Raw genomic sequence first — 57,671 nt, 5'->3', positions numbered from 1 at the left:
TGAGCGCTATATAGAATCACAGGGCTTGTACCGCGCGTAGCCAACGCGTGGTATACTGCGCCGCTAAATTTCGGCTCTCGATAACGTCGCGTGATTCATCAATATAATTTATTGATTATTAAACGCTTTGAGACGTTTTCTGATTGCCGCTATGCCACTCCTCCATAAGACCGATTATCGCTCAGGTGTCACACCGGCGGATGTCTTATGGAGTCAACGTGTTTCAAATATCCCCAGGGGGAACCTTTGCAAGGTAAAGCGCTCCAAGATTTTGTTATCGATAAAGTCGATGACCTTAAAGCACAAGACATCATTGCCATTGATGTTGTGGGTAAATCCAGTATTACTGATTGCATGATTATCTGCACCGGCACATCCAGCCGTCACGTTGTTTCTATCGCCGGTCACCTGGTGGAAGAAGTAAAAGCCGTCGGCATTGATGCAATGGGTGTTAAAGGTATTAATGAAGCCGACTGGGTTGTGGTTGATCTGGGTGAAGTGATTGTTCACGTCATGCAAGAAGAAAGCCGTCAGCTGTACGAGCTCGAGAAACTCTGGGGCTAAGCCGTGAAACTGCAACTTGTCGCCGTCGGCACCAAAATGCCAGACTGGGTACAAACCGGTTTTAACGATTATCTGCACCGCTTTCCCAAAGATATGCCGTTTGAACTGACTGAAGTTCCGGCCGGGAAGCGCGGGAAGAATGCAGACATCAAACGCATCCTTGAAAAGGAAGGCGAACAGATGCTGGCTGCCGTCGGAAAGGGGAACCGTATTGTCACACTGGATATTCCAGGGACTCCGTGGGAAACCCCGCAACTGGCGCAACAACTGGAACGCTGGAAACAGGACGGACGTAACGTCAGCCTGTTAATTGGCGGTCCGGAAGGGCTGGCACCAGCCTGTAAAGCCGCAGCGGAACAGAGCTGGTCGCTCTCTCCGTTGACGCTCCCTCACCCGCTGGTGCGGGTCCTGGTGGCGGAAAGTCTTTACCGCGCCTGGAGTATTACCACCAATCATCCATACCACCGCGAATAACGGGTGGTGAATTGAATGTCAGCAACATGAATTAAGTAGTGGGATGAAAATAGATCGTAACCCTTTTCGCGACTATACGGCTGAATCAGCCCTCTTCGTGCGCCGTGCACTGGTGGCGTTTATCGGCATTCTGCTACTTAGCGGTGTCCTGGCCTTCAATCTGTATAACCTGCAAATTGTTCGTTTTCAGGATTACCAGACCCGTTCCAATGATAACCGGATTAAGCTGGTGCCAATCGCGCCAAGCCGCGGCATTATCTACGACCGAAACGGTACGCCGCTGGCGCTTAACCGCACTATTTATCAGCTCGAGCTGGTCCCGGAAAAAGTGGATGATTTGCAAGCCACGCTGGAAGCCCTCAAGCCCATCGTCGATTTAACGCCTGACGATATCGATAACTTCAAGAAAGAACGCCAGCGCTCGCGCCGCTTCACATCTATTGCAGTGAAAACTGCATTGACAGAAGTACAGGTCGCCCGTTTCTCCGTGAACCAGTTCCATTTCCCTGGCGTCGAAGTGAAAGGCTATCAGCGCCGCTATTATCCCTACGGTTCCGCGCTGACGCACGTCATCGGTTATGTATCGAAAATTAACGATCGCGATGTGGAGCGTCTGGACAAAGACGGTATTCTGGCCAACTACGCCGCCACACACGATATCGGCAAACTGGGTATCGAACGTTATTACGAAGACACGCTTCACGGCAAAACAGGCTATGAAGAAGTGGAAGTCAATAACCGTGGTCGGGTGATCCGCCAGTTGCACGAAGAGCCGCCGCAGGCAGGTAAAGATATTTACCTGACTATCGACTTGCCTTTGCAGCAATATATCGAAGAACTCCTGACGACCAGTCGTGCGGCCGTGGTGGTGAGCGATCCACGTGATGGTGCGATCCGCGCACTGGTCTCCAATCCTAGCTATGACCCGAATCTGTTCGTTGAAGGGATTTCCAGCAAGGATTACAGCCGGCTGTTAAATGATGCCGATAAACCGCTGATCAACCGCACCACGCAGGGCGTATATCCGCCTGCATCAACGGTAAAACCTTATATTTCCGTGTCTGCGCTGACATCCGGCGTGATCACCAAAAACACCTCATTATTTGACCCCGGCTGGTGGCAGTTACCTGGCTCGGACAAGCGTTATCGTGACTGGAAACACTGGGGCCATGGCCGACTGAACGTCACCAAAGCCCTTGAGGAATCCGCCGATACCTTCTTCTATCAGGTCGCGTACGATATGGGTATCGACCGCCTATCAGAATGGATGGGTAAATTTGGTTACGGGCATTACACCGGGATAGATTTGTCGGAAGAGCGCAGCGGTAACATGCCAAACCGTGACTGGAAGTTTAAGCGCTTTAAGAAACCCTGGTATCAGGGCGACACGATCCCGGTGGGCATCGGTCAGGGTTACTGGACTGCCACGCCAATACAAATCATGAAGGCAATGACGACGCTGATTAATGATGGTGACGTCAAAACGCCGCATCTGTTGCTGAGTACCAAAATTGATGGCAAGCAGGTGCCATATCGTCAGGAAGACACCACGCAGATTGGTGACATTCATTCCGGTTATTGGGAAATCGCCAAAGACGGGATGTATGGCGTCGCCAACCGCCCGAACGGCACCGCACGAAAATATTTTGCTGACGCGCCTTATAAAGCCGCTGCCAAATCCGGTACAGCACAAGTTTACGGTTTGAAAGCCAATGAAATCTATAATGCGCATAAGATTGCAGAGCATCTGCGTGACCATAAACTGATGACCTCTTTTGCGCCGTATGACAAGCCTACCGTGGCCGTGGCCGTGGTGCTGGAAAACGGCGGTGCGGGTCCAGCAGTGGGGACGATTTCGCGACAGATACTCGACCATATTTTATTGGGCGACAACACGACACAATTACCGGCTGACGCGCCTGCGCCGCCGGGAACCGAAGGTGATTAACCGGCAATGACTGAGAACCAACAAAAAAGATCATTGTGGTCGAAAATGCACATCGACCTGACCATGTTGCTGATCATACTCGCGCTGCTGACATACAGTGCGTTTGTGATGTGGAGCGCGAGTGGTCAGGATCTTGGCATGATGGAACGCAAAGTCGGCCAGATCCTGATGGGGCTTGTGATCATGCTGGTCATGGCGCAAATTCCGCCACGCGTCTACGAGAGCTGGGCGCCCTATCTGTATATCTTCTGCGTATTCCTGCTGGTGTTGGTGGATGCGTTTGGCAGTATCAGCAAAGGCGCACAGCGTTGGCTGGATTTAGGCATCATCAAATTCCAGCCTTCGGAACTGGCGAAAATCGCCGTACCGCTCATGGTCGCGCGCTTTATTAACCGCGACGTGTGTCCGCCTTCACTGAAAAACACCGCCATCGCGCTGGCACTGATCTTCATCCCTACCCTGCTGGTGGCCGCGCAGCCCGATCTGGGCACGTCGATTTTAATCGCCGCGTCCGGTCTGTTCGTGCTGTTCCTCTCCGGCATGAGCTGGAAACTGATCGCCGTCGCCGCCATTCTGGTCGCCGCCTTTATCCCTATTTTGTGGTTCTTCCTGATGCACGATTATCAGCGCGACCGCGTGATGATGCTGCTGGATCCGGAGAGCGATCCGCTCGGCGCGGGCTACCATATTATTCAGTCAAAAATCGCCATCGGTTCAGGCGGTTTCTCCGGCAAAGGCTGGCTGCACGGCACCCAGTCGCAGCTGGAATTTCTCCCGGAACGCCATACTGACTTTATTTTCGCAGTACTTGCCGAAGAGCTGGGTCTGATCGGCGTTCTGGTGCTGCTCGGCCTCTATTTATGCCTCATCATGCGTGGCCTGATGATTGCGGCCCATGCTCAGACAACCTTCGGACGCGTCATGTCTGGCGGACTGATGCTGATTCTGTTTGTTTATGTCTTTGTTAACATCGGCATGGTCAGTGGTATTGTCCCGGTGGTTGGGGTACCTTTGCCTCTGGTCAGCTATGGCGGGTCAGCACTCATCGTGCTAATGGCAGGGTTTGGTATCGTCATGTCGATACATACTCATCGAAAAATGTTGTCAAAAAATTTATAGAGGTGAGCAATGCGTAAGGAGTGGCTTGGAGCTGTCATTATCGGTTTGCTGTTAAGTGGCTGCGCCACTGACGAAACTCAGCAACAACAACCGGCACCACAGCAGGCTTATAACGGCCCGGTGGTGGAAATCGGCGGCGCTGATCCGCGTTACGAGCCTTATAACCAGGGTACGATGCAGGATTATACCGTTAACGGTAAAACCTATAAAATTGTCAAAGACCCGTCCAACTTCTCGCAGGTAGGACAGGCCGCCTGGTACGGGCAGGAAAACGGCGGCAACACCACCGCGATTGGGGAAGAATTTGATCCGACCGCCATGACCGCCGCACACCCTACGCTGCCGATCCCAAGCTATGTGCGCGTCACCAATATGGCGACTGGCCGTATGCTGGTGGTTCGCGTCAATGACCGTGGTCCTTACGTTCCGGGCAAAATCATCGACCTGTCGCAGGCCGCTGCAGACCGTCTGAATCTGACTAACAGTACCAAAGTGCGAATCGATTTCATTAATGTCGCACAGGACGGCACCATGACCGGTCCAGGTACTATTGGAACCACCGTCGCCAAACAGTCTTACGCGCTGCCCGCTCGCCCAAGCCTGGGTGCAAGTGATATGGGTACGCCTACGATGCAGGCCGAGCCGGTGAACACTTCCGATGTCCACCCGATCGATAACAGCACGCTGAGTAATCCGAACGCTGCGCCGCTGACCAATGATGAAGCCGCAAGCGGCAACGCACCGGTGACAACAATGTCAGGCAACAGTGGGAGCGGCGGTTTCCTCAGCGCACCAACGCCGTTACGTAATGGCGTTTTGGAAAGCAGTGAACCTGTCTCCGCGCCGGTAATGGCCACCGCAGCACCTGTTGCCGCTACCGCAGCGGTTGCGGCACCTGCCCACACGACGGCAATTTCGGGCTCCGGCTATATGGTTCAGGTCGGCGCCCTGAGCAATCCCCAGAATGCACAGCTGTGGCAGAAAAGCCTCAGCCAGCGTTTCTCGGTGCCAGGCAAGGTGCAGGCCAATGGCAGCACTTACCGCGTGCAGCTCGGCCCCTTCAGCACCCGTCAGCAGGCCGTTCAGTTGCAGCAGCGACTGGCCAGTGAAGCCCAGCAACAGTCGTTCGTGACCGCGAGCAATTAATTCTAAGAGACAGGGTGTGAGCCCTGTTTCATAAGTAAAAATCAGTAAGCGCCGGTAATCGCAGATGTCTGACTCAGGACTCTTCTGCTATAGTGGCGCACGTTTATCACCTACTTCTACGGATGTTGTTGTCCCGATCATGAAACTTGTAAACACTTCACGTTTAGTCAAAAGCCTCGCATTTGGCACCGTTATCTCCTTCAGTGCAGCGTCCGCTTATGCCGACGATGTTAATTTAAAAACAATGATCCCTGGTGTTCCGCAAATTGATGCTGAAGCCTATGTCCTGATCGACTACAACTCCGGCAAAGTTCTGGCAGAAATGAATGCCGATGCCCGCCGTGACCCGGCCAGCCTGACAAAAATGATGACCAGTTACGTTATTGGTCAGTCCATCAAAGCAGGTAAAATCAGCCCGACAGACATCGTCACCGTCGGTCAGGATGCATGGGCAACCGGCAATCCGGTGTTCAAAGGTTCTTCCCTGATGTTCCTGAAACCTGGCGATCGCGTGCCGGTGTCAGAACTCAACCGTGGCATTATTTTACAATCAGGTAACGATGCCTGCGTCGCGATGGCTGACCATGTCGCCGGAAGTCAGGACGCTTTCGTGGCCATGATGAACAACTACGTAAATGCACTTGGCCTGAAAAATACCCATTTCGGTACCGTTCATGGTCTGGATGCGGAAGGTCAGTACAGCTCTGCGCGTGATATGGCGTTGATCGGCCAGGCGCTGATCCGTGATGTCCCGGAAGAGTACGCCACCTATAAAGAGAAAGAGTTCACCTTCAACAATATCCGTCAGATGAACCGTAACGGTTTGCTGTGGGATCAAAGCCTGAGCGTGGATGGCATCAAAACCGGTCATACTGAATCCGCCGGTTACAATCTGGTGGCTTCTGCGACCGAAGGCCAGATGCGTCTGATCTCTGCCGTGATGGGCGGTCATACCTACAAAGGCCGTGAAGTTGAAAGCAAAAAGCTGCTGACCTGGGGCTTCCGCTTCTTCGAAACCGTGTCCCCGCTGAAAGCAGGCAAAGAGTTTGCGTCTGAGCCAGTGTGGTTTGGTGATACCGATCGCGTCGCACTGGGCGTGGAAAAAGATGCGTATCTGACCATCCCGCGTGGCCGTATGAAAGATTTGAAAGCCAGCTATGTGCTCAATACACCAGAACTGCACGCACCGTTGCAGAAAAATCAGGTGGTCGGTTCCATCAACTTCCAGCTGGATGGCAAAACGATTGATGAGCGTCCGCTGGTGGTGATGAACGAAGTGAAAGAAGGCGGTTTCTTCGGTCGCATCGTGGATTACATCAAACTGATGTTCCATCACTGGTTTGGTTAAGTTGCCCGCTTGAAATAGTTTGCAACAGTCCCCATATAATGGGTATAGATATTAGCTCCCGCTCCGGCGGGAGTTATACTTTCAGAGACAATACTTAATACGCGGTACAACACGCTGGAGTGCACATGAAAACCAAACTGAACGAACTGCTCGAATTCCCTTGTTCCTTTACCTACAAAGTAATGGGCCTGGCACAACCCGAGCTGGTGGACCAGGTTGTGGAAGTCGTGCAACGCCATGCGCCTGGCGACTATAATCCTCAGGTAAAACCGAGCAGCAAAGGGAATTTCCACTCCGTTTCTATTACGATCACTGCCACGCACATCGATCAGGTTGAAACCTTGTACGATGAGCTCGGCAATATCGAAATTGTCCGCATGGTGCTGTAAGCCCTTTCTGATTGACCCGCGCGGGAGCAAACCTGCCGCGCGGTTTATTCCCTTCTACTGACGGTAACCGCCGTGCAATCACAAAATCCGCAAGAACGTATCGTACTGCGCCAGCTTGGTCTTCAGCCTTATGAACCCGTTTCGCTGGCCATGCATCATTTCACTGAACACCGTACAGCAGATGCGCTGGATGAAATCTGGCTGGTTGAGCATCATCGCGTCTTTACGCAGGGTCAGGCAGGCAAAGCAGAACACGTGCTAATGCCGGGCGATATTCCTGTTATCCAGAGTGACCGCGGCGGTCAGGTGACGTATCACGGTCCTGGTCAGCAGGTGATGTATGTGATGGTTGATTTGAAACGCAAAAAACTCGGCGTGCGTCAGTTGGTGACCGCAATCGAGCAAACTGTGGTCGATACGCTGGCTCATTTCTCGATCGACGCTTATCCTCGCGCCGATGCGCCGGGGGTGTACGTCGATGGCAAAAAAATCTGCTCACTCGGTCTGCGCATCCGTAAAGGCTGCTCGTTACACGGACTTGCGCTGAATATTGATATGGATCTTGAGCCCTTCCACCGCATCAATCCCTGCGGCTATGCCGGTCTGGAAATGACCCAGGCCAGCCTTGAAAAACCTGGGCTGAGTATCGATCAGGTCATGCCGGTACTGGTAAAAGCGTTCAATCATCATCTTAATTATCAGCAAGTTGATTATTTGCCCTGGCAGATCGAAAAATATGGCGCTGCAACGCTCTGATTTGTGAGATGTCTCTGGAAACGTCATGATAAATCACAGGGTTACGCCGCAATTTGGTTTACTATTATCACGCTAAGTCTCTCTTTGCATTGCATCGCTTAAGGATAAGGGCACTCCCCGGCCAGCCGCTCGTCGGGACAGTCTTTTACACTGTCAGGAAGGTTATATGGATGATAAAGATATTAGTGCCAGCCTGAATAAGCTCCGTAATCTGGATCTCAACCTGCTGACCGTTTTTGAAGCGGTGTATCTGCATAAAGGCATTGTTCATGCTGCCAAAGCGCTGAACCTGACGCCGTCGTCGGTCAGCCAGTCCATTCAGAAATTGCGTAATACGTTTCCCGATCCGTTGTTTATCCGCAACGGTCAGGGCATCAGCCCGACGGCTTACGCGACTAACCTGCATAAGCACATCAGTCTGGGTCTCAGCTCCATTCTGACCGGGCTGGACTTCACGCACGATAATGATAAATCCCGCGTGCTGACCGTCAGTTGCTTTCCTTATATTGCACTGATTACCTTTCCGCTAATCCTCAAAGAACTTGAGAAAATTAACTGCAACTACACGCTCAAACATTTGCCATTGCATGATCCGGAAGATACGCTTATTCAGCATCGTGCCGATTTAGTGATCGACATCAGCCCGTTATTTAATAAGTCACTGAAAGCCATCACATTGATGTCAGACAGCACCGTGTTTGTTTGCAGGAAAAATCATCCGATTCTCAACAAAACCCTGAGCGCCGAACAGGCCGTGACGCTGCCGCAAACCACCATTATGACCAACGCCAGCGATCTGAAACGGATGCAATTTGAACTCAGCGAATCCCTGCCCGACCGGCCGATTGTGTTCACCAGTTACAACGCGATCAATATTCTATCAATGGTCGCCAGCACTGACTTACTGGGCATCCTGCCGGAAAAACTGGTGGATATGTTTGCCAATACATTCGAAGTGCAGAAACTCACCTGCGAAATACCGACGCTGTCTTACACCGTGATGATGTATTACAACAAAGCGACCAACAGCGATAAAACGCTGAGCAAGATCATTGACGCCATTGGTGATGCTTTCACTCAGCAAGAAAAATCCCTACCGGCGCAAAAAAATTCACACCCTATTAACACCAAGCAACCGCCCTCGGCCATTTGGATAAAGTAATAATAAAATCAGTGTATTGAATTCAAAAAACGCCCTTATTAGCGCACAAATGATGTGACCCAAGTTAAAAAAATGCAGCATTTAGCACTTCAGGCCATGACGAAGGGCTGAACGTAACGATGCTTCAATGATATAATTTCCGCATTATTTCTACTTTTTTTGATGAATCAGCCAGTTCATTGAATGTCCTGAAAAATCTCGAGTTAAGAGAGACAAACCTGGAAGCTGCAAGACTATGAGTAAACCGATTCAGATGGAACGCGGCGTTAAATACCGCGATGCAGATAAGATGGCGTTAATCCCGGTGAAAACCGTGGTCAGCGACCGGCAGGAAATGTTACGTAAGCCGGCATGGATGAAAATCAAATTGCCTGCCGACTCAACTAAAATTCAGGGCATCAAAGCGGCGCTGCGCAAGAACGGTTTGCACTCCGTGTGTGAGGAAGCTGCCTGCCCGAATCTTTCCGAATGTTTTAACCACGGCACCGCCACCTTCATGATCCTCGGTGCGATTTGTACCCGCCGTTGCCCGTTCTGCGACGTCGCGCATGGCCGCCCGACCGCGCCCGATGTGAATGAGCCAGAAAAACTGGCACAGACCATTGCGGATATGGGCCTGCGTTATGTGGTGATCACCTCGGTTGACCGTGATGATCTGCGCGACGGCGGTGCTCAGCACTTTGCCGACTGTATAGCCGCTATCCGTGCCAAAAACCCGACGATTAAAATCGAAACGCTGGTGCCGGATTTCCGTGGTCGTATGGATCGTGCTTTGGATATTCTCAACGAGACGCCGCCGGATGTGTTCAACCACAACCTGGAAAACGTACCGCGCGTTTACCGTCAGGTTCGCCCTGGTGCAAACTACGAGTGGTCACTGACCCTGCTGCAACGCTTTAAAGAAGCGCATCCGGAAGTGCCTACCAAATCAGGCCTGATGGTCGGCTTAGGTGAGACTAACGAAGAGATCATCGAAGTGATGCGTGACCTGCGCCGCCACGGTGTGACCATGCTGACGCTCGGCCAGTATCTACAGCCCAGCCGTCACCATTTGCCGGTACAGCGATACGTCAGCCCGGAAGAGTTTGACCAGATGAAAGAAGCTGCGATGGAAATGGGCTTCACCCATGCAGCCTGCGGTCCGTTCGTGCGTTCTTCTTATCACGCGGATCTGCAAGCCAAAGGGATGGAAGTAAAATAATCTGCGGCGCTGAAATGCGTTCAGCGCTTAAATATTTTGTTACTTCTTAATCCCGGAATGCAAAAAAGGTTGTTCGCAAGAACAACCTTTTTTATTTTCTGCAGTAACGCCAGCGAGCCGGGTACGGACTTATCAGTCTTTATGCTCTACGCGTTTTTCTTCTGCTGCCGTTTTTTCAGCAGGCGTTGCCGGAGCCGGATCATCATTCATGGCTTTCTTGAAGCCACGCAGCGCGGCACCCAGGTCACCGCCCAGCGATCGCAGTTTGCTGGTACCGAACAACAGAACGATCAGCACGCCGACCACCAACAATTTAGTAATACTTAGACCTTCCATACATACCTTCTTTACACTGAGTGCCGGAAAACAGCGGTAACAACTTATCATTATTAACGGCCATTCGCGACGCTAATACAACCCGAAAATGTAACAGAACGGATCCAAACTTGTGCGCATTATGACCAGCGACGGCCATTATGAGCATGAACCGCCAGCCTATAAAGCGATTCTGCTCTTTGCTGCCCTAAATACGCCGCAAGTTTGATTTAACCCACGTTTCGCTGCGCCGATGCCGGTCAGATAAAGCGGCTTAAGAAGGCCTGCGTACGAGGATGCTGCGGATTAACTAAGACCTCATCCGCCGCACCCTGCTCGACTACATACCCGCGATCCATAAACACTACGCGGTCCGCCGCTTCCTTCGCGAAGCCGATTTCATGAGTGACAACAATCATTGTCAGCCCCTGTTGCGCCAGATCCCGCATTGTCGCCAACACTTCACCAACCAGTTCCGGATCAAGCGCTGATGTCGGCTCATCGAACAGCATCAGTTTGGGTTTGACCGCCAGCGCGCGGGCAATCGCCACTCGTTGTTGCTGTCCGCCGGAAAGATGGCGCGGATAGGCATCGGCTTTATCGCTCAGCCCGACTTTTTCCAGCAACTCGCGGGCATATTTTTCCGCTTCCTGGCGGGATTCTTTATGCACGCCGACCGGTGCTTCAATAATGTTTTGCAGCACGGTCATGTGCGGATACAGATTGAATTGCTGGAACACCATGCCGATATCACGGCGCTGACGCGCAATCGCCCGCTCGGACAATTTATGCAACCTGTCACCGCGCAGTTCATAACCAATCTGCTCGCCACCCACCATGATCGAACCGCGGTCGATGTCTTCCAGATGATTAATGCAACGAAGAAACGTCGATTTACCTGAGCCCGAAGGCCCGAGGATCACCACAACTTCGCTCGGTTTTACATCCAGATCGATACCCTTGAGCACTTCGTTGTCGCCGTAACTTTTATGCACATTACGGGCGACCACCAGTGACGCCGTGTCGGATGACTTTACGTCGGATGGCGTATGACTCATAAGTCCTCCTTGCGGGCCATGCCCGGTGAATTCATGATCGGCGCGGCTTTTTCTTCCGCAGCGTTCTGACGGCGCTTCACGCTGGGTAGCGTGCGGCGCGTCCCACGGGAATAGTAACGCTCGATGGCGGACTGTCCCAGATTCAGCAGCGAAGTGATAAACAGATACCAGATAACGGCGACCATTAGCATCGGCACGACTTCAAAGGTACGGTTGTAAATAGTTTGCACCGAATACAGCAGGTCGCCCATCGCGATGACGCTGACCAGCGACGTCGCTTTGATCATGCTGATCAGTTGGTTACCCGTTGGCGGAATGATAGACCGCATCGCCTGCGGAATAATAATCCGGCGCAGGGCGCGCCCGCGGCTCATACCGAATGCCTGGGCGGTTTCGGCCTGACCGTTATCCACCGAGAGCAAACCGGCGCGAATGATTTCCGCCATGTATGCGGCCTCATTCAGCGCCAGCCCCGCAATTGCGGCGGTCAGCGGCGTGATCAGGTCATTGGTGTTCCAGCTCATGTATTCCGGGCCAAATGGAACGCCTAACACCACGCGCGGGAACAACGTTGACATGTTGTACCAAAACAGCAGCTGTACCAGCAGCGGCGTCCCACGAAAGAACCAGATGTACAAGCCCGCCAACTGCCGTAGCAACAGGCTGTCAGACAAACGGGCAATGGCCAGCATCAGACCAATGAACACACCGAGCAACATGGAAACGACCGTCAGGCCGAGCGTCACGCCCAGTCCCTTGACCACCGAACCTTCCAGAAACCACTGTGCAACAACGTGCCATTCAAAGTTCTTGTTCTGCGATACGCCCCAGAGCACATCTGCGGCGATCAGCAGTACCACAATCCATGCAACCCAGCGGCCAAAGCTGCGGGGTGCATGGGAGAACTCAACGTTACGGCGCGGATCCTGCGTATAGTCGTCCTTGACTGCCGGCTTTGAACTATACGTTTTGTCGGTCATTTAGGTTGCGCCTTTGCCAGGTTGATGCCCGGTGCCTGGATCATATTGCCTTCCAGCCCCCATTTTTTCATGATGATGGCGTAGGTGCCGTTATCGAACAGCTTCTGATAACCGGCCAGAATCGCATCGCGTACCGCAGAATCTTTCGGGACCACGGTCCCCTGATAAATATCACCGAAACCGTTAGATTTCCCGGTACCGGTCAGTTCCAGCTGGCCGTTGGCTTTTTCAACAAAGTATGTCAGCGGAGCCTGAGAAGAGAAGAAGGCGTCAGAGCGGTTAGAACGTACCGCCAGAATGGAGGTGGGCTGGTCGCTGAACGACTGCACGGTCACGGCCGGTTTGCCGTCTTTCACACACACTTCTGACTGCTTGCGGATCACCTGTTCAGCCGAACCGCCCGCCATTACCGCAATACGCTTACCGCAGGTGTCATCAAGCGCATTAATCTTTTCCGGATTGCCTTTACGCACGCCGAACACCACAAACTCTTTCACGAAATCGACGAAATCATTCTTCGCCTGTCGATCGGGATAATCGCCAATCGGGCCGATACCCATCTGGTAACGCCCCGCGGCCATGCCGCTCAAAATGCCGGACAAACCGGTGACCGAAGCGTGTTCAATTTTCACACCCAGGACTTCTCCCAGCGCATGGGACAGATCGGCACTGGCGCCGTCAAGACCGTTGCTACCGGTCACGATTTCGTAAGGAGGGAAAGAACCGTTGTTCACAGAGGTCATCACACCCGACTTCTGAATGTCCGCAGGTAATTTGGCGTGGATCGCCGGATCCATCGTCTGAGTCGGAATCGCAACACTTTCAGCAGCAAAGGTATTCAGGGAAGACACGGAAAGTAATGCAGCAGTCAGAACCGCGGCCTGACGTAATTGTTTTGCCATCATCTCTTAATCCTCTGTGTAAAAAATCAGTCTGTGAGTTTATGAATGTTGTGTATTTATAGTTAATGCCTTCCATGGCGGACTTCTTTGGATAATGCTTTCTATTTATAGGTCTTTCTTTACAACGAGTTCCCTGGTGAGGCGCTCGCGTTACTGCTCTTAAGCGCTGAATTTCAGCCGTTGAGGACCGGCGAAAATCAGGCTTTGTTGTTATTCAGCTGCGGCAACCCAAAACGGCGGTTCGCCAGCACCGGCAACACTTTACGGGCATGTGCCAGACGATCTTTGTCCAGCTCGGCAAACACTAAGGCTGGCACTTCGGCGGCGCGGGCAATGGCCACGCCCAGCGGATCAACCACCATACTGTTCCCGATATTGCGCTCGCCACATTCGCCCACTGCCACCATATAGGTGGTATTTTCCAGTGCGCGGGCGGTAACCAGCACTTCCCAATGCATTTCTTTCAGCGGCCCTTTCACCCAGGCGGCAGGCAGTACCAGCACGTCTGCACCATCGAGTACCAGACGGCGCGCCAGTTCAGGGAAACGCACGTCATAACAGGTCATCAGGCCGACGTTAAAACCGGCAACGTTGACCAGCGGCGGCACGTCATCGCCGGCGGTGACGTTTTTCGATTCCTGCGAAGAGAACGCATCATACAAATGCAGCTTGCGGTATTCGGAAATGATTTCGCCATTACGAATAGAAATCAGCACGTTATACGCGCGACCCTCCGGTGCAGGTGTATGCACGCTCATCATGGTGGTCATCTGATTGCCACGGCTGGCAGCCAGCAGCTGGCTGACGAACGGACCGTCCAGCGGCTGTGCGGCTTTTAGCACTAAATCGGGGTCGGTGATATCACGGGCTAAAATACCTTCCGGCAGCACCAGCAAATCGGTTCCGGCTTCCAGCGATTTCGTCATCAGCGACAGGCAGGTTTCGACATTGGCTTCCCATTCGCGGGAAACGGCAAACTGACCTAATGCAACTTTCATCATTACTTCTCCGGCCATTAACGGGTGGCAAACTGCGGGAACAAATCTGCCGGCGTCAGACGCTGAGCAGTCAGCCCCTGTGCGTGTAATTCATGAGCAAAATCGTCGATCATTTTTTCATTGGCGGCGAAACCGTTTGCATTCCAGTTCGCCGGTAAATCCACCACCGTGCGACGTAAATCATCCAGCAGCCACGGCGTGGTATCAGCGTATTTCGCGCGCTTATCCATCCAGATTTCATATGAACGATCGATAATGTCGCTCAATGCCTGCGGCAACCAGGGATGCGCTTCAGCCAGCGCCGGTTTGATGGCCAGCAAATGAATGCCAGGGATGTAACCAACGCGGTTGAAATAAGCCAGCTCGGCGGCACGAAAATCCGGCTGAAACTGACGGAAACCCGAATCTGGTTTGAAAAAACCGTCGGGCATAAACGGCGTGAAGACAGCGTCCAGCCAGCCTTCTTGCAACAATTCCATCATAGGACGTTCACCCGGCACCGCTTCGATGCGTCCTTCGCGACCGAAACCAGCCAGACGGTCAACAATCGGATGCGCTTCGGTCAGGCGACCAACGTACCAGTTAGCATCTTCAATCCCCACGCCTTCCAGCGCCAGCAGTGTGCGGGTCCAGGTGTTGCCTGAATCTTGCCAGCCGGTCAGGCCGATGCGTTTGCCCGCCAGTTGCGACAGCTCGGTCAGCGGGCTGTTTTCACGGGTAATGATGCAACGCTGACGAAAACCACGCATCAGGAAATGCGGGATAGCCAGCAGATCAGATTCGCCGCGAGCGCGCCCCTGAGCGTAACGGCTGAAAGAAACTTCGCCTGCATCGTATTTCTCGCTGGTCGCCAGGTTATCAACCAGCGTACCCACACGATCAATCTCGAGGTTAAACCCTTCCGGTTTAAGATCGCCCAACGCCAGCGGCGTAAAATAATCCCAGTCACGTACTGCCAGCCTGATAGTAATCGTCACATCTATCCCCTTAAGTGTCAGCATTTGAAATGCAGAAAGATAACTGTGCGCTCATCAGTTGTTCACAAACCGCTCCATAAACGCACCAAATTCTTTTACGAAGGAGATCATGTTCATTGCAACGTGATTATTTTATCGCCTCCGCTGGCTAAGTTTGATACTAATGGCATAAATTAATATGTACAATAGAATCTTTGTTACTGAACAAAAGGCAAAAAGATGGCTGAAAATCCCCCTGAAAAAACGCTGGATGCACAGTGGTTAGCAACACAATTGCAGGATCGTTCGATGCGCAGTATTGCAATTGAAACCGCTGCACTGATCCGCTCGGGTGTTATCGAGATAGGTACGCACCTGCCCGCCGTTCGCGAACTGGCGCAGGCGTTAGGGGTGAGTCCGGCGACGGTATCCGCCGCGTGGGGGCAGCTGCGCCGCCAGAAAGTCATCGCAGGACGCGGCAGAAATGGCGTCTGGGTTTGTGGTGATATGCTGTCACCGCGGCCTGCCCGTTTTGAGAAAATCGGTAATTTCGGTGAGCACATCATCGCCGATCTGGCGCTCTCCTCGCCCGATCCGAGCTTACTGCCGCAATTACATCAAGCCATGCAGCACGGTATCAGCGCCGACAATCTCAACAGCTATCAGCGTGAAGCCATCGCGCCCGCTTTGCTTGAAGCCGTTAAACCTGACTGGCCGTATGAAGCACCGGCGTTTATGGCCGCCGACGGCGGCTTCGACGCCATGAATCTCACGCTGCAAACCTTGCTGATGCAGGGTTCCGTGGTGGCGATTGAAGACCCGACCGCGACGCGCCTGCTCGATATGCTGGACAATCTCGGTGCGCAGGTTGTGCCGGTGAAATGTGATGAATTCGGCCCGCTCCCGGAATCGCTGAGTATGGCGCTGAACAAAAATCCTTCGGCGTTTATCTACCAGCCACGTACCCATTCCCACTGCGGTCATGCCTTGAATCACGCGCGTTTTGCGGCGCTGGCGGAAATTCTCGGCGAGAGCAACACGCTGATTATTGAAGACGACGGCATCGGGCAGTTATCCGCCTATCCACCGGTCAGCATGGGCAGCGTCTTGCCGGATCGCACCGTGCATGTGCGGTCTTATTCCAAAGCCTACGGCCCGGATTTACGGCTGGCCGTGCTGTCCGGTTCTGAGGATTTGGTGAAGCAAATCAAATCATTCCGTAATTTCGGCGCAGGATGGTCTAGCCGTATTCTGCAACAGGCGCTGGCGTGGCTGATTAATGATGTGGAAACGCAGGCGGGTATTAAACACGCTAAAGCAGTGTACGCAGAGCGGCGCAAAGCAATGTCCGATGCCCTGCGCATTCGTGGTGTAAATATCCCGGAACGCGACGGGCTGGCAATATGGATCCCGGTGCCATCCGAACAATTTGCACTGGTGACGCTGGCCGCTCGCGGTATCGCCGTGCTGCCGGGTGAGCGTTGCCGCATCGGACCTGGACAGTTTATCCGCATAAGTACCAGTCAGATCAAAGCCGATAAAGTCGATCTGATTGCCGATGCCATAGTGCTGGCGATGGGCTGACGTTTCGCGCTAAAATCAGCGTCTGCTGTATGGAGATGACATTCCTCCCAAACCGCCTTTACCGGCTGATGATGTCTACGCAATCTCGCGAGAGGTTCGTAGCGTCGTGCCCGGACCTTTCTGAATTCAACATATTTGAAACCCTAAATAATTCGAGTTACAGGAAGGCGACAAACTTATGAATCCCCCGAGCTTAGATAACTAAGGGAGCGGGATGAGCGAGCGCAGTCAACGCATCTGCAGCTTGAAGTATGACGGGTTTAAGGGTTTTTATGCTTAGCACCTTACTTGCAGTCTTTATTGGCGGTGGCATTGGCAGTGTTGTCCGTTGGTATGTCAGCCTGAAAATGAACGGCATGAGTCCTGTACTCCCGCTCGGCACACTGACAGTAAATCTGGTGGGCGCGTTTATTATCGGTCTTGGCATTGCTATTTTTACCCGGATGACGCATCTCGATCCGGTTTGGAAAATACTGATTACCACCGGTTTCTGCGGTGGCCTGACGACCTTTTCTACCTTCTCGCTTGAGGTCGTTTATATGTTGCAGGATGGTCGTTTCGGCGCGGCGGTGCTCAACATGGCACTTAATCTGGCGGGTTCCCTTGCCATGACCTTACTGGCGTTCGGGCTGGTCAGCTGGTACACCGCGCACTGATCCTCTCCGGCGGCGGAGCTTTTTCTACATAAAAGCCCGCCGTAGTTTCAAATCGTGACGCAGATTCACATCCACTCCTCTTTGTCTTAATGTTTCCTTCATGTTTGTCGCAGATAATAGCCAACATTAAATTAGCTTAGTTAATTGCACACATTGAGGTATGCCATGTTTTCTGCTCCAAAAACGTCATCTGAATATCTGGTTGTGGCCCTTTGTGTCCTGACCCTTGCTGCTTTTTTGCAGGCATATTTCGCTTAATCCTGCTTGCTCAACGCGTTAATCACCCCACTTCTTAAAAACGACGCTTTCTTCTGGAACGCGCCGTTTTTGCTACATTTATAATACAAATATTGTCCTGCTGCGCCTTATTACCTATAATTGAGAACGATCGTTCACAATCAATGACGGCGATTCGCCAGGACTTCCATGCTTGCCTCCCAACAATGCAGTAAAGAAGATCGTATCAACGCCCGCCGCGATCAGATCATCGCCGCCGCCCGCCTGTGCTTTCGCAAGCACGGATTTCACGGTGCCGGCATGGCTGAGATAGCCAAAACGTCGCAGCTCAGCGTGGGGCAAATTTACCGCTATTTCGCTAACAAAAACGCCATCATTGAAGAGATCGTGCGTCGTATGGTGATGAAAAAAATTCAGCTGATCACCGGTAATGCCCATAATTTACAGCAGATCGCACATAATCTGGCGCACCGGCGCATTGGCAATCTCAGTTCACCGTTTAAGGAAGATTTCTGTTCGGAACAAAAAGAGCAGGCCGAAATTGACCACGCACTGATGCTGGAAGTGGCGGCCGAAGCCACCCGTAATCCGGCGGTGGAAAAGATCTGGCGGGATTCAGAAAAGCAGCTGTTTAACGAAGCCAAATCATTCCTGAGTAAAAGTTTCCCGCAGTTTTCAGATGTGGAAATGACGGCTAAAGTCGAAAGTCTTGCCGTCATCTGCGAAGGCACGGCCTTTCGTCGTCTGACTACCGTTCACGCCGATGCGGAGATTCTGGAAGCGTTATACCATCGCTACTTTCAGGATCTCTTCAACACCGATTTCACCCCCAGCAACGCGGAATAATTCTTCACCATGAGCGCTCACCTGCAAGAAAAACGCCTCGGCTATGCCCTGGTTCTCGGCTCACTCGCCGCTCTCGGTCCGTTATGTACCGATCTGTATTTACCGGCGCTGCCAGAACTGGCCGGTGAACTCAATACCTCCACCGCCAGCGCGCAGCTGAGTCTCACCGCCGGGTTACTGGGTCTGGGCTTCGGCCAGCTGATTTTTGGTCCGCTGAGCGATCGTTATGGCCGCATTCGTCCGTTGTTATGGTCGCTGGCTTTGCTGCTGGCAGCCTCCGTGTGGTGCGCCGTAGCACCGGATATCCATCAGCTGATTGTTGCGCGTTTACTTCAGGGGATCGCCGGCGCAGGTGGCGCGGTACTTTCGCGCGCGGTCGCCAGAGATTTATACAACGGCCATGAGCTGACACGCTTCTTCGCCTTGCTGATGCTGGTCAACGGGCTGGCGCCGATCATTGCGCCCGTGCTGGGTGGCGCGATGCTGAGCTGGATGAACTGGCGGGGAATTTTCGGCGTGCTGGCGGTCATCTCAATCATGCTGTTTGCCTCCGCCGCGCTGAAGTTGCACGAGACACTGCCATCGGAGCGCCGCTCGCAGGGCGGGATTTTCAGCATGTTCGGCTCGGTCTTTTCATTACTAAAACACCGTCCGTTTATGGGGCTTTGCCTGACACAGGGCTTCGTGATGGCGGGAATGTTCGCCTATATCGGCGCATCGCCATTCGTCTTACAACAGATTTATCACCTTAGCCCGCAGATGTTCAGCCTGTGCTTTGCAATCAATGGCATCGGTCTGGTCATTTCTGCGCAGGTATCTACCCGATTTAGCCGTCGCTATGGCGAAATGGCGCTGGTGAAAACCGGTCTGTGCATCGCGGCTGTGGCGTCCCTGGCGCTGGTGATCGCCGCCAGTCTTGGTGCGCCACTGATTATGCTGCTGGTGCCGTTGTTCTTCTCAGTGATGGTGATCGGGATTGTCAGCCCGAATGCCGGGTCGCTGGCGATGCAAAGTCAGGGGAAAAATGCAGGCAGCGCGTCGGCGCTGTTGGGCGTGTGTATGTTTGCGCTCGGCGCGCTTGCCGTGCCGGTGACAGGTTTCGGCAGTATGCCTGCGCTTTCAATGGCGCTGACCATGCTCGGCTGCTACGCGATTGCGATTCTGTTGTTCGTCACGCTGGTACGCAAACCGGCTTAACGTTTCATAATCAGCAGGCAAAAAAAAACCCGCTTCGGCGGGTTTTTTAAGAATTCGGCTAAAGTCAGATAGCGATAACGTTAGCAGCCGACGGGCCTTTGGCACCATTGGTGATTTCGAACTCTACGCGTTGGCCTTCAGCGAGGGTCTTGAAGCCCTGGCTGGAAATAGCAGAGAAATGAACGAAAACATCTTTGCTGCCATCTTCAGGGGTAATGAAACCAAAACCTTTAGATTCATTGAACCACTTAACGCTACCTTTAATCTTAGACATCAAACTTACCTTTACGTGAATGTTGGACACAAAATGTGTGTCATTCACAGTACAGCAACAGATCTTCATTTTGTCCAGAATTCTGATAGCAATAAGCGATAAAGCTCTCATTCCTGACTTTTCGTTGCCGCTTTCTTCTGCAAAATCAGCCCTTCACGCCCTGATATCGCGCCCCATCAGAAAAACGAATCATCGTCATTGTTGAAGTCATCAGAGTCAAAATTATCTGAACCAAAGCCCAGATCCGAATTGTCATCGCGCAGCGACGCATCCTCCCAGGAAGGCTGATTACTGTCGAAGCCCTGATTGTTGTTATCCAGAAAGCTACTGTCGGCGGGATTGAGATCCTGCACCGGCGGCTCTTCGATAATATTGACGATTTCCTGAGGCTGGCTGTGATGGAACATGCCGGTCAGCATATCCGCCAGGACCACGCCACCGGCGACGCCCGCCGCAGTGCGCAACGCGCTCCCTAAAAATCCCGGAGCCTGTGGCGCAGCTTGTGTCGGAGCCTGCTGCGGTTGTCCGGCGTATTGTGACTGCTGCGGCTGAGCGCCCCAACCTTGCGTGCCGGGGATCGGCTGGCTGCCCTGCGATGCAGAACGCTGCGGCTCAGGTTGAGCAGCCCCGCCGCCAAATAAGCCGGCCAGAAAACCGCTGCTTTGCGGCTTCGCACTTTGCTGTTGCAGCTGGTCGATTTGCTGCTGTAAGGCCTGAACCTGACCATTCAGTTTGGTCAGCGCGGCTTCCTGAATAATCATCGCCTGCGCCATATAATAAGGTGCCGACGGCTGCTGACGGATATGGGCCTGAATCACACGTTCAGCGTCCGCATCGCGCGGTGCCGTATTGGACTCAGCCTGTTGCAAGCGACTAAAAAGCCCGTCAATTAAACGCTGTTCTTCAGTTTGCATAAAATCACCTTGTTGATGTCGTACACTTCGCTGACGATCGCCATGGCGATCTATAGCGGGATTCTATGAATCACACTAATACAATTGGATTAAGGTATGAATTAACGGAGTGTCAACGAATGTGACGAATGTAAATGGCGTTAATGCCAGGCACTGCGGGCAGATAAAACCCGCCTGCAAGGAAGCAGACGGGATAGCGCTGAATTTATTTCTTCGCTGACCAGCCAAGGATGAAGTCCTGATCTGGCAGATTGGTGTAGTTACGCACGATATCGTGGTATGTCTTCGCCGGATCCAGCGTTTTAAACGCTTGCGGATAGATAAATTTCGCCAGATATTCCATTCCGACGATGTTGTAAGGATGGTTGTAGAACTGGTGGTAAAGTGCGTAAACGTTACCGTTCATGACGGCCGGGATCTGCGCCACGCCAGTGCGGGTAGTCAGCACCTTCGCGGCTTTATCCAGACTCGCCTGATCTGCACCGTAACCGAACGGCAGAATGTGAGTGACTGAACCGCCCTTCGGACGCGCAGAACCGGTCATGATGTACACGTCCGGCTTCATGCTGATCACCTGCTCCAGCGAAACGGTGCCCGATGCACCTGGCAACAGTTGGGAGCCGATGTTGTTGGCATCTACCGCCTGAATCAACCGACCCCAGCCTGCGTTACCGTGCGTGAAGCAGCAGGAATCATCGCGACCGGCAATAGGTTCGATGAACACATTTGGCCTGGTTTTAATCGCTGATACGGCTTTCTGAATGTTCTGGAAATGCTCATTATAGAACTTCGTATAGGCGCGAGCGTTGTCTTCCTGATTCATGACTTTGCCCAGCAGGTCGATGCTTGGCGCGGTGTTTTTGGCCGGATCCAGTTCGTAATCTAAAAACACCACCGGAATATGCAGCGCGGCCAGTTTATCCAGCACGCCTGCCTGCGCGAGGGAATCCCTGGCCCGTAGCTGCGCAACCATCAGGTCCGGCTTCTTAGCGATCACAGTTTCGAGATCAACCTGCCCTTTATCGCTGAATCCCATATCGAGGATGTTGGCAGATTCCGGCCATTTGCTTTTCAGCATATCCCAGGTACCGCTATCGGTTTTTTTCAGCAGGTTATTCCACGCAACCACGTGCTCAAACGGATTGGCTTTATCCAGCACCGCCAGCGCCAGTAAATCGCGGCCATCCTGCAAAATCACGCGCTGTGGCGCTTTATCGATAGTGACTTTCTGTCCGGAAATGTCGGTCACCGTCAGCGGATACGTGGTGGCAAAAACTGAGAAGGAAGCGACCATCAAACCGGCAACAGACAGCACGCGAGCGGTGTTTTTGTACATGCAAAGCCCCGAAAATGAGAATGAATAAAAAATGATTTTGATAATTGTTATCAAATAAGCAGGAATAATAAACAAGGAACGATTGATGAGGCAACGCTTTTACGGGGAATAACGCGGATAAAACATGTCGAAATATTAACGGGATACCAAAATGGCATCCCGTTTGAGTTAAGTGAGATAATGAAAAAAACGACGAGTTTTACGATTCTCGCCCGATAAACTTCAGCAGGAACTCACTGACCATCGCACGTTTAAAGGCGGACTGCGCCTTATCTGCCGCTGCACTGTGGCCGCCTTCAGTATTTTCATAGAAATACACATCCGGAATACCCAGCGCCTGCATTTTGGCGGCCATTTTACGCGCATGGTCTGGCCCGACGCGGTCATCGCTGGTCGCCGTGGAGAACAGTACCGGCGGGTATTTTTTCGTCGGATCGATGTTGTGATACGGCGAGAATTCGCGGATAAATGCCCACTCTTGCGGGATCTGCGGATCACCGTATTCGGCAATCCACGAGGCACCGGCGGAGATTTGCGTGTAGCGCTGCATGTCCAGTAATGCCACTTCGCAGACGATCGCGCCGAACAGTTCAGGGTAACGCGTCAGCATATTGCCGACCAGCAGACCGCCGTTGCTGCCGCCCTGCGCCGCCAGATGGGCCGGTGAAGTAATGTTGCTGGCAATCAGCGCTTTGGCGATTGAAGCGAAATCTTCATACGCGCGCAGACGTTTTCCCTTCAGCGCCGCCTTATGCCATTCCGGCCCGTACTCACCCCCGCCGCGAATATTGGCCACCACAAAGACGCCGCCGCAATCCAGCCATGTCACGCCGCTCACGCCGAGATAATACGGATCCAGCGACACTTCAAAACCGCCGTAGCCGTACAACAGGGTTGGGTTTTTACCGTCGCAGACCACATCTTTGCGGCACACAACGAAATACGGTACACGAGTGCCATCATCGGATTGCGCAAAATGCTGACTGACCTGATAACGGGATGCATCGAAATGCGACGGATCCTGTTTGAGCAATTCCGCTTCTTTGTCCGCGCCGTTATCAAGATTGCCCAGCGACAAACTTGCCGGTTGCAGGAAGCCGCTGACGCTCATGAAATATTCATTTGAGTCGTCCGAGACGCCCCAGGCGTTTATTTTGCTCAGTTCCGGCACATGCCCGAATGGCTCACGCTGCCATCCACCCTCTTTTGGCGTCAGCACTTCGAGGCGGTTCACCACGTCACGCGTAATACTCAAAATGATGTGATCGCAGGTGCAGGAATAACCGTTGAGCTGATCACGCGTGGCGGTAACTCCGCTCAGTGCGCTGTGATCGCCCGGCACAAAAAGCGGCACCAGCGTGCGATCACCGGCCATAAAGGCGTCAAAATTCATGGTCAGCAGCGAGCCTGACGGCCAGATTTGGCCGTTGACCTGCCATTCGCTGGAAGGCTGGATTAGGATCCATTCACGCCACGAACTGAATTTGGCGTCATCAGGCACATCGATTTTGATCAGTTCCTTTTGTGCGTTAAGCAGGAACACTTCGCGGTGATAAAAATCGATCACCCGCACGACATAATCGTGCTCAAAGCCGGTGAAGCTGTCGTGATAACCCACGGCCATCATGTCTTTTTTACCGGCGCTGTAGACCGTCGTGGCTTCGCTGAGCGGTGTACCGCGCGACCAGATTTTCACAATACGTGGATAACCGGAATCGGTCAGCGAGTCTTCGCCAAAATCGGTGGCGACGAACAGATGGTCGTGATCGATCCAACCGGTGCGGCTTTTCGCAACCGGCAGGAAGAAGCCGTCGGTGACAAATTCCAGCGTCTGCAAATCAAATTCTCGCACTTCTGAGGCGTCCCCGCCGTCCGGAGACAGGAAAACCAGCGCCCGTTTGTATTCAGGTTTCAGCGGATAGATGCCGTGATACACCCAGTCCTTCCCTTCGGCTTTTCCCAGCGCATCAATGTCCAGCACCGTTTCCCACTGCGGTTCAGATTTACGGTATTCGTCCAGCGTGGTGCGGCGCAGCAGGCCGCGCGGATTTTTCGCATCCTGCCAGAAGTTGTACCACTTCTCGCCAAACCGCCCGATGCCAGGGATTTGTTCCGGCGAGTTCAGCCCTTTGAGCACTTTCTCGCGAAGCGGGTCAAACTCCTTGCTCTGGGTAAAAGCGGCCAGTGTGATCTGATTTTGCTCATGCGCCCAGGCCAGCGCCTTTTCGTTGCGGATCCCTTCCAGCCAGATGAAGTCATCCTGCTGCGAATTTGTTGAGTCAGTTGTCATGCGGTTCTGCTCCTTCAGTTATGCGTTAAACGGGCGTTATTGCACCAGAATGCCCTGAATCAGGCTGGCTTTCACCACGGTCACCTGCGGAATGTTCAGCGCCTGCATAAACCCTTCCACCAGCAACAAATTGCTGACGTCGGTCGCCCGATATTCACCGGCCAGTTCGCTGTCGCCTTTCCACACCTGATTTTTCGATACGCGCTGCACATCTTCTAGGGTGTAGGTATTGTTTGAGCCAGGAGTCTTGTTGGTGGAACGCAGTTGGTCTTTGACCGAATAGCCATGGACACCGCCGATGCCGATCACCCGACGGGTTTTAGCATCCTGTTTGATCTGCGGGCTGACGTGCGTCCGTGCGTAAAAATTCACATAACGCAGCACGGTATTACGCAGCGAACCAATCGGGTTCGGCGAGGCCGCTTTGTCGAGTTCCTGATTTTTCAGCACGCTGATGATGAATTCTTTCAGCGTCACCGAGGCCAGACGTCCCTGATAAATGTCGGTTACCGTCTTGCCGTTTTGATCGCGAAAAGCAGTCATCTGCATTGATCCGCCGCCGATGTCCCACACCAGTAAATCTTCATTTTTGACGTTGTTGTCATGCAGCGCGGCTTTCGCCGAGATAAACCCCAGCTCAGCTTCCTGTTCCTGGGTGATGATGCGCAGCTGGATCTGTGCCAGCTGGTTAAACTGGTCGATCACCTGCTGGCCGTTCGACGCCGAGCGGAACACCGCAGTCGCCACGCCGGTAATACGCTGGGGATGGAACGTACGCGCCTTATCGACCATCTGTTTGAGCGCGGTAATACCCTGCTGCTGCATCACGGCACTTAACCGATTATTGCCAGATTTTCCTAAATCATCGTTAAAGCCCAGCGCGCGCTGATCTTCGTACAGTACTTTACCCAACTGGTGGCGGCAAATATCTACCTGCGCAACCTGAATTTTAGTGGTGCCGGATCCCATATCGATGCCTGCGCGGGTTTCGATACAATGATTCGCCCACGCCGAAAACGTGCTTAATACTAAGGCAATACCCAGAAGATTTTTACGTGTGTGATTCATCTCATCCTGCCCTGAAAAATATAACAAAAATCATAAAGCATTCAGAAATACCCGTTTTATCCCGATGAGTTCAAGCTTTTTTCCTTGCTGTTTACGCAACGCTTTCTGTAAAGGGGCAAATTCACGGTCATAAAAAGGCAAAATCACTTCACTTTGTCCTAAATAATTCATTCTGCGATCCCGCGATGATTTGGCTATCCCTTTTTGTGAGTCAGCTCATGCATTGAACTTATTGGAACGCCTATAAAGAAATCATTACCTTGTGATGACAAAAAATGACGTGGTTGTGAGGTAAAAATGAGGCACGAAAAACAGGTAGTTTCATAAAGGAGTGAAGGTATGGAATGGAAAATAATAGATATCCTGAATATCCCGCACACAGGACTCAAATACATCTGCATTCAGGCGTTTAAAAACCTGAAGCTGATTTTATCGGTAGACGACAACTTCTCGCTGAAGGCCGGTGATACGCTGGAAATCACCCCGGAGGGTTACTCACTGAATCGCCATGAAGCGCAGACGCTGAAGATTCACCGCATGATGCCCTATTGTCAGCAGCGCTGGCAGTCGCTTTCAATCCAATGAAGACTTTGTCGAAATGATGATCTTTGAAAAATCCGCGGTAGAAGCCCTGTAAAAAAGCCGGTTATTACACCGGCTTTTTATTGCCCCTTTTTTGATCCGAAAGCCCGTCATGCTCACCAAATTCCTGCGACGGCACATCCTGCCAGCGGTCTTTGCGAGTGGCTTCATATTCCTGATTCTTCGGATAGTAAATACGGTTCTCCGCCTTGTTCGCCTCACCAATCGTCAGCAAATGCACTTCTTCATCGGTGTTGTTGATGAAGGTATGGCAAATTCCGGTTCCCTGCGGAAAAGCCACCGAATCGCCCGGTTTCAGCGGGTGCAAATTGCCGTTAATCCACGCATCCGGGTGGCCCTGAAGTACATATACAAACTCATCTTCTGCACTTTCCGCATGTGGATAGCTTGTACGGCGCCCCGGCAACAGGCGCTCGTGGTGAATACCAATACGCGTCAGCCCGAGTGATTTCCCAAGCGGCGCGCCTATCGACATCAGCTCGTCATCGCCGGGATAGCTGCCGTCGTCCGGGCCTTCGAGCTCAGTCCAGTGACGGATAAAATCAGGTCTTTCCTTGCTCATAGCGCCTCAAAATATCGGTAAGTTTAATAATGCGTCGGTAATCCCGGCTGGGCGGAATAGCTGTTTTGCGCCAGCGTTTTCGGCAAACAGGCGAATCTTATATGTACCTTTTCGCCATCATTACTTTCTCCAAGCGTCTGGAATCTGCCGCTACAAAAATCGAAAATCTTTTTGTAAGTATCCGCCCGACGTTGACGTTCCAGAATTGAAAACACGGAAGACGTATAACTCGCCTGTCCCTGGGCAAAAGATTCATCAAATTTTGCCGGGCGGTAGGTTTGCTCCCCTACCGGTTCATCGATACTTGAGCATCCTGCCAGAAAACCGGCGGCCGTAACCGCTGCAACCATCACTATTTTCATATTTTTCATCATTATTCATCCCGAAAAATGTATTCCAAATCAGTGTAGACCAGGAAAAGCTTAAGCCCTGCCTGCGCTGCCAATACTGTTTTTGCCATTTTGCTTTATAGTCGCCACGGCGCGTTCGGCAGCGGCCAGCCACTGGTGGTAATCTTCCCGCCCGCGCGACGTGGCGATACCTGCACTTAGTGAGCACTGGAAACCGGCATCCTGCGACAGGCGGATTTCAGAGACTTTCAGCAGTAACCGGTATCCCACTGCGTAGGCTTCCTCCTCAGAAATTCCCGGCAGTATCACCACGAATTCATCGTCACCCAGCAACGCAGGGAAATCATGTTCGCCGGTTTCCTGACGCAAAATCGTCGCCACCGAACGCAGCACATAATCTCCGGCCTCACGGCCAAACAGGTCATTCACCATTTTTAAATCATCAACGTCGAGTACCATCAGGCAGGAGAGATCCTGTCTGGAACGTTCAAACTCCAGCATCAGCCGCCTGTCGAGCAACCGACGGTTCGGCAGGCCGAGGAACGGATCCATCAGCGCAGTTTTTTCCAGTTCATGCTGTTTATCCCGTAACTTTCTGGAGATGGAATAATTGGCGGCGCTGAAGGCAATAATATAAATCGTCGACAATGGCAACGTCAGCCACAGCGTTCGTACGGTCACCTCGGTATAAAGTGTCATACCCGAAAGCGGCCAGCAGATAATAAATCCGATGCAATAAAAAGCCATCGCGCGGCGTAGCAGACGCCAGCCACCTGCGGAAAAACGATCCGCAATAAGGATAGACGTAATCACCGCTGACGGCAGAGGACAGATGCCCATCAGCGCGACCCATGCTCCCCCGGCGACGGCGTCAAACGCCAGGTTTCTGAACTCGGCCTGATTGGGGTTTTTCGAACGCCGCGAAATCAGCATCGCGACGTGCGGCCAGACAAAACCATTGAACACCAGCAGACTGACCGGCAGCCAGGATGCACCCCGCTCTTCAAGCACAGAAGCAATCGGCAGAAAGCAGAGGAAAGTACCCAACATGCGCATCAGATACATTCGTCGTAAAAAACGATCCGAACGTTCACGCACGTGGCTTTCATCCGGGAAGAAATATGGCATACCTGACAAAGCTCGCTGAATGTATTTCTTTTTATAGTAGTCGAGTTAGTGATGGCGCATCTAGCTAAAGCATCGGATTCAATAGAAGGAATAAGGCGTGTTTTTGACTTATTTAGAGAGAGTTATGGATTTAGCGGAGAAATTTGAGATAGAGAGGCCGACTGAATAAAAAAAACAGCCACATCGGGAAGTGCACCCGATGCGGCCGTTGTACTGCGCGTAAAGCGAATTTATTACGCCGTCAGCGTCGCCATATCAATCACGAAGCGATATTTCACGTCACTTTTCAGCATACGTTCGTAAGCGTCGTTGATGTCCGGCATGTTGATCATTTCGATGTCAGAACCGATGTTGTGCTCGGCGCAGAAATCGAGCATTTCCTGCGTTTCTGCAATACCACCGATGCACGAACCGGCCACGGAGCGACGTCCCAGGATCATCGACAGCGTATTGAGCATCGGGCTGATGTCACCAAGGAAACCAACGAACACCAGCGTGCCATCGATGTTCAGGGTAGGCATGTACGGATTGATATCGTGAACGTAAGGCACGGTATCGATGATCAGATCAAACTCGCCGTGAGTCGCGGCCATCTGTGCGTCATCCGTGGAAACCACGATGTGATGTGCCCCCAGACGACGGGCATCTTCCGCTTTACCGGCGGAACGGGTAAACAGCGTGACTTCCGCACCCAGCGCGTTGGCCAGTTTCAGCGCCATATGTCCCAGCCCACCGAGACCGACCACGCCGACTTTGCTTCCCTTGGTAATATTCCAGTGACGCAGCGGTGACCAGGTGGTGATACCGGCGCACAGCAGAGGCGCGGCGGCCTTGAGATCGATCCCTTCCGGCATTCTCAGCACGAAGCTTTCACTCGCCACAATAGATTTTGAGTAGCCACCGTAGGTCGGCATATGATCGTGGCGATCCACGCTGTTATAGGTTTGGGTATTGCCTTCTAAACAATACTGCTCGAGACCTTTCTCACACGGGCTACACGTACGACAGGAATCGACCATACAGCCGATCCCGGCATAATCGCCGACTTTGAATTTGGTGACATTCTTACCGACTTTGGACACGCGGCCCACCACTTCGTGGCCGGGAACCAGCGGATAGGTGCTGAATCCCCAGTCGTTGCGCGCCTGATGTAAATCTGAGTGGCAGACGCCGCAGTACATTACGTCGATCACCACGTCATCGGCGCGGGCTTCACGTTGTTCGAATTCGAAGGGGGCTAATGGCACTTTGGCTGACTGAGCGGCATATCCGAGCACTTTCAGGGTCATGATATTTTTCCTGTACAGGTAGAAAGTAAGACATCCCGTCAGGATAAACCTGACAGGATGTTGCCAAAAAGGAAAACCTGTTCTTTATTTCTGATACTGCGCGTCGGTCACTTTTTCCATCCACTCGACCGGGCTGCCGTTGAGAGATTCGGCAATCGCGATATGCGTCATGGCATTTTCCGGCGTTGCGCCATGCCAGTGTTTTACGCCTTCAGGGATCCACACGATGTCCCCCACATTCATTTCGCGAATGTCGCGTCCCTCTTCCTGTAACCAGCCGCGACCGTGGGTGACGATCAGCGTCTGCCCCAGCGGATGCGTATGCCACGCGGTGCGCGCGCCGGGCTCGAAAGTCACGGTCGCACCGCCAACGCGGGCAGATTCCGTACCGCTGAACGGTGCGTCGATGCGTACTTTACCGGTGAAGTAACTTTCCGGGCCGCTCTGAGAAGGGGTGGAACCGTTTTTGGTGATTCTGATTGCGTCGTTCATTTTATTCTCCGCTTCGGCAAACGTTGCCGGGGCCATGCAAGACATCATCATTGATAGTGAAAGCGTAGTTGCTCTAAGGGCGTTTATGTCACTTTCTTCCTTCACATTATGCTGATGCCATTACAAGTTCGTGACTGATTGAACTACGTTACCGCCTTTCGTGCGAGCGGACTAGGTGGAAAAATGTGAAAGAACCTATGAGTAAATTTCATTAATCAACGACAGGAGCTGAGAATATTGTCGGAGAATTACTGCGTCGTCGGGGTGTAAATAATCCTGAGGGTGCCGCGATATCGCCCTGCCGTTTTCGACGATAAGGTGAAAGACGGCGTAATTAATTCCATCGGCGCGGGAACGCACAGCACCGAATTTCGCTGTCCCGGCAATACCACACGGCGCAACACCCCCTTATTGGTGCCGCTCCAGATGATCTCGGTGCCGTTTTGCACCCTCTGCCGTGCTTTGGTCAGCGGATTAATCACCTCTATCGAATAATCCAGACGATCTTGTGCCAGATTTTTATTCCCGCCATTGAGATATAACGAAAATAATCCGGTGGCTCTTGAAGGCGCTGGGGAGCCTTCGTCCTGAAAGATCAGGCTCACACGATTGCTGTCCGAGTTATTGCCATCGTACAGACACATATCCAGTGAACGGCTGCCATTCACTGTTGTGGTAGCACGTGCGCCGGGGAAGATTTTCAGACCCAGATCCACATTTGCCGCCGCATTGCCAAACTCAGGCAGATAGATCTGCTGATTACCGTAATCCGTCACCTTAAACGTCATGCTGGCGATCCAGTCGCCCAGCCTGGTGACGTTGGTACAACCCACGTTCACATTCTGCGAATTCCCGGTACAGGTGAGGGGCCATTGCATCAACGACATTTTGAGTGTACCGCTCCAGATTCCGGCAAAAGGGAATTTACTCAGCTCCGACGAGGGGAGATACGCCGAGTAATCCGTACCGTCGCCCCTCGGCGTTACCTCGCCGCCAAAGGCATTCAGTGGCACCAGATCGGTGGCCACCACCACGTTATTGAGCGATCTTCGTTTGGTCATATAGATATTGAGCACCAGCGTCTGTTTGGTGGTGCTTTCAGTAAATAAGACCGGTACGGGATACGGCGAGGGGGACGCTTCAAGCCAGACAGGAAACGTCAGGCAGGCACCATACTGATTGCTGGTTCGTGACTGACAAACCAGCGTGTTTCGTCCCCACTTTGGCGCGTTGGTGGTGTCGTAACCGCCGCTCTCATTGGTCCAGATGGGCAACTGCGCCGGTACGGACATTCGGTCGAAAGACAGGTTGACTGTCGTCGTACGCCCTGACGGCGTGAGTGATGCCGCCTGTGCTCCGGCCATCAGGCATATCAGCGCCAGTCCGGTGAGCAATTTGCTTTTCATTTAAAATCCCTATTATTGTTCCTGCAAAGAAAATTCCGCCCGTGTAAGGGGGACTTCATCCGTCCGGCGGGTAGCGATCAGCATTTTTGCCCGCTGCTGAACGTTAAGCGGCACCGACGCCAGTTCAACTGTTTTGCAGTCGCTGTCGCCGACGTAGCGCACGACGTCATGCGTGCTTTTCACTTTTATTTCGCAGCGATACATCTGCATTCCGCGCGCCATATACAAATTCTTTATGCGGTGATCGGTTTCCGCGGTGAATCCGCCCTGCCCTAATCCCGACCAGCTGGCAACATTGAGCGGCGTGGCACCTTCCAGCGGCGTCTGCTGATTGATAATCAACCTGCCGAGATAGGTATAGCGAGAGACGATATTCACCTTGCTGACCAGCATTCTCCCCGGCGCGATAAACAACGTCCGACGTCCGGCACCCTGCGTGATTTCACTGCGTATACCCGCTGCGGATTCGATCGAATCATTAATGCTGATATTACTTTGCGTATACGCGGGCAGGCTGAACAGCGTGCGGCCGGTGCCATGCAGGCTGGCGCTGCCCGCGCCGTCAACGGAGACATCGACGCGGGTATCACGGCTGTCATCGGTGCTCGCAACGTTAAGCCCGACGGCGGCACCGGGAAGACCATTGCCCCATTTCCCCCAGTACAGACCGGATTTCGCCACGGCCATCGAGGAGTTATAGCTGCCGCTGCTGCTTAAACGCTGGCCGGACGCACCGGAAGAGGCTGAACTGAACGCCAGACTGCCGCTGCCATACTCACCGCTGGTCTTGCCGTATATCGAACCATTCAACGCATTGTCCTGGCTTCCATTGAGATTCACGCCGATTTCCTGCTGGTTTTGCGCATCGAAGTACGCGTTTTGCGCGACGTTATAGCCGACCTGATCTTTACTGCTGCGATCGGTCTGATAAGTCATCCCTACTGAGCTGAAGTTCGAGCGGGCGCTATTCGCTGACGCACTGACCCGTGAAAGCGAGACAGAAAGAAAACCACCGTTATCGCGTTTGATGCCGGTGCTGTTAGTGCGCGTAAAAAAGTTGGCGCTGGTATTGATGTTAATACCGCCGACGCTAAAACCACGCCCGAGACCCGCCTGCCAGGTGGTGGTCTGCGTTTTATTGTAGGTACTGCGGCGGGTCCACACCGGCACGAGGTCGTTATTGTCCCGTTGTGCAGGTATCACGTTGCGGCCTTCATTTTCACTGGCGCTGTAACCGGCATTCACGTACCAGCTTTTCACCGGCACGCTGAACATCAGGCTGCTGCTCTGATAGCAGCCGCCGAAACCATATTGGCCGCCGTTATTGCTATAACAATCCTGCGCATACAGTGCACTGCGATAAAAGCTGAGGGAAAAACCGTCGTTATAGGTGACTTGCTGAATGTTGCCGCGCGAGCCTTCGCCGCCCTTCAGATAACTAAAGCGGGTGGTGAGAATGCCGTCGAGCAGCGGGTTATCAAATCCGTGACTCCAGTCGAGTGCGCTTTCGACAAAGTGGTTGCGGTTGGTCGCGGCCACAGCGCCGGTGAGCGCGGCTTCACGGGTGATCGGCACTTTTATGCCCGCCTGCATCACCCGGCGGTCTGCACCGTTTTGTGATTCAGCGCCGTTGCTCTGCACTTCTCTGTCTGGAATAGCACCGCCCTGCACAAACCATTCGATATTCTGGCTGGTCGCATAACCCGTACGGCTGAAAGGTACCTGCTCAGTGCGTGACAGCTGGTTATCTTCATAAACACGCAGCGTCACGGTGTAACTGCCGTTGGGGAACGCGCTGGTATCGAGGTTCTGTGTCCCCGCATTCAGGTAAAAGGTGCCGAGCAGTTGCTGAAAGCGATAGGCATCAATACGCGATGGACGGGTGATAAACACCGTCACCGGCGTGCCCTGCGCGACCTGTGAGTTGTTCATCCAGGCGAGCGTAGAGCCGGCGCGAGCACCTTCGATAGTGCTGAGCGGTAGCTGGCTGAGGGTAATGTTCCCGCCCGCGTTACTGAATATATCCCGCGAGTCCATGCGCCCCGCCTGAACGTAATAGCGCTTGCCTATGTCACGGCGCAGGAAGACGTTATTAAAACGTACTTCCTGATGATTTTGCTGGCGATATTTCTGCGCCAGATAGTCCCAGTCAATACCGGCATAGCTGTTTTCTGTCAGCCCGAGCGCGCCCGCACCCTGGAGGGACAGGGTCTGGTCGTCGCTATTGGTAACAAAGTTAATATTCTGCTGATGGATAAATGCCGCTTCGGTTTCTGCCGTCTGTTCGTAATACGGTGAGCGGTTATCTGCCGCGAGCGGCACAAACTGTGGGCCGAGGAACAGCGCAACTTTGGCATTATTTTCATCATAGATAAGCGCGACTGAATCCGTGTCCAGATAGTCGCAGCCTGCCACATCGCCGTTACTGCTGCACGCCAGATTTCCGTTACGTGCCAGAGGGTTGCCGATCAGACGGTCCAGAATTGCTTGCTGTTGAGCACCCTTTTGATAATGCCTCATCACCGCCTGCGCCACGTCTTCCGGTTTGAGGAATGTGACGGTATCGAGGTTAACGGAGGCTTCAAAAAGTCCGAGCGATTGCCCGTAGACAGAAAGATTGACCCACAGAGTCTGGCCGGTGACCAGCGATTCAAAACCAGGCGGAACCTGAGTGGTAGCACGGGCTGAAAGAAAGGGGATCAGGGTAATGAAAGAGGCGATTAAAGCTCTGCGAATATTGACCTTCATTACAGCGTCCTGCTGAAAAAGAATAACAAGGGGGCGCACTGCCCCCCGAAATAATCGATCAGTCAACTCCGGCAAATTAGCTCGACGTCGTTGCCTGTGTGATCAACAGACTCACCACGCCGGAATAGGTGCCGGTCGCCAGAGGCGCTACCGTTGCCGGAGAGATTTTCAATGGCAGAACGGAAGAACCGTTGGTGGTGCCCGCCGGGAACAAGGATGCGTAAGTCAGGGACGTGGCCGTGGTGGTAATAGGTTTCAGGTCTGCACCCAGCGTCACTTTCAACGGAACGGTGGTACCGGTCACGGTTTCGTTTAACTGGGCAGCGCTCACCAGTGCAACGTTAATATTGGCAGTGGAAGAGTTCGACCAGATTTTGGTATCCAGCGAATAAGTAGACAAACCACGGCCCGGAATATATTGCATATTAATCGTGCCCGGCAACGCGGTACCGTCAGCCTGGGTCATATCTACCGTCGCATCAACGTTAGCATTTACAGTAATATCTTTCTGCACAGCCTGCGCATTAAATGCAGCCGTTAATGCAGCAGCGATGAAAAGTGGTTTGATTAATTTTTGCATTTGTAGCTCCATGAAAATCCATGTAATGGCCCTATACAATCAATAACTCGAGTTGCAGGCAGGCGAATGAATACAGCCCAAGCACCTGCGACTTGAAGTATGAAGTGTATTAATGACCGTCTCGATGATAATGAACTGCTTAATAACAAACGTGTTGTTATTTCCTTAAAATAGGCTGATTACTTTTCGAGAACGTACTCATTCACATTTCTCGTTTTCTGATCAACATATTTAATTCTTATTGCCTGGGCAGAGTTTAACTCTGCTGGCGTCCATGCTTTGAACTGCAATGTCTCATCCGGATATACCGTGGCGTGTTCTTGTTTCCACTGACAGCTGCCACTGCTATTTTTTTCCGGACAGAGACCGACCTCGCGAATCACCATGCGCACGGTGCCATTATTTTTAACTTCACCTGACGATAATGAGCGGAGAGATAACACAGCGTGTTTCGGTGGAATATGAACCAAAACGCCCCAGACTAAATTGATACCCACCTGGTTGCTGAGTTTACTTTCCTGACCTGTTTTATCTTTCAGTTCCTCCGGCGCACCGACCGCCTCGAAGTAAACCCGCCAGGCGGTCTCTTTTTCCGCTGGTTGTAACGAAATAAGACGAATGATGCGTTGCGAACCCGATGCCAGCGCGAATTTATCTGGCGTGGCGATCAGCGAGCGTGAAACCGCATCTTCGAGCAATATTTCTTTTTCGAATTGTGTCGCAGGACGATCTATTCGCTTAATGGTGACTTTAATAAACTGCGCTTCACCGCTTTGCGACAAGGTTTGTACCTGCGCTGCGCCCTGGCTATTAAGCGTCACCTCCATGGGATAGACACTCATATTTGCCAAAGCTGCAGGCATGACTAAAAAAGTCATTGATATCAGAGGGAAACAAAGTAGCCTGGCGAACTTCTTTTTACAAAATAACGTAAAAGAATTGCCGTAAAGCAGGGTCTGATGACGTGACTCTTCCATGATAAATCCTTATAAAATCCATTAACAAACGTGCCGGTAATTCCCCCTCCAGAGAGAACCCCTGTTAACCCGGACATCTGAATCAACGGGTATAACCTGGCGCTAAGAAAATTCTCACACAGGCTTTGTTATGTCACTGTCCATTTTTGTGGTTAATTTTTTTGAAAGAAATGGCAAAAAAAACATTTCATAAAAAAAATCACCTAACCCGATGAAATAGCTAATTAAAATATCCACCATAAAAATAAGCCTTTTAGTTTTGAAAGTATTTTAACCGGTTAAAATAAAATCAGGGTTTATGCAAAATAGTCACTTTAGTGCTAGGATTATCCTGAGATGGGCAATAAAGACCCTTCCTGATTTTAACAAAAATCGCTAAACACCAAATCTCGCCATATAACATCATGAACCGTTTATCAACGGACTTTAAATTAACCCTAAAGAACAATGGCAATGTTTTTTTATTTGTATTATGGAACCAGGCAAAGTAAGCGGCAATATGAAGAGCAAACAACAACTCACAAAATTAATTTCTCACCGTGCAGAAATCATTAAGACCCATAAAGACATTGAGGCAGTCATGCAGAAGCACTATAAACTTCTGTTCAGACTTTACCTGACTAAACCGCTCTATTTTAAGGTTATTTTTAAAGCAAACCGTTTTATTATCGGTTCGGCCATTATGGCGTATTTTTTCACGACAGAAAAACCGACGCTTCGCCACGTAAAAGATTTTTGTAAGCAAACGGGTTTAATCAGTGACAATACGATCGATTCCTTTCTGCTCTTTATCCGGGTTGGCGGTCGTATGGACGTTAAAAAGGATCCTCAGGATAAGCGAAAGTTAAACTATCAGGTGACGCCAAAAGCGCTCGATGAAACCCGTGCGCTAATTAATACCATGATGATCCCCTACGGCATGCTTTATCCGGATTTCGATGTATCAGGGTGTTTGAAAATGGAAAACTTCACCGCAGAGTATTTCCAAAAATACTCAGAAATTACCCTTAATCAGGTGTATCTCTTCGATATGGTGCCGGACTGTAAGGAGTTCATTTTCAGGGATGCCGGGCACATGCTGCTGATGGACTTGTATATGGAGAGCATGAAACAGCAGACGGCGGTGATCGAGTACAATTACCTGAGGGCCTCGCTCAAGTGTGGCGTTTCACGCTCGCACATCAAGCGATGCCTGAAAGCGGCAGAAGTTGCCAGATTACTGACATTGGATACGCCGAACAACACCATTGTCTTGCATCTGACATTTATGCAAATGGTGCTGAACTATTTTGCCGTTTACATGGCAATGGTCGAGCATGGATTGCGCGGTTTGCCCGGCGTTCCCCCCCTTCCAACGTTTTGAACCGCAAAATTTTGCGGTTCAGATCACACCCCGATTATGTTAACGTTAACATTTGTGATTAACATCATACTTACGCATCGTTCAGTCTGGGAAAAGAAATAAGTTAACGTTAACAATGTGCATTATCTCTTCGTAACACGCACGGATATGCCCATGAGAAACAGTCACCGAAGTCACTACATATTGCTAAGTGGATTGCTTTTTTGCTTCTTCTACACCTGGTCCTCCGCCTTTTCGCTTATTTCACTTTGGCTTAGCCAAAAGGTCGGGCTTAAAGGCACGGAAACAGGAATGTTCTTTTCTGCCATCGCCCTGACGGCGCTGTGCGCTCAGCCGCTTTACGGGTTTATTCAGGACAAACTGGGGCTGCGCAAAAACCTGCTGTGGGCCATCGGCTGTTTGTTACTGGCCAGCGGTCCGTTCTTTATCTTTGTTTTTGCCCCGCTGTTGCAAGTCAATATTCTTCTGGGTGCTGCGGCCGGTGGTTTGTACGTCGGCGCGACATTTTTTGCCGGAATTGGCGCACTGGAATCTTACACCGAGCGGGTCAGCCGCATTCTGGGGTTTGAGTTCGGCAAGGCAAGGATGTGGGGATCGCTCGGCTGGGCGGCGGCCACCTTCTTCGCCGGGATGCTGTTTAACATCAACCCGAACCTGAATTTCTGGATGGCGTCGTCTTCAGCAGTGATTTTCCTGCTGCTGCTCTGGCGGCTGCGTGAAGTGAAAACCGATGCGCTGAACCAGCTCGAGTACGGCAAGCCTGGCAACCTCCAGCTGGCCGATGCAATTGCTCTGTTTCGTCTGCCGCGTTTCTGGACACTTATCGTGTTTGTCACCGGTGTCAGCGTCTATAACGTCTATGACCAGCAGTTCCCGGTGTACTTCTCCTCGCTGTTTGCGGACGTCAAAAACGGCAACGAGATGTATGGTTTCCTCAACTCCTTCCAGGTGTTTTTAGAGGCCGGTGGGATGTTCCTGGCGCCTTTCGTGGTCAACAAAATCGGCGCTAAAAATGGCTTGCTGCTAAGCGGCCTGATCATGGCGCTGCGCGTATTTGGCTCTGGGTTGGCGGCAGATGCAGTGACCATTTCCTGCATGAAACTGCTGCATGCCGTCGAGCTGCCAATCCTGCTGATCGCCATGTTTAAGTACATTACCACCCGCTTCGATCCGCGCCTTTCGGCCACGCTGTATCTGGTTGGTTTTCAGTTCATCACGCAGGTTTGCGCCAGTGTGTTATCCCCGCTGGCCGGGCACGGTTACGACCTGATCGGCTTTGCAGACACGTACATGATTATGGGGATGCTGGTCCTTGTCCTGACCCTCATCTCCGGTTTCCTGCTCATTGGCGAAAAGAGCCGGACACCCCCCTCTGTATTATTCAAAAAGAGTGAGATTTTATGAAACAGCGACTGGAACGCGCAGAACAGGCGTTGCGCTCTGGAATAGCCACCCGCGGCGATACCTTTTACCCACATTTTCATCTCGCCCCCCCAGCGGGCTGGATGAACGACCCGAACGGGCTGATTTATCATCAGGGGTTGTATCACGCGTTTTATCAACACCATCCGTTCAGCGAGAACTGGGGACCGATGCATTGGGGGCACGCCACCAGTCAGGACATGGTGAACTGGCAACATCAGCCGGTGGCGCTGGCGCCGGGCGATGAGTATGACCGCGACGGTTGCTTCTCCGGCAGCGCCGTGGACGACCACGGTGTACTCAGCCTCATTTACACCGGCCACGTCTGGCTGAGCGGCGAAGGCAATGACAGTGCTATTCGCGAAGTGCAATGTCTCGCCACCAGCGAGGACGGTATTCACTTCACCAAACAGGGCGTGGTGCTCACGCCGCCGGATAACATCATGCATTTTCGTGATCCGAAGGTGTGGCACGAGTTTGGTTACTGGTGGATGGTGATCGGCGCGCGGGATGAGCACGATTGCGGTCAGGTGTTGCTGTACAAAGGCAACAGCCTGCGCGACTGGACGCTCGATCGCGTGCTCGCTAAAGCCGACGGCAACACAGGTTACATGTGGGAATGCCCAGATTTCTTCCCTCTTGGCGATGAACACATTCTGATGTGCTCGCCGCAGGGTATCAAAGCGCAAGGCCACGATTACCGTAACCTGTTCCAGAGCGGCTGCCTGCGCGGCACATGGCAGGCAGGTCAGGATTTTAAGGTATTGGAAGGTTTTACGGAACTCGACAACGGCCATGACTTCTACGCGCCACAGTCGTTTACAGCCGCCGACGGACGCCGGGTGGTTATCGCGTGGATGGACATGTGGGAATCTGTGATGCCATCGAAAGCGGAAGGCTGGGCGGGCTGCATGACGCTGCCGCGCGAACTGACGCTGCGCAATGGTAACGTGCGCATGGAGCCGGTTGATGAAGTGCGGACGCTGCGCCGTGCTCATCACCCTCTCCTGCCGCATGTCATCAGGAACAGTATTGAGCGGATAATTGAAAATGCGCAGGCAATCGAAATCATCTCGCAATGGGATCTCAGCACCTCTGACGCACAGAGCTTCGGCATAAAACTCGGCGATGGCGTCTGGGTCTTCGTGGATGCTAAGACGCAAAGACTCTGTCTGGAAAGGGACTTCCCGGGGCATGGGATCAAAGACTGCCGCAGTATTGCACTGCCTTCGGACAACATGCTTGAGATGCGGATCTTTATTGACCGATCGTCGATTGAAGTGTTTGTTAATCAGGGAGAAGCAACCCTCAGCAGCCGGATTTACCCACATCCCGATCAACGCACTCTGTTCTTCTTTGCGCAGGAAGGTAAAGCGGCGTTAGTGCAAAGTGATTACTGGACATTATCTGCGGGTTAATCTGTCAGGTACGTTATAACGACGCGCGCTCAAGCACGGGCGAGGCGATGTTTATCAGGCCGTGATTGGGACGCTGCTCGATAAGGTGCAGTACCGCTTCGCGGCCTATTTCGCGGTGTGGTAGCTGCACCGTGGTCAGCGGCGGCAGGAACAGATCACCAATACCCACCATATTGTCATACCCGAGCACTGCCACCTGTTGCGGTATCGCCATCCCTTTTGCCAGTAGCACCTGATACGCCAAAAATGCAATGCGGTCATTGCCGCAAACCACCACGTCAAAATCTGGTTTGCCGTCAATGATGAATGCTTCAAGCATCCCGACAACGTCGCGGTAATGCTCATCCCCCAGTTCCATATGAAGCTGACGCAATTGTTCTTGCGCCAGTCCGACTTCGCGCCACGCCTGCTCAGCACCTGCGCGGCGACGAACGCCAGCAGGAATGGACTGCGGCAAATAGATGCACAGCGGACGCCGGTAACCTTTGCGGATCAGCAGCTTCATCGCCTGATACTGGCCGTCAAAATCATCGGGAATATAACCGGGCAGCGCGAGCTCACGGCTGAGACAGTTCGCCAGCACCAGATTTTTATCCATCAGCCGCGCCGGGATCTCAACTTCGCGCAGACCCATAGTGGTAAAAATGATGCCATCCGGGCGCTGGGAAAGCAGCTGACTGACGGCGCGTTCGCTGTCTTCCTGCGACGTAATGCTGACCAGAAAACTGCTCCAGCCAAATTCGCGGGCGGTGAGTTCAATCGAAAGAAGCAGTTCGACCGAGAACGGCGTCGTAGCAGTATCGAGCGCCAGCACGCCAAGCGTGGAAACTTTGCTGCTTTTACCGCGCATTTTCCGTGCGGAGAAATCTGGCACATAATTCAGTGCATCAATGGCCTGCTGCACGCGCGCCAGGGTTTCCGGCTTCAGCCTTTGCGGCTCATTGATGGCGCGGGACACGGTCATAAGGGAGACCGATGCCAGTTGTGCTACTTCTTTCAGCGAAGCCATAACTCTCTCTTTCAGCGAATTTTACAGCCCTGATCGTACACAAAAAAACGCCCTCAGCGTAAGCCTAAATCCTTGCAGATGAGAGGCCACAGGCGCTTTGCTCTGAGAATCTGCACAAGCCCTTCGTCATTCTGATTAAAGACAGACGGGAAAGGTTGTGCGCACAGACGAAAATGGGTGTTTCTTTGGTTGAGTCCCCCAATGAATGACTGACGCGGAAAAATTTGTTGCCAGTCATTCATTCTTATCAGAAGTTCTTATGATTTTATTTTTCCTTTTGCATCGAAAAGCGTATCCCACTGTTTAATATCCGTATCTTCAAAAACCAGACAGCCCTGCACCATTTTTTTAAAATAAAATATTTTTTTATTGTCATAAGAAGGTGGGAAATGATTGAAGTTTACTTTATACGCTTCCTCTTTCAGATTTAAAATATAATTAGGGCAGAGCAAATTTATTGTCCCGATAGAAAAAAGACTAAAAGCATGAATGAAAACCTTTGGTTGCTCACCATCCAGTGACTGAGTTGCCCAAATCGATTTCGGAAACATTTTCACATCATATTTACCTGCATCAATTGAGTAATAATGAGGCACGCTACTTACTATACCCACTGAGTTTAGTGAAGAGTATATAAATGCATTCAGAATCATTGGAAATAGAAACATTAAAACCACTGAAGAGAAAAGTGCAGCAAAAGAGACACCTTGCATTATCAGCAATGTGTTTTTCTTGTTTTTATTTTTAATCTTTTCCAGATAAAAGTAAAATAAACAAGGCATATACGAAATCAAAATAAAGGCTATCATGAAAGCCAGCCAATATAAAAATACCAATGTGCTCTCAACGCTACTGGTCTTTAACACAATCATCAGAGGATAAAAAATTGACGATGCGGAGAAAAATATAAACAATGACAAAACAAGTATCTCAAAGAGATACTGAATGACAACCCACATAACGTGTAGCCAGCCGGAACCCGCCTTAACGACATAGTATCTCAACGTATTCACAATGCTAAATGCGATGGCTAGCGTAATAATAATATTAATTATTTTTACGCTAGATATTTTATGCCCATTCACCAAATCGCTCACCCATGGAATACTGGGGAGGAAATTAATTAATATCACTATAATTGATAGCCCTATACAATAGCAGGGCACAGAAGACATCTCATAACCACCGGGCCTGTCTTTTCTTATGAAGTGATAACCGACAAGTAAAACACTTGGTAAAACCAGAAGCACTATAATTCCCGTTCCAAATATCAAAGCAGAAAACAATAAAGATATTAATCCTATATTGATAGAGAACGCATCGAGCAGTAAATCTGCCCTGCCAATACCACTTAAGTACCTCCAAACCACAGCCCCGGAAATGATGATAAGATAGGGAATGATGAACTTGTAACTATCAATCACTTTTTTGATGACTGAAAAGAACCCTTCTGAATTTTCTTCGTCCATGTTAAATCCATTTAAAGTTTAAAATATCGGCCAGAGATAATAGCGCGACTAATAACTTAGGCAAGAACAAAAAATCAAATTCAAAGTAATGTCACAAAAAAACAGGATTCCAGAAAAAAAGTTAACGTGCAATGGAATTAGTTTAATGAATGACATGGCTTAAACACCCTCCAGCGCGCCTTTCCATGATTTCACTTTCGCAAAATGAAGAAACAGCAAATGGGGTGAACATGATGACTTTCCATAAAACGATCATGGAATAAGATGTGAAATAGAAGTGCTATAACAATTTACTTAAAAAACAACCTAACGACAAATGCCTAATACCCGTTTATTCACCTACATTGCTGGGTAATGCTGTTTGTTCCCTGAGGGCACACATCAGAAGATACCGGACGCGGTAATGACTCCCATGTACAGGCGGACAATAGTAAACACAAACCAGCAATAGTCATTATTTTCATAAATTATATCCCTGTCATATGTTGATGAAATGATATCAACATATTAAAAATCGATCTTAAATGAATAATAAGCGGCACGGAGCTAATTTTCACTAGCGCCAGTTATTTAACAAAATCGTGTAAAGAGTCTTAGAAATTTAGGAGACGTAAAAATAAGTAAGGGTGGTACGCCCTACAGGGCTCGAACCTGTGACCTACGGCTTAGAAGTGCGCAGGCCATGCACTTCCAAGCCTCTAAACAATCGCATTATTTTTATTTTAATCCAATTAAAACAATATTATAAACAAAAAACCTCATTGACGAAAATTGATGAGCGTTGATCTTTATAGTCTCAATTTACTTACACCAGCCGTTACATTAGCATCTGGTGTAAGTATTCAATAAGGAGCTACAAATGGCGTCTGCGAGACAAAAATTCACCTTCGAACGGTTGCGTAGATTTAAACTAACTGAAGGAAAATCGCAAGAGTTTCTTTGGGATTCAGACGTAACAATGCTGGCCTGCCGTGCAACTAAAGGGACAAAAGCATTTATCTTCCAGAGTGTGTTTCTGGGGAAAACTCTGCGCATGACGATTGGCAATATTAGCGACTAGAAAATCGATGATGCACGAACCGAAGCTCGGCGACTACAGACGCTCATTGATACAGGAATCGATCCCAGAATCGCCAAAGCAGAAAAGATCGCAGCTCTTCAATCACTGCAGGTTGAATCACGTAGGGGGAAAGTGATTTTCTCTATCGCGTGGGAAGAGTATATCAAGGAGTTGGAAAACGGCATCAGTGCCAAAACAAAGCGCCCCTATTCTCAACGCTACCTTGCGGACCATATCAGGCTTTCAGATCGTGGTGGGAATGCCAAAAAAGTGGGTGATGGTTTAACTATTGCTGCACCGTTAGCATGTTTCCTTGATTTACCACTATCCGATATTTCTCCCGCTCTCATCACTGATTGGCTGACAAGGGAAAGACAAACCCGCCCGACGGTCACAGCCAATTCATACCGCATCCTTAGAACATTTTTGAAGTGGGTCGAGGACCACAAGCAGTTTCAGGGGATTATTCCTGTTGATCTCACCCAAGACCGTAATGTCAGAAAAATGGTGCCAATATCTGCCAGTAAAGCAGATGACTGCCTTCAGAAAGAGCAACTGAAGAGCTGGTTCACTGAAGTAAGACGGCTAAGCAATCCTGTGATTTCAACCTATCTCCAGGTTCTTTTACTCACGGGGGCAAGGCGAGAGGAAATAGCATCTCTACGTTGGACCGATATTGATTTCAAATGGTCCAGCATGCGGATCAAGGATAAGGGCGAACGTATGATCCCATTGACACCTTATGTCTCAACTATTCTGGCTGAACTGGCTAGAACGTCAAAAAGCGATGTTAGTGAAGATCGCTGGGTCTTCACCAGTAATAGTAAGAGTGGGAAAATTGTCGAGCCCCGAAAGGCACATAACCAAGCATTAGAGCAGGCAAACTTACCCCATATCAGTTTACACGACGGTCTTTTCTTACTGCCTTTTTGCCAAGCTGAGGGGTACATCTCGATCCCACATCCCCAGCATACGTAGCCGTTGGCATCGACATTATCAAGTAACCACAGGTCTTCGGCTTCAACAATTTCACCGGTACGTTTATCACGAGCAGATTCCATCACTTTCTCCTTTTAAAGAACAAAAAAATTCAGGTTTTCTTGCGTTGAGAACAAACCAGTCCTGCTTGTGGGAAAGGCGTGCTCGCCACATTAACTCGGCATCCTGATGCAATTCCTCAGATAAGACCTTGATAAGCATATTGATAAATTATTTTCTCACGCATCATACTCGCCCAAACTCTGGACTATCTTCCCTGAGCCGTCCGACTTTGATTCGCGTAGTTTTCGGCATCTCACCCAGATTGTCGTCCCTCAGCCCCAGCATCATGTTATATCCGGAGAACAATCCAGAATCGCCCAGTCGGGGAACCGGCAGCAGCCGTGTCGGGATCGTCAGCCACAGGCGGACATCGTAATCGCACCCCAGATAGGTGCGCAGTAACGCCATCACATCCTGTTTAAGCTGACCGTCTGGCATCCAGCCCTTTGCTTCATCAGAATTCTCTGTCGAGAGTTCCACCCGCGAGCAGTACCCGGCAACGGTGGTTTCATCCCCCAGAATGGGGTGCTGATCGAGCGTCATGCCATCCCGCAATGAGAGCCGTGCCCGTTTCGACACCGGCATCCTCACCGGATGATGCGGGAACACATTTACCTCTGTATTGGGTGCCTGGCTGCGGATAACCGCCGCGATCCCCTCGGCGGTGTGCGTCGGTTGCAGCAGAGGCTGCAGTATTGCCAGTAATCGTGAGGATGAGATGTCCTGGCCGTGGGCGATACCGGTCAGAGCCATCAGGCTTTGGGAGATGTTATCAACTCCGCCATCTTCAAAGGTGGCCGGGTAGCTGTACTTCTTCCAGATACGGTAGAACTGCGTCATCAGCCGGTGGTTGAAGATATCCAGAAACGCCGCCATAGCATCGGCCCCGTCGCGTCCCTGGTTAATATCATCGATGATGGCAGTAGGCAGTGGCGAGTCCACCCCGTACAGGCCGAAGAAGTTCGTCCTGATGGTCGGTGGTGCATCCGGGTTATCCGGGTCAGTTTCCGTGCGCTTCAGTTCCCCTGCAGGAAAACCCAGATGCGGATTGGGGCGAAAGCGCACCGGGTCGTCTGTAATGGCGCGCCCCGTGCCCAGCGTGCCGCCGTTCAGCCCTTCAATCAGCTGGCAGAAGCGATAAAAGTTAAACCGTGCCGTGTGGTCATTGCCTTCGCCGTCCAGCCAGAATGGCGGGAGGGTTGGATTATTTTTTTTGTTTTCAGTCGTCACATCAACACCCGGTCAATGCGCCGCTGCGGCCATGTCCATTCGGTCTTAGATTGTGTCAGTAACACGGTTAACTGCGTGAAGCGGATGACGCTGGCGTACTGAGTGAAGAACTGCTCCAGCAGTTCGCAAAACAGACGCGCATCGCCGATGCCGCTAAAGTGATGCTCATCCAGTTCTACGCGGATTTTCACGCCGTGCCAGTGATGAGACGAGTTAAAGGCCTGTTTGTAACTGACGTGCGTAATACCGGCGATACGACGACGGTTGTTGTCGTCATTACTCCAGTTAAAGAGCTGAAGTACGGCTTTCAGGTTATCGGTGCTTGCCAGCATCTGGCTTAGCGCTCTGGGGTGCAGCAGCGACAGCACGTGCCACTGATACAGCTGAGTCAGTGGTGGATAAGAGGGCATGGAAGGCGCGTGCCGGGTCTGGCAGCGCAGCGTTAGGTTGCCCGCAACGGCAGTGCCATCAAATACTGCATTATCCAGCGCCATGCGCGGGTAGTTGCCGTTGGTGCAGGTGAGATTCATAAACAGCGTGGCCTCTTCCTGTGCTAAATCCTGTTCACCGGATGTCCCTCCGAGCATCAGCAGCGTTTCATGCAGGCCACTGACGCCGCGCCAGATGCGGGTGTGATAATACCGTTCAGGCCAGGACGCTTTACGCGCCAACATCCCCCCTTTCTGACGGAACTGACGATACGGAACATACTGCCGTTTGTTAAGAGTTTCACTCGCCGCTACCGTATCTACGCTGTAGATTTCAGTATGGTGGTCACGCAGCCGGTGCGGGCGCAGGCGATAATCCAGCACGGTAGGCTGTACTTTCAGCGGTTCCGCATTCAGGGAAAACAGGTTAATGACCGTAACGCAGTTAATGCGTAGCGCATCATCGGGTAAAGGGATATCGCGAGTCAGCGGCTGGGTGAGATGGATTTCCAGGATAAAGTCGCGGCATTCCTCACTGAGTGGCAGCGTATCAAGCCCGGTTAGGGTGAAGAAAGCAAACCGCGCAGGAAAGCTAAAATACTCAAGCCACGGGCGCACTTCACCACACAGCGCCGGGCTGTCACTCTGCGGCCATACAGGCTTCCAGTGCTGCTGCCAGCGGTTAGCCAATGTCCCGCCAAACGGCAACGGGTCTGGGTTGCCGGTCTGAGGCAACCGCACCGTGATACGGCTGACATGGTGCGTCAGTGCCTGGTACAGCATCGACTGCAGCGGGCGGTCACCGTTGATATAAAGCGGCAACGCATGCAGATTTACCTGGCTCGGGTCAGCGTACTGGCTGAGGGAGAAGCGCAGACTCAACACCTGATGCCCATCAGGGTGAAACTGTGCGCTGACACCGTTAAGGGTGAGTGGATGCAGCGTTAACTCATCGGTGGTGCGATACGGACAGCGAAGACCGGATTCATCCATTGAGCGGGTCAGCAGCGTGGTGCCTTCCGGCAATACCGCGTCCCGTACCTGTGCCACCATATCCGGCGTCAGCTCTACCACGCCCATTGACGGCAGGGTACGATTCACCACCGGCAGCAGGTGGCCCAGCAAAGGCTCTGTCAGCTCGGGAATATCATCATCAATCTTGCGTCGCAGCTGCGCCATCATCAGTGAGAAGCCCTGAAACAGTTGCTCCACGGACTCATCCATCTTGTGCGACAGGCTGTCCACGCCGAGGCGGCGGGCGGCGTCAGGATGCTGCTCGGCAAACTCTCTGGCGGCGGATTTCAGCCAGCGCATTTCGCTGTCAAAATATTTCAAAAATTCATGGTCGTTCATAACGGGTTAATCCACCAACGTTAAAGCATGGTAAAGGACCGTGCACGATGAAACGATCCACAGCGCCATTAGCGAGAACATCGCCCGATAAAAAAGGTTTCTCGTCCCATGCCAGCGTGCACCCAGCGTACGAGTGTTACCCGTCTCTTTTGCCCACAAATGCGCCATCCCGTTATCAAATTCAGCGAGATCGCTTTCACTCTCAATGAGCTGGAAAAGTCGTTCATCCAGCCACAGACGCCAACAGTAATAATGTGTCAGCAAAAAGAGCCCCATCAGCAACACGCAATCGGCTGAAAATAAGAGGTTAAAGATCAGCGCCAACGGCAGCAGCGTCAGGGCAGCAAAGTAGCGCCAGCTCGACAGATGAATTTGCATGATTCGGCTGGTCATGGTGATACATGATGACATTGCAACTCCTCGTTGAACGTTTCCAGAACCTGAATGTGGGCGGGCGTAAGTACCACCCGAGGGCGCTGGGATTTGATTAATACCACAGCCTGAGATACTGATGCGGCATGCCCTTCAATCAGCAACCAGGCCGCAACAACGGTTGCACTGCGGGATAAGCCTAAAGCGCAGCAAACAAGTACATTTTCCTGTACCTGTCGCATCTGGTAGAGCTTCATGGCGGCCTGCCGGATATCCTGAATTTTCGGCACAACTAAATCCATCAACGGATAAGCTTCCCAGCACTCTGTTTTGCGGCTGCCTTTATGAAATTCAGCCGTCAGATCGAGAACTGCGGCCTGCTCCACGATTTTATCCGGAAAGCGGCCCAATGCCACGCCGTCATAAATGACGTTGCTCAGAGCTATTCGTCGGGAAAACCATTTTTTTGAAAGCCATGCCCCGGCTAAATAAGGGAACAACAGCCAGCGGGCAGAGAGGGATAAATCACCGTGGCTGTTTTTCTGAAACACCCGCACCCCGAGTCCGGCATAGCCCACCGCCACCATCCATAACGCCGCAGCAGGCCAAAGCAAAATGAAAGCGTATGGAATGAACCATCCCACGAGTAAAAACACGAACCCGCTAGCACAGTATTTCATGGCGAGCCGCAAGGCGTGCGCTGACGAACGCTCCCATCGCCAATGGCCTTCAACCGGAATGGCATAGCTAATCATCACGCCGACCACGAACCCGCTAACAATATCGATGAAATGGTGCTGCCAGGTGGTGAGCACAGACACCGCAATCAGCAAAAACCACGCACCGGAAAGCAGTCTTGCGCCCTTCCCCTGATGCTGACGAAAACGCAGCCACAGCAGCCACGTTAGAATGATATGCAGCGACGGGGCCTGGTTATAAGGCAAATCAAACTGCTCAAGCTGCTGAAACAACCAGCCAAACATCCCCTGCGTTTCCGGACGAATGAAGGTAAATTTCAGCGGGAAAAGGAGAAAGCCCACGCAGGCAATTAACGATGCGGCAAGTAGTCGGCAACCATGGCGAGTCAGCTCCTGCTTTGAAGTACAGATAAACAGTGAAATGCCATACAGCAGGTCGATACTCCAGTAGGGCACGATGCTCCACGGCATAAATGGGATCGCATGTTCCCAGACAAAAACCATGCTTTCGACGTCATGACGCCTAGCCGTGAACTGATTCACCTGCCCATAGCTGAGGAAGAACAGCGGTCCTAACAGCATCAGCCAGTACAGCCCCTGTTTCCAGAGGCTGTATTTGTTTTGCATGAGCACGGACTCAGTCATGCGGCTTTCTCACGGCCAGCGAGACGGTGAAAATACCAAACTCATCAATCACCTGATGACATTTCTCGAAGCCCGCTTGCTCCACCAGCGTATCCATCTCTTTCTGCGTGCGCACACGCATCATCCACGGAATGCCGTTCTGGTGGCTGGTTAAGGTATAGGCGATGGTTTTTAATTGCGGATGCCACGGTTGCCCGGTGTAAACCAGCACGCCGCCAGGCGGTATTGCCGCAGCCAGCCCGGCGAGCGAGGTTTTTATTAAGGCATTATCCGGGAAGAGCTCATAAAGCCCGGAAACTATCCCTAGCGTTGGCGCGGGATCAAGCGTGGCGAGAGAATCATAGTCAAAGGCATTGCCCTTTTTGAACTGAGCGAGATGGCTTAACCCCCGCCCTTCAATCATGGCCTGGCCCTTTTCGACGTTCAGGTCACTGTAATCACGCAGCAGTATGCTTTCGATATTCTGATTTTTCTCCAGCGCGTCGAGCACATAACGCCCGTGCCCGGCTGCGATATCGACTACACGTATCGGCATATCGCTCTCTTTCAGCCGGGTGACCGCCTGCTCTATTACCTGCTGAATATTGATTTTTCGTATCCGGATCCCCTGCCAGCCAATGCTGTTGAGGTAGTGTCTGTCTATCATGCGCCCCAGAATACTTCTACCTTCTGGGTAGTTACGGTACACATAATCCAGCGTACTGCCGGAATCAAAGCCCGTCTCGTAGCCCAGACGCATCCCTTTTGACAGTCTGCCGACCGTTTTCATGCCATAGCTTAACGAGGAATAGAACATCCCTTCCAGCGAGCGTGCTTTTGGCGGTGCCTGCAACTCACGGTACGCGCCGGCGCTCGGGCTCCACTGGTCCTCATGACTGTAATCGAAGGTGTAAGGCTGAACCGCATACAGTTTGTCGATAAAGATTTTCATTTTATCGAAGGCCAGGGCGCGGTCTTTTTCACCCAGCGTATCGTGGTAGAAGCCAGGCAAAATATGCTGCTCTTTGATGGCGCTGCGCAGACCGGCGTAGAACTGTTTTTGCGGCTTTGCGTGCACCACAAAATCATCGCCTGAGATAAGCAACTGAGTGGGCAGCGTGATGGCGGCAGAGTCGGAAACAATACGTTCGGCGGTTTTGTAGAGATCGAGAAGAATATTGACAGCGATTGCCCGCGTGATGAGCTTATCCTGTTCAAAGCTGGCGACTCGCTCCGGATCGTGGCTAAGGAATTTCCCTTTCACGTAGGAGTTGACGTAGAACAGGCCACGGATCCGCTGCATCAACCTAAGGCCCGTGCGGGCAAACGGCACATACAGTTTGACCTTAAAGGCCGGAGAAGCCAGCACCATTCCCCGAATTTTCGGCGCATAGTCATGAACCCAGGTGGAGACCAGCACCGCCCCCACGCTCTGCGCAATCACCACGATATCCTCAAGGCTGACCTGCGCGTCCTTAGCCACAAAACGTACAAACTCATCCACATCCAGCACAGAGCGAGCCAGGCTCGGACTGTAACCGCGAGCGCCCGGCGACTGACCATGACCGCGAGCATCCCAGGCGTAGAAATGCGTATCGGGCATGCCCAGCTCATCGACAATGTGCTGTAGACGCCCGGAGTATTCATGCCCACGGTGAAACAGCACGATCACTTTCTTACCGTTGCCTTCCGTTGCAGACCAGTGGCAAAAATAAAGCGACTCACCATCGCTGGTTGCGAATGTACTTTCCTGAAATATACGCGCTTCCTGACTCATGTGATTTTCCTTGTCGCCTGCTGTTGTAATGTGACGAAACGAGTGAATAACGATTGTTTAAAAGTGACTTTATCCGCGTCGTAAAACAGCGGTTCGTCGATAAAGATGTCGATAAAAAACGGCACAGGGATTTTCTGGCCTTTGCCCATTGAGCGGTCCAGCCCGTGCATATAGACGGGGGTAATCGGCACCTCCGGGCATTGCTGGCTTAAATGCCAGATGCCGGATTTGATTTCTGAGAATTTCCCCGGCTCGCCGCGAGTGCCTTCAGGGAAAATAATCACAATTTTCTTTTCCGCCAGCGCATCGACGCAGGCCTGCAGCGGATTGGCCCGATGGGCTCCGCGATAAACAGGAATGATGCCGATGACTTTCAGGGCAAACCAGCCAATCACTTTGTTTCGCAGGAAATAGTCTGCCGCCGCCACAGGTTGCACTTTTACCAGCGTAGAAAGTGGAAACAGCGTGAACAGCGTCAGCACGTCCAGATGGCTGTTATGGTTCGCCACGATAATGGCAGGGCCTTCCACAGGCAGATTTTTGCGACCAGACACGCGAACGCCCAGCCAAATCCAGACCACGGGGTACGCGATGCACATCGTAAAGATCCAGCGCAGAAAACGGTTCATCTGCGCCCCTTATACGTAGAAGTAGTAATAGAAGTGGAAGAACAGCGGCGCGGTGTAAATCAGCGAATCCAGACGATCAAGGATGCCACCATGCCCCGGCAGCAATTTCCCGGAGTCTTTCACACCAAAATCACGCTTGATAGCCGACATCACCATATCGCCACAGAACCCGCTCAGGCCGATAATCACCCCGGCCCCCAGCGAATGGATCCAGTTCATTGGCGTGAGCAACGGGCCGAAAATAGCCGCCAGCAGCGTAGTGGTCAGTACACCACCTAACAATCCCGCCAGCGTTTTATTCGGGCTGACCTTCGGCGTGACCTTAATTTTGCCCAGCGACTTCCCCCACAGGTATTGCGAAATATCGTTAAGCTCGGTCATTGCCACCAGGAATATCACCAGCAGTGCACCCGCTTTGATATCCACGCCGGGCAGCATCATCAGGAACGCGACATGGCTTAAAGCAAAGACCGTTGTCATCATGCCCCAGTGCATGATGGACGCAGAGTGTAAGAACCCCTTGGTATCGCCAACGAGCACCATGCGGGCGGGCAGGAATAAAAACACGTAAATCGGGATGAAGATAATAAACATGCCGTACCACGACATCCCCACCCAGAGATATTGCAGCGGGATAGCAGCATACATCCACAGCAATGGCACACTGTCGGAGCGACGAGTCGGTGCCAGCGTCAGATATTCTTTCAGTGACAGGAAGCTGAGAAATCCGAAGAAGGTGAGCGCCAGCCCTTTGGGTGAAAGCATCGCCAGAGAAAATAAACCAACGATGACCCACCAGCTGTTGATACGTTGCTGAAGCTCTAACCAGTCGCGCTGCGGGCGGCATTTTTTTAAGGCGAAGATGATAATGGTCGCCAGTACTAAAACACTGAAGATCCCGCCGAGGCAGTAATACAACGTGTGCAGAGAATCAGGCATTTTTGACCTCCAGCGCGCTGCGGCAGCGGTTGATTGAGGTCCAGGCCAGCAGCACTGCCGAGGCAACAAAGACGATATTGGCAACAATGGTGTACTGTGGCCAAAGCGCGATAAACAAACCTAAAGCCCCCAAAACAAAGGCACGGTCACTTTTGCCCATCGGGCCACGATAATTTCGGCTGCCCGTTAGCGTCTGGGCCACAACGCCACAGAACTCTGTCAGCCACGACAACAGAACCACCAGCACAACCAGCCACGGATAAACCCCGGTCAAAAAAGCAAATGCAAGATAGAGTGCGGCATCAGCGATAATGTCGCCAACTTCATTCAGAATCGCCCCAATCCTGGACTGCTGGTTAAATTCCCGCGCTAACATGCCGTCGATGGCATTCAGCGCCATACGGAAAAATAAGAAAACCGGCAGTGAGATAAAAAAAAGAGGCTTCGGGAAGCACATCAGCACACCACCGAGCAGAACCGAGGCAAACATTGCTAATAGTGTTACCTGGTTTGCCGTTGCCCCCATGGCATGCAATCTGACGACAGTGGGGCGAAGTAAACTCTGAAACTTAGGTTTGATGTCATACAGCGTCACGTTATGGCTCCTGCCTTATGTTTTGACGGGTTTCTATTTCAATGGTCGTAAAAAAAGGGTGTTATCTCGTACTTCAATGACTCGCGGAAGGTCAGGGTCAAGATCGTCGCGGCTGAGCACAAGCTTCCAGGTTCCCCTTGCCCTGTCGGGAAGACGAAACAGCCCGACGATAGCCACAACGTTTGCCTTTTCATCCATGGGGATGTCAAGGTTCAGCGTCTGTCCCGGCACGACGCTGAGCTGCTGCTGTGTTACCAGGCTGTCTTTCAGCACCAGATCAGGCTGTGTTAACAGGTCGGAGTATTCCGCACTATCAAAGGCTTTACGGTCATTAAGCTGCAGGATGCGCACGCACAGGGGCATCGACTGCTGGGCATCGTCGTGGTTAATGGCCTCACGGGCCACAAAGGAGAGATGCAGCGTTTCAACCTGCCGGTAAAAGACGGCGCTGGCGACAGATGCTGTACCCTGCTTGGCTTTCTGATACAAGCCACATCCGCTGAGGGTAAGGGTCGGCACCAACAGAAGTGCGCAGATAAGGCGTGATGCACGCAGCATTATTTATTCCCTCCGTTCTTCGCGGCAGGCACATGCGACATGCCCGTGGCAAAAACGTCAGAAGGCAGAGTGAAGCCCCGTAAATCAAGCAGTGACAGCGGGCCTTTGCCAAGTTCCGTGCGCATCAGGTAGTTCAGCGCTACCCCGTCCGGGGTTATCCACGCCACGCGATATTGATTATCGCCAAGGTCAGTGACCAGCGCTTTATCCAGCAGGCGAATAAGTCCCCAGCTTCCCGGCTCATCGGCATACAGGCGCGCACCGGCCTGAATGGTGCGCCAGGTCAGGGTGGTTTGCGGCTGCCAGCGGTTGTCCGGCCAGGCCAGCATCTGCCAGCTCTCTTCCTGGTTAAAATACTGCAGTTTCTGGCGGTCAACGGTGAGGTCGGATTCCACCACATCACGGGACGGTTTTGCCATCAACTGGAAGTGCAGCGCGACATCACCATGGGCAAAGGCAACGTTCGAGATACGGGTCAGATGGTTGAGTGCGTCAATAAAGGCCGGGTTAAACGTCAGCCCCTGGCTGTTCATGGCATCTGGCACCCATTTGTCGCCTTCCAGACGCAGCAGGCCACCCAGCCGGGTGTTGATAAACTGCGCAATACGTCCGGTGTCCATGCGCATAAACTGCGCAAGTTCGGGCAGTGACGCATCACTCTGGCGGTCAACAAACGGATAGCGGTCGTTGAAGGCTGTCTCCCATGGGGTGACGACATCGGTTTTCCACTGGCTGTTAATGCTTTGAGAGGTCGGAGAAAGTACCTGCTCCCATGCCTGAACCATCGGCTGCACAAACACGGTCTGCCCGAAACCGCTCCACTCCTGGCCGAGGCTGGCAGCAATCAGGCTGCCATAATCGCGGGTATCGGTGAGGTCAACGGCTTTGCCCTGGAAAACAGTCAGCGCCAGGGACTGCATCATCGCCTGTGGGTCTGGCGCATTGGTGACCTGTTGTAAGCGCAGGCGAACGCGGGTAATGCGAGTCAGGAAGGTTTGCAGGCTCAGGGTGTTTTGTGCCGCTGACGTGGTGTCGCTCAGCGCCAGCAGCGGGCCAAAGGTGTCATCCATCGGACCATGCGGACCGGTGTTTTGCTCTACGACGTTGGCTTTGTCGTTATGGATGAGGCTCTTCGCGGATTTCACCAGAGAGTCGGCCAGGTCACCACCACTTTGCCCGGCGCGCCCCTGAATATTCAGCGTGTTCATCAGCGCTATCAGCGGTGACTGGCGAACATCGGCCAACAGCGTGAGCTGTTCGATAGACTCCGACAGGCTGGCAGCCTGACGCCACTGCAGGCTGTTGAGGAACTTCAGCCAGGCGGCACCGTAATCGGAGAAGTAGCGAGATTGCAGTCGCGCCTTCATCGTTTCCGGAGAGAGTTCGCTATTCACTGCGTGCTGACTGTCACTGAGCACCCAGTCAATTTCGTCGCGACGGGCACTCGCCAGTTTATCCAGCGCGGGCTCCACGTCTTCTTCCCAGGCTTTACGGGTAAATACGCCGGGTACGGTTTCACCTGAACTGAACAGACGGCTGCTGTCGGTCCCGTTAACCATTTCACCCAGTGACATATCAGCATAGTCGCGGGATACCTGGTCAATCAGTTGCTGATAGCGGGTGGCCTCCGCATTGCTGGCCCCGATTTGACGTAACAACGTTGTGCGCATCCCGCTCACCAGCGGCATATTGGGGGCAACGCGCCAGTCAGGATGTGCGGGCAGATTCAGCATCATAAAGGTCAGCATGTCGTCACCACTCATGGCCCAGGTACCATCCTGCACGCCGTCACGTAACCGCCAGTTCTTCATTAGGGTACTGCTGAAAAATGCAGGGTCAGTTTTATCTGATTTTGAGAGCATCAGGTACGCCTTGAGCAGGTCGTACATGGCTTTTGACTGCGTGGCCCGCGCCGGGTCATCCGGAGCACGATTTCGCCAGGCGTTCATTTGTTCACTCAGGTGCTGCACGGAAGCATCACGCAATAACGGCATGGCTGCTTTCTGCCAGTACGGCCAAAGCGCGTCGAGCACATCGTCATTTCGGCTGAGGCCAAACCGCATATACCAGGGCGGCCCGTAGGTATGACGGTACTGCAGGCGTTCGATTTCTTTTTGTAGCGCACGTAAAGACATGAGCTGAGTGGCGACCGGCGAAGCGGTATCCGTGGCAGACAGCGCCAGCTGATGGTCGGCCTGCATCAGGCGCAGGTTAGCCATATATGAGAAGGCGACAAAGGCCAGCCACAGCGCAAGGAGGCACGAACACACCAGTAACAACGATTTGCGCCAGGATACCCCCGTTGCCACGGGTCGCCGCCAGCGCTGCGCCAGCAAATCCAGCCAGGCTTTGCCCGGTTGCCAGGCGTGACGTAATGAAGCCGTGCCTGAGGTGACTGATGGGCTAAATACCATTCCGGCCAGCGGCAGCGCCCGTGCCCCCTCAACCAGTTGAGATAGTCTATGCGTCAGGCGTGCCGTGCCACCGGTTCGAAGATGGTGCGCAAGGTGCAGCAAAAAGGCATGGCTGCGGTCCTGCTCTGCCTGCTGCATCCCCTGTCGGATAAGTGGCTGCTCCAGTGCGGTCAGCGACTGATTTATATCCTCAGCGGTGACGCCGGGTGCGGAAATAAAGCCGATACCCTGCGCCGGTAAGTCGGGCTGTTCCCACTCCGGCTGATGGATTTCCCACACCCACAGCGGAATTTCCTGCCCCAGCAGATGAAACTGTTTGTGCAACTGGCGGGATACCGTATCGAGAGTGTCATGACTGAGTTCAGTCTGTGCATTAACCACCCACACGAGGGCATCAGCGAGACGACGGCGGATTTTACGCAGCGCTTTCAACTGTGCCGGTTGCGGTTCGTCCGCTGGATTTCCGTGCCATAACAGCAACGTGTTATGCCCTTCCAGCCAGTGCTGGGTAGTCAGTCCCGGCACCGCCTGTTCGACTTCATGTTCATTGCCGACCACCAGCAGAATGCGCACCTTGCTGCGCCAGCGCCAGCCGTACTGAAAACGCATCTGGGTGACAATATCGCGGACAAGTTGGTTTTCAGGCGGGCGCTGTCGCTTCCCGTCAATACCACTCCCCGTCACGTCACGGGCTTTAAGGCGAATGAGGGCTTTCCACGCCAGAATAAACAGCGGGCAGAACCAGACCAGGGCCAGCCAGACCATCAGTGCCCAGAAGGCAATCTGACGGGGAAGCGCCGCAGGCAGGTTCACGCTGCTGCCAGCAAAGTAATACAGGGAAGCGCCCAGCAAAACCAGCAGGGTGATGATTATTACATAGCCAGTAACGAGCCAGAACAGCGAATGTCGGGGTTCAGTGCGGGAGGTTTCCACGGGGGACGCAAACTCCTGTCATCAATTGGTTATCCATAAGCGAAGCGGTCCAGCCACAAGCCTGCCCGTTACGGGCGGACAGTGCAGCAAGGGAAAGCACAATAAAAGGGGTCACTGCACCGGCATGACCCAGCCACGGCGTCAGCACGTGATCAACCGCAGACCAGCCGGAAGGTAACAAGGTATCCATCGCCGTTTTATCAGTGGCAATCACGCGCTCGGGGGCGGCGTTTAAGCGGGCGTAGCGAGAAAGTTGCGCAGTCAGCTGTTGCGGGGTTTCACCTGTATCAGGGTTCAGGATTTCAGCGCGGTACATCTGTAGTTTTGCCTGTTGACCGCACAGCCAGGCAAATGCCCCTTCGCCTGCGACAGAGCCGTTATCCGCTTCGCCTTCACCGCATCCGGCGCACAGCATCAGCGCCTGTTCATCCTGCGGCATGGCATCGATAACGATGTCCAACTGGCGAGCGTCGAAAAGGCGTATCA

At 52.2% G+C, this 57,671-nt stretch carries 52 protein-coding genes and 1 pseudogene (2 of these 53 running past the window's edge); 20 read left to right on the top strand and 33 right to left on the bottom strand.

Annotated features, from left to right (window positions below; all coding sequences use genetic code 11):
• The 11 genes from nadD to lipA form a co-directional block, all read left to right on the top strand.
• Positions 1-40, top strand: the final stretch of a protein-coding gene (nadD, locus tag GE278_06280; GenBank protein QLK60399.1) for a nicotinate-nucleotide adenylyltransferase. The gene continues 638 nt to the left of window position 1, outside the view; only the last 40 of its 678 coding nucleotides appear in the window; the start codon falls outside the window, past its left edge; the stop codon is at positions 38-40.
• Between the two features lie 206 nt (positions 41-246).
• Complete coding sequence (gene rsfS / locus GE278_06275) at positions 247-564, top strand: ribosome silencing factor (protein ID QLK60398.1); 318 nt, start codon at positions 247-249, stop codon at positions 562-564.
• A 3-nt stretch (positions 565-567) separates the two neighbouring features.
• The gene (rlmH, locus tag GE278_06270) at positions 568-1,038 is read left to right on the top strand and encodes a 23S rRNA (pseudouridine(1915)-N(3))-methyltransferase RlmH (protein ID QLK60397.1); all 471 of its coding nucleotides are present in this window, start codon (positions 568-570) and stop codon (positions 1,036-1,038) included.
• A gap of 43 nt (positions 1,039-1,081) precedes the next feature.
• Positions 1,082-2,986 carry a peptidoglycan DD-transpeptidase MrdA gene (locus GE278_06265; protein QLK60396.1) on the top strand — a complete coding sequence of 635 codons (1,905 nt, stop codon included), beginning with the start codon at positions 1,082-1,084 and terminating at the stop codon, positions 2,984-2,986.
• Between the two features lie 6 nt (positions 2,987-2,992).
• On the top strand, positions 2,993-4,105 hold the full coding sequence (mrdB, locus tag GE278_06260; GenBank protein ID QLK60395.1) for a peptidoglycan glycosyltransferase MrdB: 1,113 nt from the start codon (positions 2,993-2,995) through the stop codon (positions 4,103-4,105).
• Positions 4,106-4,114: 9 nt separating this feature from the next.
• A complete protein-coding gene (gene rlpA, locus GE278_06255) occupies positions 4,115-5,251 on the top strand; it encodes an endolytic peptidoglycan transglycosylase RlpA (GenBank protein ID QLK60394.1) in 1,137 nt (378 codons plus the stop codon).
• 139 nt (positions 5,252-5,390) lie between these two features.
• A complete protein-coding gene (gene dacA, locus GE278_06250; protein QLK60393.1) occupies positions 5,391-6,599 on the top strand; it encodes a D-alanyl-D-alanine carboxypeptidase DacA in 1,209 nt (402 codons plus the stop codon).
• A 125-nt stretch (positions 6,600-6,724) separates the two neighbouring features.
• Positions 6,725-6,988, top strand: a complete 264-nt coding sequence (locus GE278_06245) for a DUF493 family protein (protein ID QLK60392.1) — start codon at positions 6,725-6,727, stop codon at positions 6,986-6,988.
• 72 nt (positions 6,989-7,060) lie between these two features.
• Entirely contained in the window at positions 7,061-7,744 is a 684-nt protein-coding gene (lipB, locus tag GE278_06240) for a lipoyl(octanoyl) transferase LipB (GenBank protein ID QLK60391.1), read from the top strand.
• Between the two features lie 166 nt (positions 7,745-7,910).
• Positions 7,911-8,906, top strand: a complete 996-nt coding sequence (locus GE278_06235; GenBank protein QLK60390.1) for a DNA-binding transcriptional regulator — start codon at positions 7,911-7,913, stop codon at positions 8,904-8,906.
• 235 nt (positions 8,907-9,141) lie between these two features.
• The gene (lipA, locus tag GE278_06230) at positions 9,142-10,107 is read left to right on the top strand and encodes a lipoyl synthase (GenBank protein QLK60389.1); all 966 of its coding nucleotides are present in this window, start codon (positions 9,142-9,144) and stop codon (positions 10,105-10,107) included.
• A gap of 132 nt (positions 10,108-10,239) precedes the next feature.
• Here lipA and tatE read toward each other — a convergent pair whose 3' ends face one another.
• The 6 genes from tatE to GE278_06200 form a co-directional block, all read right to left on the bottom strand.
• Positions 10,240-10,443, bottom strand: a complete 204-nt coding sequence (gene tatE, locus GE278_06225) for a twin-arginine translocase subunit TatE (GenBank protein QLK60388.1) — start codon at positions 10,441-10,443, stop codon at positions 10,240-10,242.
• Positions 10,444-10,682: 239 nt separating this feature from the next.
• Positions 10,683-11,480 carry an ATP-binding cassette domain-containing protein gene (locus GE278_06220; protein QLK60387.1) on the bottom strand — a complete coding sequence of 266 codons (798 nt, stop codon included), beginning with the start codon at positions 11,478-11,480 and terminating at the stop codon, positions 10,683-10,685.
• Entirely contained in the window at positions 11,477-12,460 is a 984-nt protein-coding gene (locus GE278_06215; GenBank protein ID QLK60386.1) for an ABC transporter permease subunit, read from the bottom strand. The genes GE278_06220 and GE278_06215 overlap by 4 nt, the downstream gene beginning before the upstream one ends.
• Positions 12,457-13,365, bottom strand: a complete 909-nt coding sequence (locus GE278_06210) for a transporter substrate-binding domain-containing protein (GenBank protein QLK60385.1) — start codon at positions 13,363-13,365, stop codon at positions 12,457-12,459. The genes GE278_06215 and GE278_06210 overlap by 4 nt, the downstream gene beginning before the upstream one ends.
• Before the next feature lie 194 nt (positions 13,366-13,559).
• Complete coding sequence (locus GE278_06205; GenBank protein ID QLK63219.1) at positions 13,560-14,360, bottom strand: deaminated glutathione amidase; 801 nt, start codon at positions 14,358-14,360, stop codon at positions 13,560-13,562.
• 17 nt (positions 14,361-14,377) lie between these two features.
• Positions 14,378-15,337 carry a nitrate ABC transporter substrate-binding protein gene (locus tag GE278_06200; protein ID QLK60384.1) on the bottom strand — a complete coding sequence of 320 codons (960 nt, stop codon included), beginning with the start codon at positions 15,335-15,337 and terminating at the stop codon, positions 14,378-14,380.
• A 219-nt stretch (positions 15,338-15,556) separates the two neighbouring features.
• Between GE278_06200 and GE278_06195 the strand changes: the two genes are divergently transcribed.
• The 4 genes from GE278_06195 (at position 15,557) to GE278_06180 (ending at position 19,836) form a co-directional block, all read left to right on the top strand.
• Positions 15,557-16,900, top strand: a complete 1,344-nt coding sequence (locus tag GE278_06195; protein ID QLK60383.1) for an aminotransferase class I/II-fold pyridoxal phosphate-dependent enzyme — start codon at positions 15,557-15,559, stop codon at positions 16,898-16,900.
• 272 nt (positions 16,901-17,172) lie between these two features.
• A complete protein-coding gene (crcB, locus tag GE278_06190) occupies positions 17,173-17,556 on the top strand; it encodes a fluoride efflux transporter CrcB (GenBank protein ID QLK60382.1) in 384 nt (127 codons plus the stop codon).
• A 426-nt stretch (positions 17,557-17,982) separates the two neighbouring features.
• Positions 17,983-18,639: a TetR family transcriptional regulator gene (locus GE278_06185; protein QLK60381.1), complete on the top strand. Its 657-nt coding sequence runs from the start codon at positions 17,983-17,985 to the stop codon at positions 18,637-18,639.
• Between the two features lie 9 nt (positions 18,640-18,648).
• Complete coding sequence (locus tag GE278_06180) at positions 18,649-19,836, top strand: Bcr/CflA family efflux MFS transporter (protein ID QLK60380.1); 1,188 nt, start codon at positions 18,649-18,651, stop codon at positions 19,834-19,836.
• A gap of 64 nt (positions 19,837-19,900) precedes the next feature.
• On the opposite strand, the gene cspE is transcribed toward GE278_06180, so the two are convergent.
• The 5 genes from cspE to GE278_06155 form a co-directional block, all read right to left on the bottom strand.
• Positions 19,901-20,110, bottom strand: a complete 210-nt coding sequence (gene cspE / locus GE278_06175; GenBank protein QLK60379.1) for a transcription antiterminator/RNA stability regulator CspE — start codon at positions 20,108-20,110, stop codon at positions 19,901-19,903.
• Positions 20,111-20,286: 176 nt separating this feature from the next.
• Positions 20,287-21,024, bottom strand: a complete 738-nt coding sequence (locus tag GE278_06170) for a DUF2076 family protein (GenBank protein QLK60378.1) — start codon at positions 21,022-21,024, stop codon at positions 20,287-20,289.
• A 205-nt stretch (positions 21,025-21,229) separates the two neighbouring features.
• The gene (locus GE278_06165) at positions 21,230-22,360 is read right to left on the bottom strand and encodes an ABC transporter substrate-binding protein (protein QLK60377.1); all 1,131 of its coding nucleotides are present in this window, start codon (positions 22,358-22,360) and stop codon (positions 21,230-21,232) included.
• 199 nt (positions 22,361-22,559) lie between these two features.
• A complete protein-coding gene (locus GE278_06160) occupies positions 22,560-24,650 on the bottom strand; it encodes a prolyl oligopeptidase family serine peptidase (GenBank protein ID QLK60376.1) in 2,091 nt (696 codons plus the stop codon).
• A 36-nt stretch (positions 24,651-24,686) separates the two neighbouring features.
• Positions 24,687-25,718 (bottom strand): phosphatase, encoded by a 1,032-nt coding sequence (locus GE278_06155; GenBank protein ID QLK60375.1) that lies wholly within the window; start codon positions 25,716-25,718, stop codon positions 24,687-24,689.
• A gap of 339 nt (positions 25,719-26,057) precedes the next feature.
• On the opposite strand from GE278_06155, the gene GE278_06150 reads away from it, so the two are divergent.
• On the top strand, positions 26,058-26,303 hold the full coding sequence (locus GE278_06150) for a hypothetical protein (protein QLK60374.1): 246 nt from the start codon (positions 26,058-26,060) through the stop codon (positions 26,301-26,303).
• 64 nt (positions 26,304-26,367) lie between these two features.
• Here GE278_06150 and GE278_06145 read toward each other — a convergent pair whose 3' ends face one another.
• The 9 genes from GE278_06145 to GE278_06105 all read right to left on the bottom strand — a co-directional run bounded on the left by GE278_06145 (position 26,368) and on the right by GE278_06105 (position 35,853).
• On the bottom strand, positions 26,368-26,883 hold the full coding sequence (locus GE278_06145; GenBank protein ID QLK60373.1) for a cupin domain-containing protein: 516 nt from the start codon (positions 26,881-26,883) through the stop codon (positions 26,368-26,370).
• A 23-nt stretch (positions 26,884-26,906) separates the two neighbouring features.
• Complete coding sequence (locus GE278_06140; protein QLK63218.1) at positions 26,907-27,254, bottom strand: hypothetical protein; 348 nt, start codon at positions 27,252-27,254, stop codon at positions 26,907-26,909.
• Positions 27,255-27,305: 51 nt separating this feature from the next.
• Entirely contained in the window at positions 27,306-28,361 is a 1,056-nt protein-coding gene (locus GE278_06135; protein ID QLK60372.1) for a diguanylate cyclase, read from the bottom strand.
• Positions 28,362-28,594: 233 nt separating this feature from the next.
• Complete coding sequence (locus GE278_06130) at positions 28,595-29,650, bottom strand: alcohol dehydrogenase catalytic domain-containing protein (protein QLK60371.1); 1,056 nt, start codon at positions 29,648-29,650, stop codon at positions 28,595-28,597.
• Between the two features lie 84 nt (positions 29,651-29,734).
• On the bottom strand, positions 29,735-30,142 hold the full coding sequence (locus GE278_06125; GenBank protein QLK60370.1) for a cupin domain-containing protein: 408 nt from the start codon (positions 30,140-30,142) through the stop codon (positions 29,735-29,737).
• A 248-nt stretch (positions 30,143-30,390) separates the two neighbouring features.
• The gene (locus GE278_06120) at positions 30,391-31,548 is read right to left on the bottom strand and encodes a phage tail protein (protein QLK60369.1); all 1,158 of its coding nucleotides are present in this window, start codon (positions 31,546-31,548) and stop codon (positions 30,391-30,393) included.
• A gap of 12 nt (positions 31,549-31,560) precedes the next feature.
• Positions 31,561-34,296 (bottom strand): fimbrial protein, encoded by a 2,736-nt coding sequence (locus GE278_06115; GenBank protein ID QLK60368.1) that lies wholly within the window; start codon positions 34,294-34,296, stop codon positions 31,561-31,563.
• Between the two features lie 76 nt (positions 34,297-34,372).
• Positions 34,373-34,876: a fimbrial protein gene (locus GE278_06110; GenBank protein QLK60367.1), complete on the bottom strand. Its 504-nt coding sequence runs from the start codon at positions 34,874-34,876 to the stop codon at positions 34,373-34,375.
• Positions 34,877-35,055: 179 nt separating this feature from the next.
• The gene (locus tag GE278_06105; protein ID QLK60366.1) at positions 35,056-35,853 is read right to left on the bottom strand and encodes a fimbrial protein; all 798 of its coding nucleotides are present in this window, start codon (positions 35,851-35,853) and stop codon (positions 35,056-35,058) included.
• 499 nt (positions 35,854-36,352) lie between these two features.
• Between GE278_06105 and GE278_06100 the strand changes: the two genes are divergently transcribed.
• The 3 genes from GE278_06100 (at position 36,353) to GE278_06090 (ending at position 40,056) form a co-directional block, all read left to right on the top strand.
• Positions 36,353-37,216 carry a hypothetical protein gene (locus GE278_06100; protein ID QLK63217.1) on the top strand — a complete coding sequence of 288 codons (864 nt, stop codon included), beginning with the start codon at positions 36,353-36,355 and terminating at the stop codon, positions 37,214-37,216.
• A gap of 153 nt (positions 37,217-37,369) precedes the next feature.
• Entirely contained in the window at positions 37,370-38,620 is a 1,251-nt protein-coding gene (locus GE278_06095) for an MFS transporter (protein ID QLK60365.1), read from the top strand.
• Complete coding sequence (locus GE278_06090) at positions 38,617-40,056, top strand: sucrose-6-phosphate hydrolase (protein QLK60364.1); 1,440 nt, start codon at positions 38,617-38,619, stop codon at positions 40,054-40,056. Before GE278_06095 ends, GE278_06090 begins: the two co-directional genes overlap by 4 nt.
• A gap of 13 nt (positions 40,057-40,069) precedes the next feature.
• Here GE278_06090 and GE278_06085 read toward each other — a convergent pair whose 3' ends face one another.
• Together GE278_06085 and GE278_06080 are read right to left on the bottom strand one after the other, a co-directional pair.
• Positions 40,070-41,065, bottom strand: coding sequence for a LacI family DNA-binding transcriptional regulator (locus tag GE278_06085; GenBank protein ID QLK60363.1), 996 nt, complete (start codon positions 41,063-41,065; stop codon positions 40,070-40,072).
• 257 nt (positions 41,066-41,322) lie between these two features.
• Positions 41,323-42,534, bottom strand: a complete 1,212-nt coding sequence (locus tag GE278_06080; GenBank protein ID QLK60362.1) for a hypothetical protein — start codon at positions 42,532-42,534, stop codon at positions 41,323-41,325.
• Positions 42,535-43,393: 859 nt separating this feature from the next.
• Here GE278_06080 and GE278_06075 point away from each other — a divergent pair.
• A pseudogene (locus GE278_06075) lies at positions 43,394-44,500 on the top strand (tyrosine-type recombinase/integrase).
• Positions 44,501-44,818: 318 nt separating this feature from the next.
• Here the strand turns inward: GE278_06075 and tssG are convergent.
• The 11 genes in view from tssG to GE278_06020 are tightly spaced (at most 33 nt apart) and all read right to left on the bottom strand, a layout consistent with a single transcriptional unit that may run on beyond the window.
• Entirely contained in the window at positions 44,819-45,865 is a 1,047-nt protein-coding gene (tssG, locus tag GE278_06070; protein QLK60361.1) for a type VI secretion system baseplate subunit TssG, read from the bottom strand.
• Positions 45,862-47,646, bottom strand: coding sequence for a type VI secretion system baseplate subunit TssF (gene tssF, locus GE278_06065; protein ID QLK60360.1), 1,785 nt, complete (start codon positions 47,644-47,646; stop codon positions 45,862-45,864). The genes tssG and tssF overlap by 4 nt, the downstream gene beginning before the upstream one ends.
• Before the next feature lie 6 nt (positions 47,647-47,652).
• Positions 47,653-48,024 (bottom strand): hypothetical protein, encoded by a 372-nt coding sequence (locus GE278_06060; protein QLK63216.1) that lies wholly within the window; start codon positions 48,022-48,024, stop codon positions 47,653-47,655.
• An 11-nt stretch (positions 48,025-48,035) separates the two neighbouring features.
• Complete coding sequence (locus GE278_06055) at positions 48,036-49,361, bottom strand: hypothetical protein (GenBank protein ID QLK60359.1); 1,326 nt, start codon at positions 49,359-49,361, stop codon at positions 48,036-48,038.
• Positions 49,354-51,117, bottom strand: coding sequence for an alpha/beta fold hydrolase (locus tag GE278_06050; protein ID QLK60358.1), 1,764 nt, complete (start codon positions 51,115-51,117; stop codon positions 49,354-49,356). Before GE278_06050 ends, GE278_06055 begins: the two co-directional genes overlap by 8 nt.
• A complete protein-coding gene (locus tag GE278_06045; protein ID QLK60357.1) occupies positions 51,114-51,746 on the bottom strand; it encodes a 1-acyl-sn-glycerol-3-phosphate acyltransferase in 633 nt (210 codons plus the stop codon). Before GE278_06045 ends, GE278_06050 begins: the two co-directional genes overlap by 4 nt.
• Positions 51,747-51,755: 9 nt before the next feature.
• A complete protein-coding gene (locus GE278_06040) occupies positions 51,756-52,685 on the bottom strand; it encodes a phosphatidate cytidylyltransferase (protein ID QLK60356.1) in 930 nt (309 codons plus the stop codon).
• On the bottom strand, positions 52,678-53,280 hold the full coding sequence (locus GE278_06035; protein QLK60355.1) for a CDP-alcohol phosphatidyltransferase family protein: 603 nt from the start codon (positions 53,278-53,280) through the stop codon (positions 52,678-52,680). The genes GE278_06040 and GE278_06035 overlap by 8 nt, the downstream gene beginning before the upstream one ends.
• Positions 53,281-53,313: 33 nt before the next feature.
• Positions 53,314-53,838: a type VI secretion system lipoprotein TssJ gene (gene tssJ, locus GE278_06030; GenBank protein QLK60354.1), complete on the bottom strand. Its 525-nt coding sequence runs from the start codon at positions 53,836-53,838 to the stop codon at positions 53,314-53,316.
• The gene (locus GE278_06025; protein QLK60353.1) at positions 53,838-57,185 is read right to left on the bottom strand and encodes a hypothetical protein; all 3,348 of its coding nucleotides are present in this window, start codon (positions 57,183-57,185) and stop codon (positions 53,838-53,840) included. The genes tssJ and GE278_06025 overlap by 1 nt, the downstream gene beginning before the upstream one ends.
• Positions 57,166-57,671, bottom strand: partial view of a hypothetical protein gene (locus GE278_06020; protein ID QLK60352.1) — the 3' portion only. The gene runs 631 nt beyond the window's last position; the window shows 506 of its 1,137 coding nt (coding positions 632-1,137); its start codon lies beyond the right edge, outside the window; the stop codon is at positions 57,166-57,168. Before GE278_06020 ends, GE278_06025 begins: the two co-directional genes overlap by 20 nt.

This window comes from Enterobacteriaceae bacterium Kacie_13 (assembly GCA_013457415.1).
Taxonomy (GTDB): Bacteria; Pseudomonadota; Gammaproteobacteria; order Enterobacterales; family Enterobacteriaceae; genus Rahnella.
The sequence above is the reverse complement of the archived record's forward strand: the minus strand, read 5'-3'. Positions and strand labels throughout refer to the sequence as shown.

Bases quoted from the DNA above. Each gene is read 5' to 3' on its own strand.
- GE278_06265 (QLK60396.1), top strand. From the start codon at position 1,082: ATGAAAATAGATCGTAACCCTTTTCGCGACTATACGGCTGAATCAGCC.
- mrdB (QLK60395.1), top strand. From the start codon at position 2,993: ATGACTGAGAACCAACAAAAAAGATCATTGTGGTCGAAAATGCACATC.
- rlpA (QLK60394.1), top strand. From the start codon at position 4,115: ATGCGTAAGGAGTGGCTTGGAGCTGTCATTATCGGTTTGCTGTTAAGT.
- dacA (QLK60393.1), top strand. From the start codon at position 5,391: ATGAAACTTGTAAACACTTCACGTTTAGTCAAAAGCCTCGCATTTGGC.
- GE278_06245 (QLK60392.1), top strand. From the start codon at position 6,725: ATGAAAACCAAACTGAACGAACTGCTCGAATTCCCTTGTTCCTTTACC.
- GE278_06235 (QLK60390.1), top strand. From the start codon at position 7,911: ATGGATGATAAAGATATTAGTGCCAGCCTGAATAAGCTCCGTAATCTG.
- lipA (QLK60389.1), top strand. From the start codon at position 9,142: ATGAGTAAACCGATTCAGATGGAACGCGGCGTTAAATACCGCGATGCA.
- tatE (QLK60388.1), bottom strand. From the start codon at position 10,443: ATGGAAGGTCTAAGTATTACTAAATTGTTGGTGGTCGGCGTGCTGATC.
- GE278_06220 (QLK60387.1), bottom strand. From the start codon at position 11,480: ATGAGTCATACGCCATCCGACGTAAAGTCATCCGACACGGCGTCACTG.
- GE278_06215 (QLK60386.1), bottom strand. From the start codon at position 12,460: ATGACCGACAAAACGTATAGTTCAAAGCCGGCAGTCAAGGACGACTAT.
- GE278_06210 (QLK60385.1), bottom strand. From the start codon at position 13,365: ATGATGGCAAAACAATTACGTCAGGCCGCGGTTCTGACTGCTGCATTA.
- GE278_06205 (QLK63219.1), bottom strand. From the start codon at position 14,360: ATGAAAGTTGCATTAGGTCAGTTTGCCGTTTCCCGCGAATGGGAAGCC.
- GE278_06195 (QLK60383.1), top strand. From the start codon at position 15,557: ATGGCTGAAAATCCCCCTGAAAAAACGCTGGATGCACAGTGGTTAGCA.
- crcB (QLK60382.1), top strand. From the start codon at position 17,173: ATGCTTAGCACCTTACTTGCAGTCTTTATTGGCGGTGGCATTGGCAGT.
- GE278_06185 (QLK60381.1), top strand. From the start codon at position 17,983: ATGCTTGCCTCCCAACAATGCAGTAAAGAAGATCGTATCAACGCCCGC.
- GE278_06180 (QLK60380.1), top strand. From the start codon at position 18,649: ATGAGCGCTCACCTGCAAGAAAAACGCCTCGGCTATGCCCTGGTTCTC.
- cspE (QLK60379.1), bottom strand. From the start codon at position 20,110: ATGTCTAAGATTAAAGGTAGCGTTAAGTGGTTCAATGAATCTAAAGGT.
- GE278_06170 (QLK60378.1), bottom strand. From the start codon at position 21,024: ATGCAAACTGAAGAACAGCGTTTAATTGACGGGCTTTTTAGTCGCTTG.
- GE278_06165 (QLK60377.1), bottom strand. From the start codon at position 22,360: ATGTACAAAAACACCGCTCGCGTGCTGTCTGTTGCCGGTTTGATGGTC.
- GE278_06160 (QLK60376.1), bottom strand. From the start codon at position 24,650: ATGACAACTGACTCAACAAATTCGCAGCAGGATGACTTCATCTGGCTG.
- GE278_06155 (QLK60375.1), bottom strand. From the start codon at position 25,718: ATGAATCACACACGTAAAAATCTTCTGGGTATTGCCTTAGTATTAAGC.
- GE278_06150 (QLK60374.1), top strand. From the start codon at position 26,058: ATGGAATGGAAAATAATAGATATCCTGAATATCCCGCACACAGGACTC.
- GE278_06145 (QLK60373.1), bottom strand. From the start codon at position 26,883: ATGAGCAAGGAAAGACCTGATTTTATCCGTCACTGGACTGAGCTCGAA.
- GE278_06140 (QLK63218.1), bottom strand. From the start codon at position 27,254: ATGAAAAATATGAAAATAGTGATGGTTGCAGCGGTTACGGCCGCCGGT.
- GE278_06135 (QLK60372.1), bottom strand. From the start codon at position 28,361: ATGCCATATTTCTTCCCGGATGAAAGCCACGTGCGTGAACGTTCGGAT.
- GE278_06130 (QLK60371.1), bottom strand. From the start codon at position 29,650: ATGACCCTGAAAGTGCTCGGATATGCCGCTCAGTCAGCCAAAGTGCCA.
- GE278_06125 (QLK60370.1), bottom strand. From the start codon at position 30,142: ATGAACGACGCAATCAGAATCACCAAAAACGGTTCCACCCCTTCTCAG.
- GE278_06120 (QLK60369.1), bottom strand. From the start codon at position 31,548: ATGAAAAGCAAATTGCTCACCGGACTGGCGCTGATATGCCTGATGGCC.
- GE278_06115 (QLK60368.1), bottom strand. From the start codon at position 34,296: ATGAAGGTCAATATTCGCAGAGCTTTAATCGCCTCTTTCATTACCCTG.
- GE278_06110 (QLK60367.1), bottom strand. From the start codon at position 34,876: ATGCAAAAATTAATCAAACCACTTTTCATCGCTGCTGCATTAACGGCT.
- GE278_06105 (QLK60366.1), bottom strand. From the start codon at position 35,853: ATGGAAGAGTCACGTCATCAGACCCTGCTTTACGGCAATTCTTTTACG.
- GE278_06100 (QLK63217.1), top strand. From the start codon at position 36,353: ATGAAGAGCAAACAACAACTCACAAAATTAATTTCTCACCGTGCAGAA.
- GE278_06095 (QLK60365.1), top strand. From the start codon at position 37,370: ATGAGAAACAGTCACCGAAGTCACTACATATTGCTAAGTGGATTGCTT.
- GE278_06090 (QLK60364.1), top strand. From the start codon at position 38,617: ATGAAACAGCGACTGGAACGCGCAGAACAGGCGTTGCGCTCTGGAATA.
- GE278_06085 (QLK60363.1), bottom strand. From the start codon at position 41,065: ATGGCTTCGCTGAAAGAAGTAGCACAACTGGCATCGGTCTCCCTTATG.
- GE278_06080 (QLK60362.1), bottom strand. From the start codon at position 42,534: ATGGACGAAGAAAATTCAGAAGGGTTCTTTTCAGTCATCAAAAAAGTG.
- tssF (QLK60360.1), bottom strand. From the start codon at position 47,646: ATGAACGACCATGAATTTTTGAAATATTTTGACAGCGAAATGCGCTGG.
- GE278_06060 (QLK63216.1), bottom strand. From the start codon at position 48,024: ATGCAAATTCATCTGTCGAGCTGGCGCTACTTTGCTGCCCTGACGCTG.
- GE278_06055 (QLK60359.1), bottom strand. From the start codon at position 49,361: ATGACTGAGTCCGTGCTCATGCAAAACAAATACAGCCTCTGGAAACAG.
- GE278_06050 (QLK60358.1), bottom strand. From the start codon at position 51,117: ATGAGTCAGGAAGCGCGTATATTTCAGGAAAGTACATTCGCAACCAGC.
- GE278_06045 (QLK60357.1), bottom strand. From the start codon at position 51,746: ATGAACCGTTTTCTGCGCTGGATCTTTACGATGTGCATCGCGTACCCC.
- GE278_06040 (QLK60356.1), bottom strand. From the start codon at position 52,685: ATGCCTGATTCTCTGCACACGTTGTATTACTGCCTCGGCGGGATCTTC.
- tssJ (QLK60354.1), bottom strand. From the start codon at position 53,838: ATGCTGCGTGCATCACGCCTTATCTGCGCACTTCTGTTGGTGCCGACC.